Annotated in this window: 55 protein-coding genes, 1 tRNA gene and 1 riboswitch (1 of these 57 cut by a window edge); of the genes, 27 read left to right on the forward strand and 29 right to left on the reverse strand. The window is 66.0% G+C overall.

Annotation, left to right across the window (positions count from 1 at the left end):
* Positions 1–151: 151 nt before the first annotated feature.
* On the forward strand, positions 152–805 hold the full coding sequence (gene gph, locus DT603_RS02950; protein WP_162348741.1) for a phosphoglycolate phosphatase: 654 nt from the start codon (positions 152–154) through the stop codon (positions 803–805).
* A 71-nt stretch (positions 806–876) separates the two neighbouring features.
* On the opposite strand, the gene btuB is transcribed toward gph, so the two are convergent.
* From btuB to DT603_RS02965, 3 genes are all read right to left on the reverse strand, one after another.
* On the reverse strand, positions 877–2,769 hold the full coding sequence (gene btuB, locus DT603_RS02955) for a TonB-dependent vitamin B12 receptor (RefSeq protein ID WP_162348373.1): 1,893 nt from the start codon (positions 2,767–2,769) through the stop codon (positions 877–879).
* Between the two features lie 112 nt (positions 2,770–2,881).
* Positions 2,882–3,124: riboswitch (cobalamin riboswitch) on the reverse strand.
* A 217-nt stretch (positions 3,125–3,341) separates the two neighbouring features.
* Complete coding sequence (locus DT603_RS02960; RefSeq protein ID WP_343037710.1) at positions 3,342–3,725, reverse strand: TfoX/Sxy family protein; 384 nt, start codon at positions 3,723–3,725, stop codon at positions 3,342–3,344.
* On the reverse strand, positions 3,722–4,207 hold the full coding sequence (locus DT603_RS02965) for a GAF domain-containing protein (RefSeq protein ID WP_162348374.1): 486 nt from the start codon (positions 4,205–4,207) through the stop codon (positions 3,722–3,724). Before DT603_RS02965 ends, DT603_RS02960 begins: the two co-directional genes overlap by 4 nt.
* A gap of 142 nt (positions 4,208–4,349) precedes the next feature.
* Between DT603_RS02965 and bioD the strand changes: the two genes are divergently transcribed.
* On the forward strand, positions 4,350–5,045 hold the full coding sequence (gene bioD / locus DT603_RS02970) for a dethiobiotin synthase (protein WP_162348375.1): 696 nt from the start codon (positions 4,350–4,352) through the stop codon (positions 5,043–5,045).
* A gap of 170 nt (positions 5,046–5,215) precedes the next feature.
* On the opposite strand, the gene DT603_RS02975 is transcribed toward bioD, so the two are convergent.
* The 5 genes from DT603_RS02975 to DT603_RS02995 form a co-directional block, all read right to left on the reverse strand.
* The gene (locus DT603_RS02975; RefSeq protein ID WP_162348376.1) at positions 5,216–5,608 is read right to left on the reverse strand and encodes a phasin family protein; all 393 of its coding nucleotides are present in this window, start codon (positions 5,606–5,608) and stop codon (positions 5,216–5,218) included.
* A gap of 211 nt (positions 5,609–5,819) precedes the next feature.
* Positions 5,820–6,173, reverse strand: a complete 354-nt coding sequence (gene queD / locus DT603_RS02980; protein WP_162348377.1) for a 6-carboxytetrahydropterin synthase QueD — start codon at positions 6,171–6,173, stop codon at positions 5,820–5,822.
* 189 nt (positions 6,174–6,362) lie between these two features.
* Entirely contained in the window at positions 6,363–7,730 is a 1,368-nt protein-coding gene (locus DT603_RS02985) for a DEAD/DEAH box helicase (RefSeq protein ID WP_162348378.1), read from the reverse strand.
* Between the two features lie 534 nt (positions 7,731–8,264).
* Positions 8,265–9,533 (reverse strand): sensor histidine kinase, encoded by a 1,269-nt coding sequence (locus DT603_RS02990; RefSeq protein WP_162348379.1) that lies wholly within the window; start codon positions 9,531–9,533, stop codon positions 8,265–8,267.
* Entirely contained in the window at positions 9,523–10,221 is a 699-nt protein-coding gene (locus DT603_RS02995; RefSeq protein WP_162348380.1) for a response regulator transcription factor, read from the reverse strand. Before DT603_RS02995 ends, DT603_RS02990 begins: the two co-directional genes overlap by 11 nt.
* Positions 10,222–10,495: 274 nt before the next feature.
* On the opposite strand from DT603_RS02995, the gene DT603_RS03000 reads away from it, so the two are divergent.
* Complete coding sequence (locus DT603_RS03000; RefSeq protein ID WP_162348381.1) at positions 10,496–11,236, forward strand: glycosyltransferase family 2 protein; 741 nt, start codon at positions 10,496–10,498, stop codon at positions 11,234–11,236.
* Positions 11,237–11,252: 16 nt separating this feature from the next.
* The gene (locus tag DT603_RS03005; protein WP_425500925.1) at positions 11,253–11,579 is read left to right on the forward strand and encodes a lipid-A-disaccharide synthase N-terminal domain-containing protein; all 327 of its coding nucleotides are present in this window, start codon (positions 11,253–11,255) and stop codon (positions 11,577–11,579) included.
* Between the two features lie 7 nt (positions 11,580–11,586).
* Here DT603_RS03005 and DT603_RS03010 read toward each other — a convergent pair whose 3' ends face one another.
* The gene (locus tag DT603_RS03010) at positions 11,587–12,315 is read right to left on the reverse strand and encodes a response regulator (protein ID WP_162348383.1); all 729 of its coding nucleotides are present in this window, start codon (positions 12,313–12,315) and stop codon (positions 11,587–11,589) included.
* 144 nt (positions 12,316–12,459) lie between these two features.
* On the opposite strand from DT603_RS03010, the gene DT603_RS03015 reads away from it, so the two are divergent.
* The 3 genes from DT603_RS03015 (at position 12,460) to DT603_RS03025 (ending at position 16,755) form a co-directional block, all read left to right on the forward strand.
* Entirely contained in the window at positions 12,460–14,184 is a 1,725-nt protein-coding gene (locus tag DT603_RS03015; protein WP_425500926.1) for an ArnT family glycosyltransferase, read from the forward strand.
* Between the two features lie 235 nt (positions 14,185–14,419).
* A complete protein-coding gene (locus DT603_RS03020) occupies positions 14,420–15,091 on the forward strand; it encodes a phosphatase PAP2 family protein (RefSeq protein ID WP_246191550.1) in 672 nt (223 codons plus the stop codon).
* Entirely contained in the window at positions 15,088–16,755 is a 1,668-nt protein-coding gene (locus DT603_RS03025; RefSeq protein WP_162348385.1) for a phosphoethanolamine transferase, read from the forward strand. The genes DT603_RS03020 and DT603_RS03025 overlap by 4 nt, the downstream gene beginning before the upstream one ends.
* Before the next feature lie 71 nt (positions 16,756–16,826).
* Here DT603_RS03025 and DT603_RS03030 read toward each other — a convergent pair.
* Positions 16,827–16,903, reverse strand: a tRNA-Met gene (locus tag DT603_RS03030).
* Between the two features lie 119 nt (positions 16,904–17,022).
* On the opposite strand from DT603_RS03030, the gene DT603_RS03035 reads away from it, so the two are divergent.
* The 3 genes from DT603_RS03035 to bfr all read left to right on the forward strand — a co-directional run bounded on the left by DT603_RS03035 (position 17,023) and on the right by bfr (position 18,463).
* Entirely contained in the window at positions 17,023–17,610 is a 588-nt protein-coding gene (locus DT603_RS03035) for an RNA pyrophosphohydrolase (protein ID WP_162348386.1), read from the forward strand.
* A gap of 59 nt (positions 17,611–17,669) precedes the next feature.
* On the forward strand, positions 17,670–17,891 hold the full coding sequence (locus DT603_RS03040) for a (2Fe-2S)-binding protein (protein WP_162348387.1): 222 nt from the start codon (positions 17,670–17,672) through the stop codon (positions 17,889–17,891).
* Between the two features lie 101 nt (positions 17,892–17,992).
* On the forward strand, positions 17,993–18,463 hold the full coding sequence (gene bfr / locus DT603_RS03045; RefSeq protein WP_162348388.1) for a bacterioferritin: 471 nt from the start codon (positions 17,993–17,995) through the stop codon (positions 18,461–18,463).
* Here bfr and DT603_RS03050 read toward each other — a convergent pair.
* The 3 genes from DT603_RS03050 to DT603_RS03060 all read right to left on the reverse strand — a co-directional run bounded on the left by DT603_RS03050 (position 18,436) and on the right by DT603_RS03060 (position 23,411).
* Complete coding sequence (locus DT603_RS03050) at positions 18,436–20,856, reverse strand: hybrid sensor histidine kinase/response regulator (protein WP_162348389.1); 2,421 nt, start codon at positions 20,854–20,856, stop codon at positions 18,436–18,438. The genes bfr and DT603_RS03050 overlap by 28 nt on opposite strands.
* A gap of 2 nt (positions 20,857–20,858) precedes the next feature.
* On the reverse strand, positions 20,859–22,733 hold the full coding sequence (locus tag DT603_RS03055) for an EAL domain-containing protein (RefSeq protein ID WP_162348390.1): 1,875 nt from the start codon (positions 22,731–22,733) through the stop codon (positions 20,859–20,861).
* 69 nt (positions 22,734–22,802) lie between these two features.
* A complete protein-coding gene (locus DT603_RS03060; RefSeq protein ID WP_162348391.1) occupies positions 22,803–23,411 on the reverse strand; it encodes a DUF4126 domain-containing protein in 609 nt (202 codons plus the stop codon).
* A 142-nt stretch (positions 23,412–23,553) separates the two neighbouring features.
* Here DT603_RS03060 and DT603_RS03065 point away from each other — a divergent pair, with 142 nt between their 5' ends.
* The 6 genes from DT603_RS03065 (at position 23,554) to DT603_RS03090 (ending at position 27,863) form a co-directional block, all read left to right on the forward strand.
* Complete coding sequence (locus tag DT603_RS03065) at positions 23,554–24,270, forward strand: DUF6776 family protein (RefSeq protein WP_162348392.1); 717 nt, start codon at positions 23,554–23,556, stop codon at positions 24,268–24,270.
* A 44-nt stretch (positions 24,271–24,314) separates the two neighbouring features.
* Positions 24,315–24,719: a bactofilin family protein gene (locus DT603_RS03070; RefSeq protein WP_162348393.1), complete on the forward strand. Its 405-nt coding sequence runs from the start codon at positions 24,315–24,317 to the stop codon at positions 24,717–24,719.
* A gap of 59 nt (positions 24,720–24,778) precedes the next feature.
* On the forward strand, positions 24,779–25,516 hold the full coding sequence (locus DT603_RS03075; RefSeq protein ID WP_246191551.1) for a DUF6776 family protein: 738 nt from the start codon (positions 24,779–24,781) through the stop codon (positions 25,514–25,516).
* Between the two features lie 37 nt (positions 25,517–25,553).
* Positions 25,554–25,940 carry an iron-sulfur cluster insertion protein ErpA gene (gene erpA, locus DT603_RS03080; RefSeq protein WP_162348394.1) on the forward strand — a complete coding sequence of 129 codons (387 nt, stop codon included), beginning with the start codon at positions 25,554–25,556 and terminating at the stop codon, positions 25,938–25,940.
* A gap of 31 nt (positions 25,941–25,971) precedes the next feature.
* Positions 25,972–26,895, forward strand: coding sequence for an NAD(+) diphosphatase (gene nudC / locus DT603_RS03085; RefSeq protein WP_343037711.1), 924 nt, complete (start codon positions 25,972–25,974; stop codon positions 26,893–26,895).
* 74 nt (positions 26,896–26,969) lie between these two features.
* Positions 26,970–27,863: a hypothetical protein gene (locus tag DT603_RS03090; RefSeq protein ID WP_162348396.1), complete on the forward strand. Its 894-nt coding sequence runs from the start codon at positions 26,970–26,972 to the stop codon at positions 27,861–27,863.
* Between the two features lie 127 nt (positions 27,864–27,990).
* Here the strand turns inward: DT603_RS03090 and DT603_RS03095 are convergent, their stop codons facing one another.
* The 9 genes from DT603_RS03095 to prmA form a co-directional block, all read right to left on the reverse strand.
* Entirely contained in the window at positions 27,991–28,401 is a 411-nt protein-coding gene (locus tag DT603_RS03095) for a DUF2752 domain-containing protein (protein WP_425500927.1), read from the reverse strand.
* A gap of 2 nt (positions 28,402–28,403) precedes the next feature.
* Positions 28,404–28,763, reverse strand: coding sequence for a CD225/dispanin family protein (locus DT603_RS03100; protein ID WP_162348397.1), 360 nt, complete (start codon positions 28,761–28,763; stop codon positions 28,404–28,406).
* 53 nt (positions 28,764–28,816) lie between these two features.
* Positions 28,817–29,110, reverse strand: coding sequence for a CD225/dispanin family protein (locus tag DT603_RS03105; protein ID WP_162348398.1), 294 nt, complete (start codon positions 29,108–29,110; stop codon positions 28,817–28,819).
* Positions 29,111–29,217: 107 nt separating this feature from the next.
* Positions 29,218–31,122: an MFS transporter gene (locus tag DT603_RS03110; protein ID WP_162348399.1), complete on the reverse strand. Its 1,905-nt coding sequence runs from the start codon at positions 31,120–31,122 to the stop codon at positions 29,218–29,220.
* 121 nt (positions 31,123–31,243) lie between these two features.
* Positions 31,244–32,539 carry a phosphoribosylamine--glycine ligase gene (gene purD, locus DT603_RS03115; RefSeq protein WP_162348400.1) on the reverse strand — a complete coding sequence of 432 codons (1,296 nt, stop codon included), beginning with the start codon at positions 32,537–32,539 and terminating at the stop codon, positions 31,244–31,246.
* Positions 32,540–32,674: 135 nt separating this feature from the next.
* Entirely contained in the window at positions 32,675–34,273 is a 1,599-nt protein-coding gene (gene purH / locus DT603_RS03120; RefSeq protein ID WP_162348401.1) for a bifunctional phosphoribosylaminoimidazolecarboxamide formyltransferase/IMP cyclohydrolase, read from the reverse strand.
* Between the two features lie 89 nt (positions 34,274–34,362).
* Complete coding sequence (gene fis / locus DT603_RS03125; protein WP_162348402.1) at positions 34,363–34,632, reverse strand: DNA-binding transcriptional regulator Fis; 270 nt, start codon at positions 34,630–34,632, stop codon at positions 34,363–34,365.
* 129 nt (positions 34,633–34,761) lie between these two features.
* Entirely contained in the window at positions 34,762–35,685 is a 924-nt protein-coding gene (locus DT603_RS16020) for a DUF3426 domain-containing protein (RefSeq protein ID WP_246191552.1), read from the reverse strand.
* Between the two features lie 57 nt (positions 35,686–35,742).
* Positions 35,743–36,660 carry a 50S ribosomal protein L11 methyltransferase gene (gene prmA, locus DT603_RS03135; RefSeq protein WP_162348403.1) on the reverse strand — a complete coding sequence of 306 codons (918 nt, stop codon included), beginning with the start codon at positions 36,658–36,660 and terminating at the stop codon, positions 35,743–35,745.
* A 206-nt stretch (positions 36,661–36,866) separates the two neighbouring features.
* Between prmA and DT603_RS03140 the strand changes: the two genes are divergently transcribed.
* Both DT603_RS03140 and DT603_RS03145 read left to right on the forward strand, forming a co-directional pair.
* Entirely contained in the window at positions 36,867–37,787 is a 921-nt protein-coding gene (locus DT603_RS03140; protein ID WP_162348747.1) for a hypothetical protein, read from the forward strand.
* The gene (locus DT603_RS03145; protein WP_162348404.1) at positions 37,784–38,143 is read left to right on the forward strand and encodes a hypothetical protein; all 360 of its coding nucleotides are present in this window, start codon (positions 37,784–37,786) and stop codon (positions 38,141–38,143) included. Before DT603_RS03140 ends, DT603_RS03145 begins: the two co-directional genes overlap by 4 nt.
* 133 nt (positions 38,144–38,276) lie before the next feature.
* Here DT603_RS03145 and accC read toward each other — a convergent pair whose 3' ends face one another.
* From accC to DT603_RS03175, 6 genes are all read right to left on the reverse strand, one after another.
* Positions 38,277–39,644 (reverse strand): acetyl-CoA carboxylase biotin carboxylase subunit, encoded by a 1,368-nt coding sequence (accC, locus tag DT603_RS03150; RefSeq protein WP_162348405.1) that lies wholly within the window; start codon positions 39,642–39,644, stop codon positions 38,277–38,279.
* A gap of 62 nt (positions 39,645–39,706) precedes the next feature.
* Positions 39,707–40,189: an acetyl-CoA carboxylase biotin carboxyl carrier protein gene (gene accB, locus DT603_RS03155; RefSeq protein ID WP_162348406.1), complete on the reverse strand. Its 483-nt coding sequence runs from the start codon at positions 40,187–40,189 to the stop codon at positions 39,707–39,709.
* A 55-nt stretch (positions 40,190–40,244) separates the two neighbouring features.
* The gene (gene aroQ, locus DT603_RS03160) at positions 40,245–40,685 is read right to left on the reverse strand and encodes a type II 3-dehydroquinate dehydratase (RefSeq protein WP_162348407.1); all 441 of its coding nucleotides are present in this window, start codon (positions 40,683–40,685) and stop codon (positions 40,245–40,247) included.
* Positions 40,686–40,820: 135 nt separating this feature from the next.
* Positions 40,821–41,417, reverse strand: a complete 597-nt coding sequence (locus DT603_RS03165; protein WP_162348408.1) for a TlpA family protein disulfide reductase — start codon at positions 41,415–41,417, stop codon at positions 40,821–40,823.
* Positions 41,414–43,741, reverse strand: coding sequence for a protein-disulfide reductase DsbD family protein (locus tag DT603_RS03170; RefSeq protein ID WP_162348748.1), 2,328 nt, complete (start codon positions 43,739–43,741; stop codon positions 41,414–41,416). Before DT603_RS03170 ends, DT603_RS03165 begins: the two co-directional genes overlap by 4 nt.
* Before the next feature lie 99 nt (positions 43,742–43,840).
* Positions 43,841–44,269, reverse strand: a complete 429-nt coding sequence (locus DT603_RS03175) for a helix-turn-helix transcriptional regulator (protein ID WP_162348409.1) — start codon at positions 44,267–44,269, stop codon at positions 43,841–43,843.
* Positions 44,270–44,790: 521 nt separating this feature from the next.
* Between DT603_RS03175 and groES the strand changes: the two genes are divergently transcribed.
* The 9 genes from groES to DT603_RS03220 all read left to right on the forward strand — a co-directional run bounded on the left by groES (position 44,791) and on the right by DT603_RS03220 (position 55,410).
* Positions 44,791–45,081, forward strand: coding sequence for a co-chaperone GroES (gene groES, locus DT603_RS03180; protein WP_162348410.1), 291 nt, complete (start codon positions 44,791–44,793; stop codon positions 45,079–45,081).
* A 128-nt stretch (positions 45,082–45,209) separates the two neighbouring features.
* The gene (gene groL / locus DT603_RS03185) at positions 45,210–46,859 is read left to right on the forward strand and encodes a chaperonin GroEL (RefSeq protein WP_162348411.1); all 1,650 of its coding nucleotides are present in this window, start codon (positions 45,210–45,212) and stop codon (positions 46,857–46,859) included.
* Positions 46,860–47,481: 622 nt separating this feature from the next.
* Positions 47,482–48,498 (forward strand): lipoyl synthase, encoded by a 1,017-nt coding sequence (gene lipA / locus DT603_RS03190; RefSeq protein WP_162348412.1) that lies wholly within the window; start codon positions 47,482–47,484, stop codon positions 48,496–48,498.
* A 163-nt stretch (positions 48,499–48,661) separates the two neighbouring features.
* The gene (locus tag DT603_RS03195; protein ID WP_162348413.1) at positions 48,662–50,848 is read left to right on the forward strand and encodes a carboxy terminal-processing peptidase; all 2,187 of its coding nucleotides are present in this window, start codon (positions 48,662–48,664) and stop codon (positions 50,846–50,848) included.
* 91 nt (positions 50,849–50,939) lie between these two features.
* Entirely contained in the window at positions 50,940–51,773 is an 834-nt protein-coding gene (locus DT603_RS03200; protein WP_162348414.1) for a methylated-DNA--[protein]-cysteine S-methyltransferase, read from the forward strand.
* 192 nt (positions 51,774–51,965) lie between these two features.
* A complete protein-coding gene (yedA, locus tag DT603_RS03205) occupies positions 51,966–52,886 on the forward strand; it encodes a drug/metabolite exporter YedA (RefSeq protein WP_162348415.1) in 921 nt (306 codons plus the stop codon).
* Positions 52,883–53,782, forward strand: coding sequence for an EamA family transporter RarD (gene rarD, locus DT603_RS03210; RefSeq protein ID WP_343037713.1), 900 nt, complete (start codon positions 52,883–52,885; stop codon positions 53,780–53,782). The genes yedA and rarD overlap by 4 nt, the downstream gene beginning before the upstream one ends.
* A 66-nt stretch (positions 53,783–53,848) precedes the next feature.
* Positions 53,849–54,799: an XdhC family protein gene (locus tag DT603_RS03215; RefSeq protein WP_162348416.1), complete on the forward strand. Its 951-nt coding sequence runs from the start codon at positions 53,849–53,851 to the stop codon at positions 54,797–54,799.
* Entirely contained in the window at positions 54,796–55,410 is a 615-nt protein-coding gene (locus DT603_RS03220) for an NTP transferase domain-containing protein (protein WP_162348417.1), read from the forward strand. Before DT603_RS03215 ends, DT603_RS03220 begins: the two co-directional genes overlap by 4 nt.
* Positions 55,411–55,511: 101 nt before the next feature.
* Here the strand turns inward: DT603_RS03220 and DT603_RS03225 are convergent, their stop codons facing one another.
* Positions 55,512–55,927: the final stretch of an ABC transporter permease gene (locus DT603_RS03225; protein WP_162348418.1), read on the reverse strand. Its footprint extends 895 nt past the window's final position; the window shows 416 of its 1,311 coding nt (coding positions 896–1,311); its start codon lies beyond the right edge, outside the window; the stop codon is at positions 55,512–55,514.

Here is a 55,927-nt window from a genome sequence, read left to right on the forward strand (position 1 = left end):
GGCTGGGCGGGTTCCGCGAGCGCGAGGAGGCCCTATCGCAGGGCTCGCTGTTCGATGCAGTGCAAGGCGAGCCGGTGGTCGAATGATCGGGCGCGGCACTTCATTGTTCTAGACATTTACTTTTCGGAACGCATATCGGATGGAGATGAAATTGGATTTTCCCTACTCGCTGGTCGTATTCGACCTGGACGGCACCCTGGTCGACAGCGCCTCGGACATTTCCGAAGCGGTCAACCGCACGCTGGTGGACTGGTCGTTGCCACGTGTCGATGAAACCGTCATCCGCGGCTGGATCGGCGATGGAGCGCGCGCGCTGGTTGGCAGCGCGTTCGAACATGCAGGGAAAGCCATCGACCTGGACGAGGTCATGCCCGGATTCATGGTGCACTACGCCGACTGCCTGCTGCTCTATCCCAGCGTGTATCCGGGCGTAGTAGACACCCTCGAGACACTGCGCGCGCGCGGCATCGAGGTGGCGGTCTGCACGAACAAGCCCGAGCGATTCGTGCGTCCGCTGCTCGAGGCCTTGCAACTTGGCGATTACTTCGAGTGCATCGTCGGCGGCGACACCCTTGCCCAGCGCAAGCCGAGCGCGGTGCCGCTGCTGCACGTGGTGGAAAAGTTCGGCCTGCAGGTTTCGCAATGCCTGATGGTGGGCGACTCCGCCACCGACGTAGAGACAGCGGCGGCCGCCAACATGCAAATGGCGTTGGTCACCTACGGTTACCTGCGCGGCGTCGATCCGCACGCCGTGGCCGGCGTGCGCGTCATCGATGACCTGCGCGAGCTGCTGCTTGCCGCGTGAGCTGATGCTGGCTGCAGCAACCCCGATCTACGTGTAGAGCCGAGCAAGCTCGGCTCCACGACCGACTTCGCTCAGGGCCCCGGCTGGTAACGCAGGCTCAGGCCGTACTCGCGGCCGGGCTGGTTGTACCAGGCAATGGTTTCGTACTGGCGGTCGAACACGTTGGTCGCGCGTGCCTGCAGGGTCCAGTCGGGATGGAAGGCATATTCCAGTCGCAGGTCGAGCGTGCCGTAGCCGGCAAGGCGGGTCATGTTGGCCAGGTCGTCGTAGCGATGGCTGGCGCCATTGCCGGTCAGGCCCACGCGGAAATCGCCGAAGCTGCGATCCAGGTCGATGCGTGCCGTGTTGCGGGCGCGGCGTGCCAGCAGCTTGTCGTCGTAACCGGCCGAATGGTTGCGCGGATCGATGTGGCTCAACTGGGTGGCAACGTCGAATCCAGCCAGCTTGAATCCAACAGTGAACTCGGCGCCGCGGATGCGGGCCTCGTCCAGGTTGGTGCCGATGCCCAGGTAATCCGGCGGCGGGTAGACGAACACGATCAGGTCGTCGATGCGGGTCTCGAACACATTGAAGGTCCAGTTCCAGTCGTCCACATACTGGGTGATGCCCAGGTTGAAACTTCTCGACTGCTCGGGCTGCAAGCCGGGACTTTCCGAACCCGGGTAATACAGGTCGTTGAAGCTGGGCGCCTTGAAGCCGGTGCCGTACGAAGCGTTGAGACGGAAGCCCTTGCCGAAGGACATGCCCCAGCCGGCGCCGTAGGTGGCATGGCCGCCGAACTGCTCGTTGTCATCGTGGCGCACACTGGCCTGCAGCTGGTGCACGCCGAAGCGGCCCTGGTATTCGAGGTACGCAGCGTTGTTGGAGCGCTCTGTGACCATGAAGCCGGTGCTGCTGGTGATCTGGTCCTGCTGCCAGTCGGCGCCCGCAGTCAGCACCTGCGCATCGGTCAGCGTGAAGTCGCCTTGCAACGCGGCCGTATCGCGCCGGGTTTCAAACGTGTTGACGAAGCTGCGCGTGGCGCCGGTGCGGTAGTACGCATCGGACTGGTCGTCGGCGCGGCCGGCCTGCAGAGCCAGCTTGACCCGCTCGCTGGCCGTCCAGGTCAGTTTCCCGCCCGCCACGCGCTGCAGGTTCTCCGCTTCGTTGCCGCCGAAGCTGCTGCTGTCGTATTCGTTGTCGGCCTCGGCATTGAGGAAGTGGCCTTCGACCGTCAGTGCGTCGGTGAGGTCCATGCCCGCACGCAGCGACACCGACACGTTGCGGTAGCCATCCAGGTCGGGTTCGTCGGTGTAGCAGCCCTGGAACAGGGTGCCGGAACCGCGGCATGCGTTGATGCCGTCGGTCCGGTTATAGGCGCCCTCGGCGCTTATCCAGCCACGCTCGCCGCGGTTGCTGAAACCGGCACTGGCCTCACGCAGGTTGTGGCTGCCGGCGCCGATGCGGAAATGCGGAGCGAAGCCGATGCCGCCCTTGCGGGTGAAGATCTGGATGACGCCGCCGATCGCCTCGGATCCATACAGGCTGGAGCGCGGCCCGCGGATGATCTCGATGCGCTCGATCTGGTCGACCGGCAGGTCCTGGAACGAGGCCAGGCCGGCGGTCGCCGAACCGATGCGCACGCCATCCACCAGCACCAGCACGTGTTCGGAATCGGCGCCGCGCATGAATACGGAGGTGAGCTTGCCCGGACCGCCCTGGTTGCTCAGGTTGATGCCCGCGCGCCCACGCAACAGCTCCGGCAGCGAGCGCGCCTGGGTGCGTTCGATCTCTTCGCGGTCGATGACCTGTGCAGGCACCAGGCTGTCTTCGATGGCCACTTCGGTGCGGGTGCCGGTGACGACGACCTTGTCCAGGTCGGTGGCATCGGCGGCAATTTCCGCCTGCGCCATCGAAGGAAGGCCCAGCGCAATGGCCAGGGCAAGCAGGTGGGAAGAGGGGGCAACGGAACTGCGGTGCTGCATGGCGAGGTTCTCCAGCGCGCACGACCCGTACGCGGAAGTTGGAAGGGGTCGCAAGCAGGGGCAGACGCGCGAGGATCCACGACGGATCGCCGCCGCAATGCCCGCCGCATCGCAACCAGTAAGCTCCAGGGCCGGTCTCCGGGCTTGCGAGTTGAGGCGGCACTCGTTGGAGTGCGACATCGGCCGCGGCGCCTTCCCGCACCTGAGTGCAGTGGCTGTTGCTCTGGCTGGCTCGCTTACCGTTGCGGGGGCAGCGCCGGACTCGTCTTTCGCGACCTGGGTCGGAGGACTCACCGGCTTCCCGTTTCAACCCTTTGGCGCATGCCGCCGGGTCACCTTGAAGCGGGCGCAGTGTACATGATGGGCAAGCCCAGGAACTGGTGGGACAGGGCCCGTCATGCGCCAGTGTCGAGCCGGATGATTACCCTGGCGATGGGCATGTAGGAGCGAGGCGAGTCGCGAAGCAAGCATTGCCTGATTGCGAGCATGGTCCGGGACCAGGATTTCCTGGCTTCGCGACTTGCGTCGCTCCTACAACGGCAAGCCCGCGCATTCGCTCGGATAGCGGCGGCTCAGTCGTCGCTTTCGTCGCCGGTCGGATCATCCAGGAACCCGAAAACGGGCGTTTCCTCTTCGCTCATCTGGGTGGTGGTCACCGGTCCGGCGGCCGGGCGTCCACGTGGTGCGGGCAGCAGGGCGGTGGCCGCCTCGTATTGGGCTACCAGTACATGCCGGCGTGCCTCGGGTACTTCCTGCCAGTGGCAATCGGCGAGCGCGCCTTCAAGCGCATACAGCAGGTTGAGGCTGGGGCGGAACCCCGCGCGCTTGACCCGCATGAACGCGTCCACCGCGCCGGCAGTCGCGATTTCCTCCTGCGTGCGCAGGCCCACCTGGCGCAGCCACGCGGCGGACTTGGGCCCGATATTGCGCATCTTGATCGGCGGGGCAGCGCTCATTGCAGTGACTCCCGGAAAGCATCGACGATGGCTTCCAGCCCGTGCTGGTCTTCCTCATCGAAGCGATTGACCAGCGGACTGTCCAGGTCGAACACGCCGACCAGCGCGCCGGCGTGCACCACGGGCACGACCAGCTCCGAACGCGAGGCCGCATCGCAGGCGATATGGCCCGGGAACGCATCCACGTCGGCGACGCGCTGGGTCTGGCGGGTGCGGGCCGCGGCGCCGCAGACGCCCTTGTCCAGGGCAATGCGCACGCAGGCAGGCAAACCCTGGAACGGGCCGACCACCAGTTCCTTGCCGTCGTAGAAATAGAAGCCGACCCAGTTGAGGTCGGGCAGGGCGTGGTAGACCAGCGCGGCCAGGTTGGCGGCGTTGGCCACGCGATCGGGTTCGCCATGCATCAGGGCGCGTGCTTGCGCGACGAGCTGCGCATACTGCTCCGGCTTGCCGCCGGACAGGGTCTGGGTAGCGAATGACATGGGTCGATTCTATCCAATGGCCGTGATGGGGAGGGTCGGACCCTATCATTGGGGCCAATAACCAAAGAGAACGACGAACGGCGCACAAACCGGTAAGTCGTTGCACCGGAGCGGGTATGGACGCATTCGCAGGGACTGATTGATGGACGGTTTCTTCATTACCGGTACCGACACAGGCATCGGCAAGACCGTGGCCTCGACCGCGTTGCTGCACGCGTTGCGCGCGCGTGGATTGCATGCGGTGGGAATGAAGCCGGTGGCCAGCGGCTGCACGCGCAGTGGCGATGCCTGGCGCAACGACGATGCGCTGGCCCTGCTGGCCGCCAGCGATCCGCGCCCGGCTTATGCCGACCTCAATCCTTATGCATTGCAGGCCCCGCTGGCCCCGGAACTGGCCGCACGGGAAGCTGGCATCGAGATCGAGCTCGAAGTGATGGTGGCGGCGCACCAGCGCCTGCAGGCAACCGCGGACCTAGTGGTCGTGGAAGGCGTGGGCGGCTGGGCCGCGCCCTTGTCCGCCAGCCTGGACCAGGCCGACCTGGTCCGCAGCCTCGGCTTGCCGGTGGTGCTGGTGGTCGGCATGCGCCTGGGCTGCATCAACCATGCGCGCCTGACCACGCGCGCCATCGTCGACGACGGCTTCGCGCTGGTGGGCTGGATCGCCAACCACGTGGATCCGCAGATGGAGCGGCAGGATGAGAACTTCGACATCCTGACCATGAGGATGCAGGCGCCGTGCTGGGGCAGGCTGCCGTTTCAGCCCTGCGCCGACGCCAGCCTGCTGGCGCGCTCGCTTGATCTTCGACAAGCGGGCTTCAACGAATCCCGCAACGCTTAGAGCGAGAACCACCCGCGCGGTGGCCTCACCGCAAAACGATCACAACGGCGTTGCTGCGTAGCCGGAACTATCCGCGGGCAATAAAAAACCCGGCAGCGTGGGGGCTGCCGGGTCGGTTGCGCGGAGGGAGGGGAGCCGCGCAATAAAACGAACTACAAACTGTGTGTTGCTTACTTGCCCTTGGCGGCCTTGGTCGCCTTGGCCACGGTCGCCTGCGCGGTTTCGCTGGCGGCTTCGAACTGGCTCTTGGCCAGCTGGCCCAGCGCTTCGTTGGTCTTCAGGGTCAGGCCGATGACTTCCTGGCCGGCCGCGGCAACGCGCTCGGCATTGTCCTTGGCGATCTGCAGGCCCTTCGGCCACACGGTCTTGTAGGCTTCGACGTCGCGGATTTCGGACAGCTCGCCGAAGAACGCGGTGGTGGCTTCGATGTTCTTCTCGAAGGTCTTCAGCTGCACGCCGAAGATGGTCTCGGCATTCTCGAGGGCCAGACGGTTGGCGCGCGAAGCGGCGGCCGCGAACTGGTGGGTGAAGGTGGTGAACTGCTCGTTGATCTGTGCGGACATGGGATGTCTCCTGGAAAGGGTATTACCGACTTGGTGCGGCGCAGCATACAGCCGTAATTGTTGCATCGCAACAAGACCCGTATGGAATCCGACGAACGGTCAGTAACCGTTTAAAATCAAACGCTTGTATGAAGGCATCAGTGCTGGGGCTTGCCCAGGCTGTCCGACGGTGAGTCGCCGGAGTACGAAATCATGGCGGAACGACGCGCTTCTACCCGCGATAGCGGCAGCCGGAGGTGCAGGTCTCGTGGATAACGATCTCGCTCAGCGCCGGCAGCACCGGCTTCAGGCGTTCCCATACCCAGATCGCCAGCCGTTCGCTGGTCGGGTTCTCCAGGCCAGCGATGTCGTTGAGGTAGTGATGGTCCAACTGGTCGTAGATCGGCTGGAAGGCGGCCTTGATGTCGCCGAAATCCATCACCCAGCCGGTGTCGGCGCCAGGCTCCCCACCCACGCGTACCTCGATGCGGAACGAATGCCCGTGCAGGCGCGCGCACTTGTGCCCTGGCGGCACGTTCGGCAGCCGGTGCGCGGCTTCCAGGGTAAAGATCTTGAAGATGTCCATGGGCGGCATTGTAGGGGAGTGGATGGGATGGGCTGACGGCGGGGATTGCCGTGCATTGCCGCTGGAGAGCAGTTGTGGGAGGGGCTTCAGCCCCGACGCCTTACGCCAGGAGCGTCGGGGCTGAAGCCCCTCCCACAAAGGCAAAAGGCCGGCCCGAGGGCCGGCCTTTCATTGCTCGCTTGGCAACGCTCAGCGCGCCGGACGTGCGCCCTGGCGGTACGGGTTGGGACTGCGGGCGCCATCGCGCTGCTGTCCCGGGCCGCCGGGGTTGCCGGCGCCGGTGCGCTGCTTCGGACCGGCATGCGCATGACGCGGCGCATCGGCATGCGGGCGACGCGCGGTGCTGGCACGGCGCGGGGCATTGTTGCCGCCCGGACGCTCGTTGGGCGGGTTGTCGTTGCCCCAGCGGATCGGCCGCATCGGCTCGAAGCCGGGCACATCGCGGATTTCCACGTCGCGCTTCAGCATGCGGGTGATCGCACGCAGCAGCTTGGCCTCGTCCTGGGCGACCAGCGAGATCGCCTCGCCCTGCGAACCGTTGCGGCCGGTGCGGCCGATGCGGTGCACGTAATCCTCGGCGACCATCGGCAGGTCGAAGTTGATGACGGTCGGCAGCTGGTCGATGTCGATGCCGCGCGCGGCGATGTCGGTGGCGACCAGTACGTTGATGCGGCCTGCCTTGAAGTCCTTCAGCGCACGCAAACGTGCACCCTGGCTCTTGTTGCCGTGGATGGCGGCGACCTTGATCCCGGACTGCTCCAGGAACTTGGCCAGCTTGTCGCAGCCGTGCTTGGTGCGGCCGAAGACGAGCGCCTGCTTGCGCGAATCAACCGCCAGCAGGTGCAGCAGCAGGTCGCGCTTGCGCGGGCCATCCACCGGATGCACGCGGTGGCTGATGGTGTCGGCCACGGTGTTGCTGGGAGTGACCTGGATCTGCTTGGGATCAACCATGAAGTCCAGCGCCAGCTTCTTGATGCTGTCGACGAAGGTCGCCGAGAACAGCAGGGTCTGCCGGTTCTGCTTGGGCAGCTTGGCCAGGATGCGCTGGATCGCAGGCAGGAAGCCCATGTCCAGCATGCGGTCGGCTTCGTCCAGCACCAGGATCTCGATGCCCGACAGGTCCACGTTGCGGCGGTCCATGTGGTCGATCAGACGACCCGGGGTGGCCACGATCAGGTCCACGCCACGACGCAGCGCGTCCTGCTGCGGGCCCATGCCGGCGCCGCCGTAGATGGTGGTGCTGGGGATGCGCAGGTACTTGCTGTAGTCACGCAGGCTGTCATGCACCTGCACGGCCAGCTCGCGGGTCGGGGCCAGGATCAGCGCACGCGGCTTGCGGATGCCATTCACCGCCTGCGGCGAGGTGCCCAGGTGCTGCAGCAGCGGCAGGCCGAACGCGGCGGTCTTGCCGGTGCCGGTCTGCGCGCCGGCCATCAGGTCGTGGCCGGCCAGGGCCAGCGGAATGGCCTGGGTCTGGATGGGGGTGGGGGTGTCGTAACCCTGTTCTTTCAGGGCACGCAGCAGGAAGGGCGAAAGCCCGAGGTTTTCAAAAGACATTCGATGAAGCTCCAGTATTTCGATCAAGGCAGCCCAGGCGGCCACGCAAGGCGCGGACGAGGGAGGACCAGCAGTGGATCGAGGTATTACCCGAAGCGTTCCCGATGAACCGCGCTGCGAGGAATGAATGCGGCCGGCGCCAAAGCGGCGTGGCCGTATCTGCAAGGCGAATGGCGTCGGAGTGGGGGCGGGCGCATCGGTCCGATTGAGGGGACCTGAGGCGCCGGCGATCCCGAAGGGAAACGGACGGCCGCTTGCAAACGGGGCGTACTGTAACCCATCGAAGGCTGAATAGGGGCCTGGCGGCATGGAAAACATCGGCCCTGCCCGTTCAGCAATGGAGCGGGAGCCCGGAAAGCCGGGAACGGAACCACCACTCCTGCTGAAAACACCATGTGGATCCCGCTACCCGAGACTCGGCTACCGCCTCGCCGCGGGCTTCGTGATCTCTGGGGGCAGGTGTTACGGAGTAAGCGGGAACGGCCTCGGCGCATGCGCGGCCAAAAGCAGGCCTGGCGGCGGGCCGCAGGAAATCTACTGCGATGGAAGGTGCAGGGTGGTGCGCGTGCCGCGGCCATCCACCGAGGAAAACCGCAGCTGCCAGCCCAGGTGTTCGCACAGGCGCGAGATCAGGTCCAGGCCGATGCCGCCGCCATCGCGACCGCCTCGCGCGACCTTGGCGTAGATCCGGCTGATGTCCTCCGGCGACATGCCGTGGCCGGGATCGTCGATCACCACGGTGGCATCCTCGCGCAGGCCGATGCGGATTTCGCCGCTGTCGCTGTTCTCGATGGCGTTGCGCAACAGGTTGCCGATGGCGGCCTGCACGATGGCCACCGGCGCGACGATTTCGCAGGCCGGCATGCTGCCCAGCACCAGCACCAGGTCCTTGTCGCGGGTCAGGTGGCGATGGTCCTCGATGATGTCGGGCAGCAACTGCCCCAGTTCCACGCGGTCGCTGGACTCGGCCAGCCGCGACGGATCCTTGGCCAGAGTCAGCAACAGTGAAATCAGCTGCTCGACCTTGCGCGCGGTGCGGTGGATGCGCGCCACCTGGTTGCGCGCCGGGGCCGGCACGTCGGCCTGTTCCAGCACCAGCTCGGCCGCGCCCGCGATCACCGCGATCGGCGTGCGCAGCTCGTGGCTGGAGCTGGCGATGAAGGCCTGCTCGCGCGCCACGAAACTCTGGTTGCGTTGCAGGTAATCGTTGAAGGCCTCGGCGATCACCACCATCTCGGCGCTGGCGGCGGGCCCCACCGTGACCTGCTGGTCGGGGGTTTCCGGCTTCAACTGTTCCACTTGCGCGGCCAGCGTGGCCAGCGGCTGGATGCTCAGGCCCAGCCGCCACATGACCACCAGGCCCAGGATCAGGATCACGATCACGGTGCTGGCCGCCACCGCCAGGCTGATGGTGCCTTCGACGCCTTCGAACTGGGTCAGGTCCAGGGCCATGGCCACCGGCTTGCCGTCGATCTGTTCAATCAGCACCACGCTGTTGACGCCGTCCAGGGACATGTCGTCGTGCAGGCCGGGTTCCAGCGAGGCAAGCTGTGGAGGCAAAACGGGCGAACCGGCGATTCCGTACATGCGCAAGGTGTCGGTGTCGTGCCAGCGATAGGCGGGATTGGCCTGGGTGCGCTGGCCGTAATAGTCCAGCTCCGAACGCAGCAGCGACTCCCACGCCAAGTGCTCGACCCGCTCGTGGATGATGTAGCCGCCAACCAGGACGGCGGTGGACAGCAGCACGGCGTAGATCACCAGCCATTGCAGGATGCGGTATTTCAGTTGCGGCCTATGGGCCATCGGGTGCTTCCTTGGCAATGGCGGCCAGCCGGTAGCCGACCCGGGGCAGGGTGTGGATGAGTTTCTCGGCAAACGGGCCGTCCACGCTGCGCCGCAATTCGTAGATGTGGGAACGCAGCATGTCCCCATCGGGCGGCTCATCACCCCACAGCGCGTGTTCGAGGCGTTCCCGGCTCACGGCCGCGGGGCTGGCCAGCATCAGGGTTTCCAGCAGCTTGCGGCAGGCCGGGTACAGGTGCAGCGAGCGGCCCGCGCGGCTCACTTCCAGGGTGGTGGGGTCCAGGCGCAGGTCGGCCACTTCCAGCAGGCGGCTGCGACCACGGCCTGCGGCACGCGCCAGCAATGCCTCGATGCGGACTTCCAGCTCGGGCAGTGCGAATGGCTTGGTCAGGTAGTCGTCGGCGCCGGCCCGGAAGCCTGCGATCTTGTCGGGCAGTTCGTCACGGGCGGTCAGCATGATCACCGGAACCCCGCAATTGTGCTCGGCGCGCAGCCGGCTCAGCACTTCGCGTCCATCCATGCGCGGCAGCATCCAGTCCAGGATGACCACGTCATAGCTTCCATGGGTCGCCAGATGCAGGCCGGTGACGCCATCGGGGGCGGCGTCGAGCGTATGCCCGCGGGCTTCGAAATACTCGAACAGATTGGCGACCAGGCTGCGGTTGTCTTCGATCACCAGCAGTCGCATCAAGGGTATCCGGTGAGCCGGGCCGGGAGCCGGCATCGCCCTTGATGCTCCCAGCATCGGGGGCTGGCTGTCAAAGAACAACGCCAGCCGCTGGCGGGTTCTGGCGCGTGATCTTTCACGCCAAAGTAACGAATCTACGACAACCTTCAGACATTCCGCTTCCCAAGCTTGCACGCTTCATATGAGTCCGGGACACATCCGCTAACGTTCCGGACCGGCTTTGGTGCAGGATTCACCCGCACCAGACTCCTCCCTGCCGGCGCTGCCAACTTCCATGATCGAAACCCCTTCCTCCGCGCCTGCGGAACTGTCCGTGGTGGTGCCCGTGTTCAACGAACGGGACAACGTGGCCCCGCTGATCCACGAAATCGTGGCCGCGCTGCGCCCGCTGCTGCCGTTCGAGATCGTCTACGTGGACGACCATTCAACCGACGACACCATTGCCCGGCTGCTGGCGCTGAAGCAGGAGGTTCCCGAGCTTCGCGTGCTGGGGCACGGCGTGCAGAGCGGCCAGAGCACCGCCATCCGCACCGGCGTCAACGCCGCCCGGGCCAGCTGGATCGCGACCCTGGATGGCGATGGCCAGAACGACCCGGCCGACATTCCCAAGCTGCTGCAGGCCCGCGCCAAGGCGGACGGCCAGGTGAAACTGTTCGCGGGCTGGCGGGTCAACCGCCAGGACACCGCCAGCAAGCGCTGGGCTTCGCGCTGGGCCAATGCGATCCGTTCGCGGATGTTGCGCGACGACACGCCCGACACCGGCTGCGGCATCAAGCTGTTCGAGCGCGGCGCGTTCCTGGACCTGCCCTATTTCGACCACATGCACCGCTACCTGCCGGCCCTGATGCAGCGGGCCGGCTGGCGCACGCTCAGCATCCCGGTCAACCATCGCAACCGTTCTTCCGGGGTGTCCAAGTACAACAACCTCAACCGCGCCTGGGTGGGCATCAGCGACCTGCGCGGCGTAGCGTGGCTGATCCGGCGCAGCCGGATCCCGCGCGCCCGGGAACTGTGAGCCGCACATGCATCCGATGAACCAGGAAATACTGTGGCTGGGCTGGACCGGCCTGCACATGACGCCGTGGAAGGTGATCGGCATGATTGGCGCGCTGATGTTCGGGGCGCGCTGGCTGGTCCAGTTCGTGGCTTCGCGGCGGGCCCGCAAGCCGGTGATTCCGCGCCTGTTCTGGTACATGAGCATCGTCGGCAGCCTGATGACGCTGAGCTATTTCCTGTTCTCCGCCAAGCAGGATGCCGTCGGCGTGATCCAGAACCTGTTCCCGGCGTTCACTGCCCTCTACAGCCTGCGCCTGGATATCCGCCATCGCGGCTGGAAGCGCGACCGCGCCGGCCACTGAGCCGCGTCTAGCCCGCCAGCTGGCCAGGATCGACCGCCTCTTCGGCGCGCGCCGGGTCGGGCGGGGCGTAGATCCCCAGCCGATAGCCCATGCGCGGCAGGGTGTGCAGGAGCTTGACCGCGAACGGGCCGTCGATGCTGCGGCGCAGTTCGTAGATGTGCGAGCGCAGAAGGTTGCCGTCCGGCGGTTCTTCGCCCCACAGCGCCACTTCAAGGCGCTCGCGGGAGACAGCCGCCGGACTGGCCTGCATCAGGATTTCCAGCAATTTGCGGCAGGCCGGGTAAAGATGCAGGACGCGCCCTTCGCGATAGGCTTCCAGGGTGCGCAGGTCCAGGCGCAGGCCATGGATTTCCAGCACGCGGCTGCGCCCACGTTCACCGCTGCGGGCCAGCAGGGCCTCCAGGCGGACTTCAAGTTCGGGCAGGGCGAAGGGTTTGGTCAGGTAGTCGTCCGCCCCGGCGCGGAAGCCGGCGATCTTGTCGGGCAGTTCATCGCGTGCGCTGAGGATGATCACCGGCTGGGTGGGATGGTGCAGGCGCAGGCGCCGCAGCACTTCGCGTCCGTCCATGCGCGGCAGCATCCAGTCCAGCAGCACGATGTCGTAGGCATGATGGGTGGCCAGGTGCAATCCGGTTATGCCATCGGGCGCGGCATCCAGCGTGTGGCCCCTGGCCTCGAAATAATCGAAGAGGTTGGCCACCAGGCTTGCGTTGTCTTCCACCACAAGCAATCGCACAATCCGGACTCCAGTGGACAGGGATGAAGCGCAGCGCATGTTTCCATCGGGGCGGTCGGAAAAACGTCAGAGCTGCCGGTTCTCACAGAATTCCTACGCTGCCATCGCCACCATTCCTGCACGAATTCCCGGGGTAGCCCTGTCTTGACGTCCAGTCCCCACCGCTTGCGCCTGCCCCCGGCCGGCTTCGTTTTCCTGGTCGTACTCGCCATGCTCAGCCTGTTGGCCGGGCTGGGACTGCGCGAACCTTCGCCGCCGGATGAGCCGCGCTTCGTGCTGGCGGCCCGCGACATGGTCGAATCCGGGCAGTGGCTGTTCCCGCATCGCGGCATCCAGTTCTATGCTGAAAAGCCGCCGGTCTTCATGTGGATGCAGGCTGCCGCGTACGAGGTGATCGGCCAGTGGCGAATCGCCTTCCTGCTGCCGTCGCTGCTGGCGGCGCTGCTGACGCTATGGCTGACCTACGACCTGACCGCCCGGTTGTGGAGCCGGAAGGCCGGCCGTTACGCCGCCCTGGCCCTGTTCGTCTGCCTGCAGTTCGGCCTGCAGGCCAAGCGCGGGCAGATCGACATGGTGCTGGTGGCCATGACCACGTTCTCGCTGTACGGACTGGCGCGTCATCTGCTGCGCGGGCCCGACTGGCGCTGGGCATGGCTGGGATTCTTTGCCGCGGGGCTTGGCACGGTAACCAAGGGCGTCGGCTTCCTGCCACTGCTGGTGCTGCTGCCGTGGGCGGCGCTGTGGTGGCGCAATCGCCAGCAACCCCGGGTGGAGCGGCCTTCCGGCAATGCCTGGCGGTGGGGCGTGGCGGTGCTGTGCTTCATCGCCGGCGCCGGCGTATGGGTGTTTCCGATGCTGCTGGCGGTGTTCAACAGCCATGACCCGGCGTTCCAGGCCTATGCCAGCGAGATCCTGTTCAAGCAGACCGGCAAGCGCTATGCCGGCGCATGGCACCACGTGCAGCCGTTCTGGTATTTCGCCCAGGTGATCGTGACCCTGTGGCTGCCCGGCGCCCTGCTGCTGCCCTGGCTGGCGCCCGCGTGGTGGCGCCGCCTGCGTCGCGGCGATCCGCGCTTGTGGCTGCTGCTGGGCTGGAGCGCGCTGGTGCTGCTGTTCTTCAGCGCCAGTCCCGGCAAGCGCGAGGTCTACATCTTTCCCATGCTTCCCGCCTTGTGCGTGGCGGCGGGCGTGCTGTTGCCAGGCCTGATGAAACGCGTCGGCGTGCAGCGCACGTTGCTTGCCTACCTGCTGGCGCTGTCGCTGGGAATGGGAGCGATGGCGCTGTCCGGGCTGCTGGGTGCAAGCGAGTGGGCGCATCGCCTTGCTGCACAGCGCGACATCGACGAAGCCACGTTGCGGACATTCCTGCAGTGGATGCTGGCCTTCGGCGCATGTTCGCTTGCGGTGGTCCTGTGGGCCCGCACGCGGCGGCTGGGGGCGGCCATGGTGGTGGTGACGGCCTTGCTGTGGGCGACCTATGGCCTGGGCCTGGCGCCCACCCTGGATGCAGACAGCTCGGCGCGCAAGCTGATGCAGCGGGTCGGCGCGCATATCGGGCCGCAGGCGCAACTGGGCATGGTGGCCTGGCGCGAACAGAACCTGCTGCAGAGCGATCGTCCCACCACGGACTTCGGTTTCAAGAAGTCATGGGAGGAACAATGGGCCGCCGCCGGCCCCTGGTTGCTGGCGGACCCGTCGCATCGCTGGATCTTCGTACTCGACAAGGCGTTGACGCCCTGCGCCGACCGGTCCCTGGTGGTCGAGATCGGCCAGTCGAACCGCAACCACTGGCTGCTGGTGCCGGGCACGGCATGGAAGCCCGGCTGCACCACGCCGGCTTTCCCAGGCGAAGAGGGCCAGGTCCCTTGAATCAGGGCTGAGCTGCCGTTCACGGATTAACCCCCAGCGAACATCGCTCCGACCTCGCTCCGACAGTGGCACCGCAATCATCTGCCGCATCCGGTCACCGTGCGCGCGAATGCAATTGCCACCTTTTGTCCTGCTTCCCCAGCCGTCGTCCGCGATTGGCCCAGTCCCGTCCGGCGTCCGCTATCGGGATGGACTGCGGCGGCTTGCATCGTCCTATTACATCCGGCATCTGTGGATGCCGGTAGCCGCCTGGGTGGCCTTGACCGCGGTGCTGATGGGGCTGCATTGGGATTTCTGGCTGGCCGATCGCGTGTATGCGATGGAGGGCCATGCCTGGACGCTGCAATCGGGTTACCTGACCCAGGATCTGATCCACGCCGCGGGCCGCCAGGCCAGCAAGGATGCCTGGTTCGTCCTGCTGCTGATAGCAATCGGGTCGGCGCTGGTGCCCGCTGGCCGTCAGTGGTTCAGGCCGTTGACGTACCTGCTGGTGGCGACGCTGCTGTCCACTGCCGTTGTGGGAGCGCTGAAACGTTGGACCAACATGGATTGCCCATGGGACCTGCTGCGTTACGGTGGCCATCACCTGTATTACGGACTGTTCACCGCCCGGCCGGCCGCGCTCGGGCACGGCCAGTGCTTTCCGGCCGGCCATGCCGGCGCCGGTTATGCATGGATCGCGCTGTATTTCTTCTTTGCCGCCACGCGCCCGCGCTGGCGAGGGTGGGGGCTCGGGCTGGGGCTGGCGGTGGGCCTGGTCTTCGGGATTGCCCAACAGCTGCGCGGCGCGCATTTCCTTTCCCATGACCTGTGGTCACTGATGACCTGCTGGCTGGTGGCATTGGCGCTGTACCGGCTGATGCTGTGGAACCGCCCGGCACCTGCAATCCTTAGGTCCAGGCCATGAGTGCGACCCTGCTCTCACGCGCGCTGGGCAAACGGGCGGTGGGTTCGGCGGCCTGGTGGAAGACGACGCCGACACTTGCTTCGGAAAGCCTGATCCTGCTGGCCAGCCTGCTGTTCACCCTGTTCAGCAATGGCGCGTTCTGGCATGCCGCACTCTCCAGTCCCTTGCAGCAATGGCGGCTTGGGCTTTCGCTGTTCCTGGTGGTGACTGCGCTGCATGCATTCCTGCTGGGCCTGGTCGTCAATCGCTGGACCGCCAAGCCCTTGCTGACGGTGCTGCTGCTGGTGACGGCGGCCGCGGCCCATTACATGAACGTGTTTGGCGTCTACCTGGACGTCGACATGTTGCGCAACGTGCTGCATACCGACAGCAAGGAATCGAGCGAGTTGCTGACCTGGGGCCTGCTGCTGCCCCTGCTGGTTACCCTGGTACCGGTGGCGTTGCTATGGCGCACGCGGCTGTCCAGGCGCAGCTGGCCTCGCGCGCTGCTGATACGCGTCGCATTCCTGGCAGGCATGGTGCTGGTGGGCGGCGCAGGCGTGCTGATGTCATCGCAGGGGATCTCCTCGCTGGTGCGCATGCATCGTGAAGTGCGCCATCTGGTGACGCCGGCCAACTACCTGGTGTCCCTGGTGAAAGTGCTGCGTGCCTCGCCGCCCGGCCCCAAGCGCGCGCTGCTTCCGGTGGGAATGGATGCCAAACAAACCCCCAGGGCGCCCGGCGGCAAGCCCCGCCTGCTGGTGCTGGTGGTGGGCGAAACGGCGCGCGCGCAGAACTGGGGCCTGAACGGCTATGCGCGCCAGACCACCCCGGAACTTTCCCAGATCGATGGACTGCTCAACTTCGGCGACGTGACGGCCTGCGGCACCAGCACCGAAGTCTCGTTGCCATGCATGTTTTCACCCTATGGGCGCCGCAACTACGACGAGGGCAACATCCGCAGCCACCAGTCACTGCTGCACGTGCTGGACCACGCGGGCATTTCCGTTCTGTGGCGCGACAACCAGTCCGGCTGCAAGGGCGTGTGCGACGGCCTGCCGACCGAGCGTCTGGCCGACGCAAATGATCCCGAACTCTGCAACGGCAAGCGCTGCCTGGATGGAATCCTGCTGGCCGGCCTGGCTGCGCAGCTGCCGGCGCGGCCAGGGGACCGGGTGGTGGTCCTGCATCAGTTGGGCAACCATGGGCCGAGCTACTTCGAGCGCTATCCCCCGCAGTTCAAGCGCTTCACCCCCACCTGCGACTCTGCCGAGCTCGACCTGTGCAAGCGCGAGGAGATCGTCAACGCGTATGACAATGCGATTTCCTACACCGACCATTTCCTGGCCCAGGCGATCGGCGTGCTGAAGTCGCAGCCCGACTACGACAGCGCCATGATCTATGTGTCCGACCATGGCGAATCGCTGGGCGAAAAAGGGCTGTTCCTGCACGGCGTCCCGTATGCCATTGCTCCGAAGGAGCAAACGCACGTGCCGATGGTGATGTGGTTCTCGCCTGGTTTCCAGGCCAACGCGTCGCTGGACATGGCTTGCCTGCAGCGCGAGGCGACCCAGCCTGCAAGCCACGACAATCTGTTCGCATCGGTGCTGGGCCTGTTGCAGGTCAGCACCGGAGAATACCGTCGATCGGAGGACCTGTTCGCCAACTGCCGCAAGCCCGGCTAGCCCCGAGGCGCCCGGGCCAATAAAAACCCCGCAATTGCGGGGTTTTTGTTTTATCAATCAACAAGATGCGTTGGTGGCTATGGGTGGACTCGAACCACCGACCCCGTCATTATGAGTGACGTGCTCTAACCGGCTGAGCTACATAGCCGTCGATTGAACCGCGCATTTTTCCCGCCCTGCCGTCGCATGTCAATGAAAACCGCATTGCTTGAGACATCGGCGTGCGCGTGGCACAGTCGGAGCCAGTAGATTTCAGGAGTCCGCATCGTGATCGATCCGGACGGCTACCGACCCAATGTCGGCATAGTGTTGATGGGCCCGGATGGGCGGGTGTTCTGGGCGCGTCGGGTGCGCCGGGATGGCTGGCAGTTCCCGCAGGGCGGCATGAACACCGATGAGACCCCGGTCGAGGCCATGTACCGCGAATTGCGCGAGGAAACCGGCTTGCTCCCTGAGCACGTCGAGGTCCTGGGCGCCACCCCCGGCTGGCTGCGATACCGCTTGCCGCATCGCGCTGTGCGTCATAACGAGCGCCACGTCTGCATTGGCCAGAAGCAGGTCTGGTTCCTGCTGCGACTGGTTGGCGATGAATCCCACGTGCGCCTGGATTTGACTGAAACCCCCGAGTTCGACCATTGGCGCTGGGTGGACTTCTGGTACCCCATGGAACATGTGGTGATCTTCAAGCGTGGCGTCTACGCCCGCGCACTGGGGCATCTGGCGCCATTCGCCCGCGTGGCGGCGGGCGCCCAGGCGATACCGCAGATGCTGCTGGACGCGTGGCTGCCGGAGCTGGGCCTGGGTCGCTCGGTTCCGGGACGGCGTCCGCCCGCCCGCCGTGACGACAGGAATTGACAATCATTCTCATTCGGGATGAAATAGGCACAGCCTGACCGGCTGCCAGGAGTCCCCCCGTGTACGTATGCATCTGCAACGGAGTCACCGACCACCAGATCCGCGATGCCGCGGCCAATGGTGTTCGCAGCGTAGCCGAGCTGACCATGCGCACGGGTTGTGGCGCCACGTGCGGGACGTGCCTGGACACGGCCGCCGCGATCCTCGAGGCACATGCACCGGCGCCGCGCACTGCGTTTTCGGTGCCCATGCTGGGCGCTGCCATTTCCCAGGCGGCTTGACCCCGGTGCCCACCCGGGGCGCGATGAACACGATTCGCGTTCCGCCATGCGGGTGCTCCAGCCGCTAACCTTCGCGCCTTCCCCAAAGCCGGAGCAGTGCCATGAAGGGCGACCCCAAGGTCATCGAATTCCTCAACAAGGCGCTGTACAACGAGCTCACCGCGATCAACCAGTATTTCCTGCACGCCAAGATGCTGAAGAACTGGGGTCTCAAGGAGCTGGCGCAACACGAGTACGAGGAATCAATCGACGAGATGAAGCATGCGGACAAACTGTCCGAGCGCATCCTGTTCCTCGACGGACTGCCCAATTTCCAGATCCTGGGCAAGCTCCGCATCGGCGAGAACCCGCGGGAACTGCTGCAGTGCGACCTGGCCCTGGAATACGAGGCCTTGCCACTGCTGCGCGAAGCCATCGCCCACTGTGAGAGCGTCGGCGACTATGTCAGCCGCCAGCTGCTGGCCGACATCCTGGATTCGGAGGAAGAGCATATCGACTGGATCGAAACCCAGCTGTCGCTCATCGACCGCATCGGCGAGCCGAATTACCTGCTGACCAAGCTCGAAGACTGAGTGGCCGGGCCAGCGTCGCGATTGAGCTGCGCAACGTAACCCTGCAGCGCCATGCGCGCGCGCGCGTATTCGGCGATGACCAGCGCCACGGCCACGGCCGGGCGATCCAGCTTCATCGCGCGCGCGCCCAGCTCCACGCGCTTGGCCGCGGTCGAAAGCGCCATCGCGCCCACGTTCGCGCTCGACGACTTGAGCGTGTGGGCCGCATCGCGCATCGCCTCCAGGTCGGGAACGGTCGATGCGGTCTCAAGCCGGCCGATCAGGCGCGGCGCGTCTTCCAGGAACAGGCCGATGATGCGCACGGTTTCCTCCCCGGCGATTTCCTGCAGCTCGTCCAGCATGCTGTGATCGAGCACGGGGAAAATGGCAGGGTTGACCGGAGCGCCAGGCCTGGCCGGCGGGGCCGCCGTGACCACCGCCAGCTCGGGCCCTTTGCCGAGTAACGGGGTAACCACGCGCTCGGCGAAGCTGGCCCGGCCGGGCAGCCAGCGTTGCAGGCAGTTTTCCAGTTGCTCCCGGGATACCGGCTTGGAGAGGTAATCATCCATGCCGGCGTCCAGGCAGCGCTGGCGGTCGCCGGCCATGGCATTGGCGGTCATCGCCACGATCGGCAGGCGGTTCGGCGACTGCAGCAAGGTCTCGCGGTCGCGCCACTCACGGGTGGCGGTGTAGCCGTCCAGCACTGGCATCTGGCAATCCATCAGTACCAGGCTGTAAAGGCCGGACGCCATCTTGTCGAGGGCGATCTGGCCGTTGACGGCGATGTCACAGGTGTAGCCGAGGACCGACAGCAGTTTTTCGCCCACCGCCAGGTTCACCGGGTTGTCTTCGACCAGCAGCAAGCGGGTATCGGCGGCGAGCGCACTGCTGACACTGGCATCGGCGATGCCGATGGGCGCCGCGGTGATGGGCTCTGGAGCCGGCAGGGCTGCTTCCACTGGTGTCGGCGCATCGAACACCACGTCCGTCGGCGGGTCCGGTGACGGCGCGAACGAAAGCGCAGCATGCAGGTCGGCCCCGTGCGACTGTCGCGGCAACAACGTACTGCCTTCGCGCAACTCGTCCAGGATTTCCTCGTCGCCGTACAGCCAGACCATGCGCACGCTGTCTGCCACCATGTTGCGGGTGACGCCACGATGCAGGGCGCGGGCGCTGGCGCGCAGCCCGGACAGGTCGCCGATCACGATACGGAACGGTGAGCCCCCGGGTGCCAGGCCGCCGCGCAATTTCTCCAGTGCTTCCTGGGTGGTGTCCACCGGCGTGAGCTGGATGCCCCAGCTGGGCAGCAGCAGCGCCAGGCGCTGGCGCATGCGCACGTCGGGCGTCACCAGCAGGGCGCGCATCTGTTCCAGCCTGGGGTCCTGACTGCGCAGGTCGCCGACCACCTTGAGCAGCGGCGCCTCGAACCAGAACACCGAACCGCGTCCGGGTTCCGAATCGACCCCGATGCGTCCTCCCATCAGGTCGATGATGCGCTTGCAGATCGCCAGGCCCAGCCCGGTGCCGCCATACAGCCGCGTGGTGGAGGCGTCGGCCTGGCTGAAGGAATTGAACAGGCGGGTCTGCGCCTCGGCGTCGATGCCGATGCCGGTGTCGCGGACCTCGAAGCGCAGCAGGTGTTGCGCGGCTGTTTCCCCCAGCCTGCGCACGTTGACGGTGATCGCGCCGCGTTCGGTGAACTTGACCGCGTTGCCGATCAGGTTGCTCAGCACCTGGCGCATGCGGATCGGGTCGCCGCGCACAGGCAGGCGAACCGCAGGGTCCAGTTGCAGGTTCAGGCGCAGGCCCTTGTTCTCGGCCGGGCGCTGCATCAGCTGCATGACGCCATCCAGCACTTCGCGCAGGTTGAAGCCGGTGACTTCCAGCTCAAGCTTGTTGGCCTCGAGCTTGGAGTAATCGAGGATGTCGTCGACGATGCGCAGCAGTTGCTGTGAGGACGCGCTCGCCGTGTTCAACATGTCGCGCTGGTCCGGTGGCAAGGCGGCGCGCGAAAGCAGGTCCAGCATCGGCACGATGCCATTGAGCGGAGTGCGGATTTCGTGGCTCATGGTCGCCAGGAACTCGCCCTTGGCCAGCACCGCCGATTCTGCCGCCTGCTTGGCCAGCAGCAGTTGCTGCTCCAGCCGGTCGTGGCGTTGCAGGTCGCGCTGCAGGCTGTCGCGCTCGGATTCGGCCATGGCCGCGCGTGCCTCGGTGCCTTCGTGGCGGGCGGCCAGCGCGCGCCAGCCCAGCAACGCAAAGATGCACGCCAGCGCCGCCAACCCTGCCGAGGCAAGTGCCACCCAGTGCCAGGGCCCGGCAATGCCGAACTGCGGCAACAGCATCGCCGCCACGGCCGACAGGATTGCAACCAGCGCCAGCCAGGGCGCCCACGGCAGCCGCCCCGGAGTCATCGTTACAGCACCGCGTTCTTGAAATCGAAGTCCAGGTCGCTGCCGACGCTCTGGACCAGGTTGCCCTGGATGAAGTCCACCCCGCCCATCCACATCGCGGCCGCTGCCTGCGGGTCCTCGATCTGCTGCCCGATCACCTGCAAGCCGACGCGGTGCGCCATGTCGATCATGCCGCGCAACTGGTCGCGCAGGGCCACGTCCTTGTGCGCGGCCGCATAACGCGCGGCCACGCGCAGGTAGCCCAGCGGCATCTGCGAAAGCAGGGCTTCGGCCTCGCGCCCGGGCTCGAACTGGCTGAGGCAGAACTGCACGCCCGCCTGCATCATGCGGTTGCAGAACTGGCGCAGCGTCACCGAATGGATCAAGGCATCGTCCAGCCGCAGGTCGATGATCAGCGAGGTTCCTTCGATGCCGCGATCTACCAGCGCCTGCAGCAGCCAGTCGGCGAACGCCTCACGCGCCAGTGAGCGCGGCGATTGCGATACGAACAGGCGCAGGGCCCGGCCTTCCATCTGGTATCGGGACAGCAGGTCCAGCACGCGCTCCATCACCTGCCGATCCAGGTCGACGATGCGGCCCGCCAGCTCGGCCGCGGGCACCGCCTGGGCGGCTGAAACCAGGCTGCCGTCGGGCTGGCGCATGCGCAGCAGTACCTGGTACTGGGCCTGCTCGCTGCCGGCCACCGACACGATGGGCTGGTAGGCCAGCTCCAGGTTGTCGCCGGAAAGCGACAGGCGTGCTTCGTCTTCGCTTGCCGGCGTCGGTGGCACATAGGCCGCCACGCCCTCGCGTTGCGAGCGCGCTTCCAGCGCGGCGCGCTCGGTGGCTTCCAGCGCGCTGCCGCTGTCGGAGAACGTGTGCGGCAAGGCGGCGTATCCGATCGCGGCAGACAGCCGCAGGGTTTCGTCGCTGCGAATGGTGAATTCGTGCAGTCCCAGCTGCTCGCGCAGTTTCTGCGCGAAGGCTGCCATGCCCGCTTCGTCCAGGCCCTGGGCCAGGGCCAGAAAGCTGTTGTCGTTGAGGCGCGCCAGCGGGTGCGGAGCTGCCGACAGGGCCAGCTCCCGCCCGGCTTCGGTCATCAGGTGCTCGAAGTTGGCATAGCCATAACGTTCACGCAGGCCCAGGGTGCCGCCGATCTCGATGAAGAACAGGCAGGCAGGAATGCTTTCCTCCAGGATCGCCCCCAACTGCTGCATCAGGGAGGCGCGCGTGGGCAGGCCGGTATCCGGATTCAGGGCCTGGCTGACCGGGATGGCGGGGGCACGCTGGCGGGCGCGCTGGATGCGGTTGGAAACCGCGGCAATCAGGTGGCGCGGGCGGATGGGCTTGGTCAGGAAATCGTCGGCGCCGCTTTCCAGTACTTCGAACTGGCGCTCCGGATCCGGATCACCGGTCAGGAACACGATCGGCAGGTGCAGGAATTCGGGTCGCTGGCGGATCTGCAGGGTCAGGCTCATGCCGTCGCGTCCGGGCATGTGCAGGTCCATCAGCACCAGGTCGGGCTTGAAACGTTCGATGGCCGGGATGACGCCATCGGGTTCCATCTCCACCTCGGCCTGCATGCCGGCGCCGTGCAGCACGCTTTGTGCGAACAGCGCCTGTCCGCGATCGTCCTCGACGATGAGGACCCGGAACGGCACTGGACCGCCGCCCTGCCTGTGGCTGTTTTCCGGCCCCGTATCCGCGCCAGGCGCGGTGGACTTGATGCTGGCTGGCTGCGCCGGGACTTCGTCAGACGACATCGCGGCGACTGGTTCTGCTTCAACCGGGGCGTCACCGGTCCAGCGCCGCCAGTAGCGGGCAGGCGGTGTTTCGGCGCGCAGGCGTGCGCGCGCGGGCTCGTCCTGCGGACGAGAAGTCGGTTCAATGGCGGACATCAGGCTTCCCCAAGCATGTCGCCATTATGCGATGAAGTTCACAGGCTTGTGGCGATGGTGCGGCACGGGTCATTCCAGCGCACCCGGCGACGAGGGCGGAGGCTGCAGCAGGCTGCGCACTCCGCGGGCCAGCTTCCGCCACACCCACCACACCAGCAGTGCCAGTCCCACGCTGATGCCGACCACGCCGGTCAGGGCCAGCCAGGGATGGGCGAAGGCAAGCGACAGCCCTCCGACCACCACCACGTCTTCGGTGACCGACGCGGCGAGGTTGCTGACTGGCTCGGGCGAGGTATTCATCAGTGCGCGCGATCCGGATTTAAGCAGGTGGCTGGTCAAGGCCACCCCTGCGCCGGCGGCCAATGCGCCGCCGCCCAGCTGGCCATCAGGCGACAAGGTCGCCGCGGCCAGGAAGGCGCCGGCCGGCACCCGTGCCAGGGTCTGCAGCAGATCCCAGCCCGAATCGACCCCGGGGATCTTGTCGGCAAAGAACTCGGTCAGCGCCAAGGCGCCCGAGGCACCCAGCACCCACCACGACTGGGTGACCTGCAGCGCCTGCGGCAACTCCAGCCACCCCAGCGCGCCGGCCAGGCCCAGGCCGAATACGGTCAGGTACACGCGAATCCCGGCCATCCATGCCAACAGGATCCCAATTACGAAAAGATGCGCTTCGGACATGGTGGGAATTCCCCTTAGACTGGAGGCAATGCCGGACGGTTTCAGGGGGCCGTCCACCCATGCCGAGTATAGGCCCGTTGCCAGGCTGCCATCTGGCCGCCGCGTGCCGTGCCTGTGCCCGCAGAGAGCTACGGATCCCCCCATGTCCCACGTACCGTCCCGTTACCAGATCGTGCAGCGCCGGCCATCACGCCTGTGGCAGGTGGTGCTGGCGGTAGGATCGCTGTGGCTGCTTTCGCTGGCCCTGGCCTGGCAGTGGGCGCAAGCACGCGCGGCGCCTACCCTGGCCCGGACCACCCTCCGCATGCATGGCGCCGAGCAGCAGCTGCAGGCGCATGAGTTCCGCCTGCGCCAGCTCAGCCAGCGCCAGACCACGCTGAGCCGTTCCGACCAGATCAGCCGCGACGCCAACGGTGACCTGCAGGAAACGCTGGCCGAGCGTGACGAGGAAATCGCCACTCTGCGCGGTGACGTCGCCTTCTACGAGCGCCTGGTGGGTCCTACCCAGCAGCGCAAGGGGCTGAACGTGTTTTCTTCCGAGTTCGTGCCGGGCGCAGGCTCGGCCTGGAACTACCAGATCATCCTGACCCAGAACCTCAACCGTGGCGCCATCAGCCAGGGCCACATGCGCTTCGTGGTCGAAGGCGTCCGCGCCGGCAAGCTGGCAACGGTGGACTGGAGCCAGTTGAACCAGCGCCCGGCGATGCCGGGGCAGAGTTACTCCTTCCGCTATTTCCAGACCATGGAAGGCCAGGTGATGCTGCCACGCGACTTCACCCCGCAGCGCGTCCGCGTCCTGCTGGACGGCGAGGACGTGGCCGTGGAGCAGGCGTTCGACTGGAAGACCGGCAACACCTGACCGGCAGGCCCTTCAGCACCCTCCCCCTTCAGTACGGAGTCCACATGTTCAAGAACAAACAATATGACGGCCAGGCCATCGACACCCTGGTCGGTCCGCAGGTCACGCTGCATGGCGACCTTGTCTTCAGCGGCGGTCTCTACGTGGAGGGCCGCATCTACGGCAGGGTCATCGCCGAGGACGGCAAGCCCGCCGTGCTGACGCTGGCCGAGCAGGGCCGCATCGAAGGCGAGGTGCAGGTGCCGGTGGTGGTCCTCAACGGCGAACTGCAGGGCGACGTATACGCCTCCGACCGGGTCGAGCTGGCCGCCAAGGCGCGCGTGTTGGGCAACGTGCATTACAAAGTGGTGGAGATGCGCGCGGGAGCCACCCTCACCGGCCGCCTGATCCATGTCGACGCCGAGGCCGGCGTGCAGGCCGGTCCCACCCTGGTGGCCGCCAACGGCTAGGCCGAGGTCTGCCGCTCGTATTCAGAGCAACCTGGGCTGCAGGCGCTATCCTTTGCGCCATGCCCGACCGCCCTCATGACCACCTGCCCCATCTGCCTCCGTTGACGCCGCTGGCGCGCAGGAGCCTGTATGCCGGCGTGGCCCTGGTGTTGCTGGCCCTGGTTTTCGGTGCCTGGGGGGTGTGGAAGGTGGTGGCGGGCGGCGAAGGCAACCGGCCCACGGCGGCGCAACTGCAGGCCCAGCAGAAGAAGATCGACCAACTGGAACAGCGCTCCGCGACCCTGGCGCGTTCGGACCAGATCAGCCGCAATGCCAATGGCGACCTGCAAGGCACGCTGGCGGAACGCGACGAGGAAATCGCCGGCTTGCGCGCGGACGTGGCGTTCTACGAACGATTCGTCGGCGCCACCGCGCAGCGTCGCGGGCTGGCGGTGCACGAGCTGCAGCTGCAACCACAAAGCGACCTGGGCTGGCACTTCATCGCCACCCTGACCCAGAACCTGAACCGTGGCGCGGTCAACGCCGGCCAGCTGCAGGTGGCGGTGGAAGGAACCCACGCCGGCAAACTGCAGAAACTGGCCTGGACCGACCTGCGCCAGCAGCCCAATGCGCCTGGCGTGCCGTACTCGTTCAAATATTTCGAACAGGTGGAAGGTGACTTCGTGCTGCCGGCCGGGTTCAAGCCGTTGCGGGTCTCGGTGCGACTGGCTCCGCAGGGCGGCGCCACGCTGGAGCAGTCGTTCTCGTGGGCCGAATCCCTGCCGGTGGCGGCCGCCGCGCCATCCACGGCGCCTTGAGCTTGAACCAGGCGCCCTGCGGCCCCATCCTGAAGCCATGAGTACGCTCGTCTCCCTGCCTGGCATGGCCGCCACTCCCGACTACCAGTCGCTGGACCGGCCCTTGAACTTCACCGGCGCCGCGGCGGCCAAGGTGCGCGAACTGATCCGTGAGGAAGGCAACGAATCACTGGCCCTGCGCGTCTACATCCAGGGCGGCGGCTGTTCGGGCTTCCAGTACGGCTTCGAGTTCGACGAGAACCGCGCCGAGGACGATGTCGCCGTGCGCACCGATGAGGTCACCCTGCTGGTGGATCCGTTGAGCCTGCAGTACCTGATGGGCTCGGAAGTGGATTACACCGAGAGCCTGCAGGGCGCGCAGTTTGTGATCCGCAATCCCAATGCCAAGACCACCTGCGGATGCGGCAGCAGCTTCAGCATGTAAGCCGGCACTCGCCGCGTATCATCCGGTCCCAGTGACCGACCTTCTTCCCCGATATCCCGCCGAACTGTCCGGCTTCGCCTTTGGCGATGCGCCGATCAACCGTTCCGATGCGTTGCGCGACGATCCCGATGCGCTGGCGCAGCTGTGGGCGCGGGGACGGGTGATCGTGCTGGATGCCGACGGCAGCGCGTTCGCCGACGAGGCGGGAAAGTTGCTGGTGACGCGTGGTGACGCACTCGGCGCCGGGCCCGGCACCGCCGTGTTCCTCGGCCGCCATGGCGACGAGGCCTGGTTTTCAGTCGAGGCCGACGTACTGGCCCTGCAGGCGCCGCAACGCGTCGACCTGCGCCGCGCGGCTGCCGCCTGGTCGGCCGCCGATGCCAGCGCGTTCGCGTTCGCGCGCGCCATGCAGCACTGGCGCTCGCGTTCGCGCCATTGCGGCATCTGCGGCGGGGTCGTCGAATTCCGCCGGGCCGGCTATGTCGCCCATTGCACGCAATGCGGTGCAGACCATTACCCGCGCGTGGATCCCGCGGTCATCGTGGCGGTGAGCGACGGTGAGCGCCTGCTGCTGGGCCGCCAGGCCAGCTGGCCTGCGCAGCGCTATTCGGTCGTCGCCGGGTTCGTGGAGCCGGGTGAATCACTGGAACAGACCGTGGTGCGCGAAGTATTCGAGGAAACCCGCGTGCGCGTCCGCAGCTGCCGCTACCTGGGCGCGCAACCGTGGCCGTTCCCGGGCGCGCTCATGCTGGGCTTCGTTGCCGACGCCGAACCCGACGTGCCGCAAGTCGATGGCGAACTGGAGGACGCGCGCTGGTTCACGGTGGAAGAAATCGCCGCCGCGCGCCTGCGCAAGGGCGACGATGCATCGGGAATCCTGCTGTCGCCGCGGATATCCATCGCCCGTTCGCTGATCGAACACTGGTATGCGACGGTCACCGCGGGCGATCGCTGAACCAGCGCTCCTGCCGGCTGGCAGGAACGCCGTCCGTGGCAAGGCAAGCTAGAATCGGCCACGGAGGAACACCCATGTCGATTACCTTGCTTGCCGTTGTCATTGCCCTGGTGCTGGGACACATCGCGCCGGCGCTGGTGACTTCGGCGCGACGCTACGCCTGGTTCGGGCAGTGGCTGCAATGGCTGGGCGCGAATGCAGGCGCGGGGGGGTTCTGGCGCGGTCCCTATGGCATCGCCCTGGCGCTGTTGCCGCCCTTGCTGCTGGTCGCGCTGCTGCAATGGATGCTGCACGCACCGCTGCTGGGGTTGCCGGGCCTTCTGTTCGGTATCGCGGCGCTGGTCTATGCCTGGGGACCACGTGACCTGGACGTGGACGTGGAATCGATTATCGATGCGCCTGATTCGTCAACGCGACGCGAGGCCATCGCCCGGCTGTGGCCCGAGGGCGAGATGGCGGCGGCCGACGGCCCCGCGCTGGTCGAAGCGGTGTTTCGCAACGCCCTTCATCGCTGGTTTGGCGTGCTGTTCTGGTTCCTGCTGCTGGGTCCGTTCGGCGCGCTGCTGTACCGGCTGGCTGCATTTTCGGCTGCCGGTGCTTACGCGCAACTGTTGCCTGCACGCACGCTGGCTGGCGGGCGCACCCTGTATGCGGCGCTGGACTGGCCGGTCGCGCAGTTGATGACCCTGTCGATGGCGCTGGTGGGCAATTTCGATGCGGTATTCACTGCCTGGCGCCAGGCCCATGGCAACCGCTGGCAACTCGACAACGCCTTCCTGGGCGCGGCCGCGCGCGCCAGCGTGCGCAGCGAACTTGCCGAAGAGGCCGAGGAATACGCCGAGGAAGGCATGGTCCAGGCCATGCGCGAACTTCCGGAACTGCGCGATGCGATGAGCCTGGTCTGGCGCATCCTGCTGCTGTGGCTGGCGGTGCTGGCGTTGTTCGTGATTGCAGGCTGGGTCAGCTGAGGCAGCCGCTTCCCTAGAGCCGAGCTTGCCCGGCTGCCTTTGAACTGCCGCCTTGATCTGTGGAACAAGTTGCCTGGGGTCTTGCCCAAGCGCAGCTGAGCAAGCTCGGCGCTATAACTGCCGCTGGCTAGGGGGCCAGCAGGGTGAAGGGAAACCAGGGCAGGTTCCGGGCGACCCAATACACCGGCAGCAGCACCAGCCAGAATCTCGGCTCCGACACCACCGCGATCAACGGCCGCATCCACCTCGGTTGCCAACCCATCTGCCAGCCGGCCAGCAAGGGCGCGATGGCCAGCATCGACATGGCCAGCGGATTCATGGAAAACGCCCGCGCCACATCGCCGTGGACCAGCGCGTGCAGGGCGCGGGTCACGCCGCAGCCGATGCAATACCAGCCGGTGAAGGCATGGAACATGCAGCCCGGGAAAGGACTGCCGGCTGCGTTCGGGTCGAAGGTGCGCAACAGCCAGACGCCGACAACGGCGGCGAAGGCCGTCGTTGTCGCCGCCAGGATCGGCAAGGGCCGCAACAGGCTCACACTCAGCGCGCTTGCTTGGCCTGCTTCATGGCTTCTTCAAACTGGGCCTGGAAGCCATCGACGCCAACTGTCATCAATGAGTAGCAGAAGTAGACGAAGGCCAGCGCCACCAGCGCGGTGGTTATCCAGCACAGGATCTTGGTGGTGTTGGAGGCACGCGCAGCTCCGTCCAGGTCGCCGGCATTGAGCTTCTTGTTGACCTGCATCGAATAGATGATGGCGGCAATGCCGGTGCCGATTCCTGGAATCGAAATGCAGGTGCAGCACAGGAAGGTGGCAAAAACCGTGGAAATGATCGACCAGGCCAGATAGTTCGGCACGGGGCGGGACGTGCCTGCAGCAGGCGGCGGTACGTAGCTCATCTGGGTTCTCCGTCAGGGTGGTGGCGTAGCGTGGTGGGTGTCAGGTCGGGTCGCTACTGGACGCCGCTCAGTGAGCCCAGTACCGCCAGGCCTCCGAACAGGACGAACCACAGGATCAGCAGCACGGGCAAGGATACCGCCGACCAGATAGCCCAGCTGCCCGCTTTGCGAGAGGCTTCCCGTGCTCCATGGATATCTCCCGCTGCACGTTTTCCGTCAACCTGCGAGGCATAGACAATCGATACGATGCCGAGCGGCAGGCAGCAAAAAAGCGTGCTGAGGATGGCCCACACCAGATGGTTGGGCACGAATTCCTGGCCGGTTGAAGCTGGCGGTTGGTAGCTCATCAAAACTCCGTTGACACGTGAACGGTTGCCGCTCGAATCGCCGGCTCCGTTGGTGAAGCATGTTTCCCCGTCGCCAGCGTACCCGAGCCGAAACTCAAGGTATAGCCTCAGGCATCATCGCCGCGCAGCGCACGCACCTTCGCTTCCAGTTGTTCGGCGGTCACGCCGCGGTCATCGATCGGCTCGCCCGCCATCACTTCCACGTGCGCGCGAAAACGCCGCGGGACGCGCATGCGGTGCATGCGTCCGTCGCGATGGCTCCACATGCTGGTCCACATGCCCTTCAGCGCCATCGGCACCACCGGCACCGGGCGCCCGTTTTCGTTGGCGCGCGCCAACACCCGCTCGACCCCGGACTTGAACGGCGCGATCTGTCCGTCCCGGGTCAAGGCACCTTCGGGAAAGATGCCGACCAGCTGCCCGTCGGCCAGGGCCGCATCGATCTCGTCGAAGGCCTGCTGCATCAGCACGGGATCCTCGCGCGCGCCGGCGATCGGAATGACCTTGGCGGTGCGGAAGATCCAGCTCATCACCGGGGTGTTGAAGATCTTGTAATACATGACGAAACGCACCGGCCGCGGCACGCTGGCCGACAGGATCAACGCATCCAGGTAGCTGACGTGGTTGCACACCAGCAGCGCGGCGCCTTCGTCCGGCACGTTCTTCTCGATGCCATGCAGGCGCAGCCGGTACAGCGTGCGCACCAGCACCCAGCTGAGGAAGCGCATCAGGAACTCGGGCACGATGGTGAAGATGTAGATCGCCACCACCGCGTTGGCGATCGCCAGGGCCAGGAACAGTTGCGGGATGGTCCAGCCCAGGAAGCGCTGCAGCACGATGCACACCACCGCCGCCAGCACGATGAAGGCCGCGTTCTGGATGTTCATGCCGGCGATCACCCGCGACAGCTCCTCGCGCGGCGTGCGGCTCTGGATCAGCGCGAACAACGGCACCACGAAGAAGCCGGTGAACAGGCCGATGCCGACCAGGTCCACGATGATCCGCCAGCTGCCGGCCGCGCCCACGAAGGCAGGCAGGGTCAAGCCGGTGGCCACGGGCGCCCCGCTGCGCGCGAAATACAGGTCCAGCAGGAACGCGCTGATGCCGAATGCGCCCAGCGGCACCAGGCCGATCTCCACGGTGCGTGCAGAGAGCTTCTCGCACAGCAGCGAACCCACGCCGGTGCCTATGGAGAACAGCGCCAGGGCGAAGATGTAGAGGGTTTCCGAGCCGCCCAGGTTGACCTCGGCGTAGGTCGGCAGCTGCGAGGTCAGCACGGTGCCGACGAACCAGAACCAGGACACGCCCAGGATCGAATTGCGCACCGCCACCTGTTTACGGGCCAAGCGCAGCACCGCCAATGATTCGGGAATCGGGTTCCAGTTGATCTTGAGGTCGGGCGCGCCGGGTTCGACCCGCGGAATGGCGCGGCTGACCAGGTTGCCGCACACCGCCAGCACGATGATCGCCGTGGCGGCGACCACCGGGCCCTGGTCCCCGGCAAGCTTGAAGATCAGGCCGCCGGAAATCATGCCGATCAGGATCGAGATCGAGGTGCCCATTTCCACCAGGCCGTTGCCGCCGGTCAACTCCTCGGGCTTGAGCACAGAAGGCAGGATCGAATATTTCACCGGGCCGAACAGCGTCGACTGCAGGCCGGTGCAGAACAGCGCCACCAGCAACACGACCATGTTCTGGGTCATGAAGCCGATCGCGGCCAGCGACATGATCCCGATTTCCATCATGGTGGTGATGCGGATCAGCCTGGATTTCTCGAGCTTTTCGGCGATCTGGCCGGCCGTGGCGGAAAACAGGAAATAGGGCAGGATGAAAAGTGCCGGCGCCAGGTTGGTGTAAAGCGTGCGTTCGTCGGCGCTGATGCCCAGATAGAACAGCAGGCCGATGATGGCCTGCCGGTAGACGTTGTCGTTGAAGGCGCCGAAGGCCTGGGTGGCAAAGAACGGCAGGAAGCGCCGTTGCTTCAATAGTGCGAACTGGCTGTGGCTCGACATGCGCGCTCCTTGGATGCGGGCGAGCCTAGCAGAACATTTGTGTCCCGTAGGGGCGTTGTCGGGGGGCGATGCCCTGTGGCGGTCGCGCTACAGCATCCCGGGCAAGTCCCATCCTGCGCGATCAAGAGCGGGCAATGGCACGCCAGCCGATGTCGTGGCGATGGAATTCGCCGGTCCAGGAAATGCCGGAGACTTCCGCATAGGCCTTGCGCTGCGCATCGGCCACGGTGTCGCCGAGCGCGCACACGCACAGCACGCGACCGCCGGAGGTCACTACGTGGTCGCCTTCCAGCCGGGTGCCCGCATGGAAGACCTTGGTGTCCTCGATGTCCGGTACGTCCCAGCTGTTGATGATGTCGCCCAGGCGCGGCGTGTCGGGATAGTTGCCGGCGGCCATCACCACGCCCAGCGCCGGGCGCGGGTCCCACTGGATCTCGGTTTCGTGCAGGCGCTGGTCGAAGGCCGCTTCCAGCAGGCCGAGCAGCTCCGACTGCAGGCGCATCATCACCGGCTGCGTTTCCGGGTCGCCGAAGCGTACGTTGAACTCGATCACCTTAGGGGCGCCCTGCGCATCGATCATCAGACCTGCATACAGGAAGCCGGTGAAGGGGATGCCGTCGGCCAACATGCCCTGCACGGTGGGATTGACCACCTCGCGCATCACCCGTGCATGCACTTCGGCCGTGACCACCGGTGCGGGCGAGTAGGCGCCCATGCCACCGGTATTGGGGCCGGTGTCGCCGTCGCCCACGCGCTTGTGGTCCTGCGACGTAGCCATCGGCAGCGCGGTCACGCCGTCGACCACGCTGATGAAGCTGGCTTCCTCGCCGTCCAGGAATTCCTCGACTACCACGCGCGCGCCCGCATCGCCGAAGGCATTGCCCGACAGCATGTCGGTCACCGCCTGCTCTGCTTCCTGCAGGGTCATCGCCACGATCACGCCCTTGCCCGCGGCCAGGCCATCGGCCTTGACCACGATCGGCGCGCCCCCGCTTTTTTCTGATTGCTCGCGCACGTAGGCAAGCGCGGGCTCGACTTCGGTGAAGACCGAATAGAACGCGGTAGGAATGCCATGCCGGGCCAGGAAATCCTTGGCGTAGGCCTTGCTGCCTTCCAGCTGCGCGGCGGCCGCCGTCGGCCCGAATATGCGCAGGCCTGCTTCCCGGAAGCGGTCCACCACGCCGGCCACCAGAGGAATCTCTGGGCCGACCACGGTCAGGGCAACCTTCGCGTTTCGCGCCAGCGCCACCAGGCCCTCGATGTTGTTCACCGCCACGTTGGCGTTGCGGCATTTTTCCTCGGTCGCCGTACCCGCGTTGCCGGGGGCGACAATGACTTCGGTGACCCGGTCCGATTGCGCGAGCTTCCAGGCCAGCGCGTGCTCGCGGCCGCCTGAACCAATGACAAGTACTTTCATGCACGCATCTCCCGAAGTCGTCATCCCGGCGAACGCCGGGATCCAGGTTCATCTTGCTTCGTGTGTTCCATTTGACGCGTACAAACGCAGCCCGCAGTCCAATGCGTCCAGCTTACGCCGGGACGGCGCCGGCGATCAGTGCCTGAAATGGCGCACGCCGGTAAACACCATCGCCAGCCCGTGTTCGTCGGCGGCCGCGATCACTTCATTGTCGCGCATCGAGCCGCCGGGCTGGATCACCGCCCTGATGCCGGCCTCGGCGGCGGCATCGATGCCATCGCGGAAGGGGAAGAAGGCATCGGAAGCCATCACCGAACCCGGCACCACCAGGTGCGCGTCGGCGGCCTTGATGCCGGCGATGCGCGCCGAGTACACGCGGCTCATCTGGCCTGCGCCCACGCCGATGGTGCGGTTGTCCCGGGCATAGACGATGGCGTTGGACTTCACGTACTTGGCCACGCGCCAGGCGAACAGCAGGTCACGCAACTCGGCTTCGGTCGGCGCGCGCCGGGTCACCACTTTCAACTCGTCCGCGCTCATGCCGCGATTGTCCGAGGACTGCAACAGCAGGCCCGAGCCGATGCGCTTGCTGTCGTAGTTGTTGAGGCCGGCGCCGTGCGGAATCTTGAGCACGCGCACGTTGGCTTTCTTGGTCGCGTAGTCCAGCGCGCCCTGCTCGTAGTCCGGTGCGATCAGCACTTCGACGAACTGGCGGTCGAGGATAGCCCTGGCAGTGGCCGCATCCAGGGTGCGGTTGAAGGCGATGATGCCGCCGAACGCGCTGGTGGGGTCGGTGGCGTAGGCCAGTTCATAGGCGTCGCCGCAGGCCACGCCGACGGCCACGCCGCAGGGATTGGCATGCTTGACGATCACGCAGGCCGGCGCCTCGAACTGGCGCACGCATTCCCACGCTGCATCGGCATCGCCCAGGTTGTTGAAGCTCAGTTCCTTGCCCTGCAACTGCTGGAAGGTGGCGAGCGTGCCGGGCACCGGGCCCAGGTCGCGATAGAAGGCGCCGGCCTGGTGCGGATTCTCTCCATAGCGCAGGTCCATGACCTTGACGAAGGTGGAATTCATCTGCGCCGGGAACTCGTCGCGCACCGGGATGGGCGTGGCCGGGTCGCGCACGGCGGAAAGGTAGTTGCTGATCGCCGCATCGTATTGGGCGACCCGATTGAAGGCAGCCACCGACAGCTGGAAACGCGTGTGTGCCGACAGCGCGCCATCGCTTTCGTCAAGCTCGCGCACGATGGCGTGGTACTGCGACGGATCGGTGGCCACCGCCACGCGCGCAAAATTCTTGGCCGCCGAGCGCAGCATCGCCGGGCCGCCGATGTCGATGTTCTCCACCGCTGCATCCAGCGTGCACGCCGGGTCGGCAGTGACCTGTTCGAAGGGATAGAGGTTCAGCACCAGCAGGTCGATCGCGACGATGCCGTGTTCGGCCATCACCGCGTCGTCGGTGCCGCTGCGTCCCAGCAGGCCGCCATGGATCATGGGGTGCAGGGTCTTGACCCGGCCATCCATCATTTCGGGGAAGCCGGTCAACTCGGAGACGTCGCGCACCTGCAGTCCGGCGTCACGCAATGTCCTGGCAGTGCCGCCGGTGGACAAAAGTTCGACCTGGCGCGCGGCCAATGCGGTAGCCAGCTCGACCAGGCCGGTCTTGTCGGAAACGGACAGCAGGGCCCGCCGGATATTCACGGGGTGGACGGGATGCGAGTCGGAAGTCATCGAAAAACCACGCGCGGGAAAGGTGGCGCGAATTATAACTTCCGCGATGCAGCACCATCGCGCGCAGGCAGCGTGCCGGCGAGATGGACTCAGACCAGCCCGTAGTCCTTGAGCTTCTTGCGCAGGGTGGCGCGATGGATGCCCAGCAGTGCCGCGGCGCGGCTCTGGTTGCCTTCGCAGTGGTTCAACACTTCGACGAACAGGGGGATTTCCATTTCGCGCAGCACGATTTCATACACGTCGTCCGCATCGCTGCCGTCCAGGTCGCGCAGGTAGCGTCGCACCGATTGGGCCACGTGGTCGCGCAACGGCGGTCTGGGTGTGCCACGGCTGGCGTCATGGCGTGCGGCGGCATTCACTAAGGAAGATCCCCGGGGCTAAACGATGGGTGTATGGCCCATCGCACTCTCAGGTGGTTTTCGACGGGGTGGGGAGTCTAGCGCGTGATCTGCGCCCGTGCATCCCTTTGTTTCCGATTCTGCTTTGGACTAGCGGAAGTCGAACGAGAACGCCACCACATCGGGATTGGGCTCGCGTAATTGCAGTGCGATACGCGCGCTCTGCCCCGGCGCCAGCGCGGTCTGCGTTGCCTCGGCACCCAGGTATTCGCCAGGCAGGAAGGCGCGCGAACCCAGCACCCGCCCGTCGGCATCGGACAAGGACAGCAACAGCACGGGCCAGGGTTGCGGCCAGCGTGCATCGTTGCGGAACGTGGCACGCACGTTGAGTCCACCGGCGCTGCCTGCGATTGGACTCACGTCACGACTGAGCATGGAGATTGCACCGGGTTGGTGCCAATCGGGTACCGAGCAACCGAGCACATTGCACAGGGTCAGGACCAACGGCCGCCAGCCCGCATCGGCCGCCAGGCGGGCGCGATCGGCCACCAGCACCTGGGTCATCAGCATGACGGCGAGCGCGAACACCGCGACCCATTGCCACTTCGCCGTGCGTGGCACGGCGGCCCGGGAAGACGACCGCATGAAGCTGGGAGCAGGTTCGCGCGACAGTTCTGCTGCTGGCGGCTGAGGCATGGCCATGGCTGCCACCGGTGAGGCCGCCTCGGCCTGCATGACCGGCGCGGCCTCGATCGCGTCCGAAGCATCGCTGCTTTCTTTTTCGCCAGGCAACACGACGGTGCCTTGTGCCGGGGCGGGCGCTTCGCCCAGCTCTTCTTGCACGGGGTCTGCCGGAGGCACTGCGCCGGATGCGCGGGCAGCGGAAGTGGCCATATCCCCGCCGCGCAGGAAACTGGCGAAGCTCGGTGCGCCGCCGACGGTCGATACCGCTGCGTCGTCCTCGTTTTTCTGTTCCTGCATCGCTCCGCCGCAACGCGGGCACAGCTCAGGCGGTTGGCGGGTTTCGCGATCGGTGGCGACCAGCTCGCGGCAATGGGGGCAGGAAAAGAACATGCCGCTATTCAATCACGAGGCAATCCATCACGGTAGGCGCTGGCCGGCACGCAGCCATCAACGACGCTTGCCGACGATGCGCATCCAGTCGCCATCGCGGGTCGCGGCCAGGTCATCGAACCATTGCCCGTAGCGGGCCAGCAGTTCGTCCTCCTGTCCGTGCAGGATGCCCGACAGGGCGATGCAACCGCCGGGCGCGACGCGCGCGGCCAGGGTGTCGGCCAGTACATCAAGCGCGGACGCCAGGATATTGGCCACCACCACCGGGTAGGTGGCAAGGGGCTCGTCCTGCGGCAGGTAAACCGACAGCTGCGCACCGACGGCATTGCGCTCGGCGTTGTCGAAGGTGGAAATGAGGGCCTGCGGATCATTGTCCACGCCCACGGCGCGGGCCGCGCCCAGCTTCAGCGCGGCCAAGGCCAGGATGCCCGAGCCGCAGCCGAAATCCAGCACGGTGGCACCGTGCAGTTTTTCCTCGCCTGCCAGGCCGTCCAGCCAGCGCAGGCACAGCGCGGTGGTCGGATGGGTGCCTGAGCCGAATGCCAGCCCGGGATCGAGCCGCACCACGGCGGCTTCGGCATTGTCGGCCTCCTCGGGCAGGTCATGGTTCCAGGGCACGATGAAAGTGCGCGCGCCGAAACGCAGCGGCACGTACTGGTCCATCCACGCGCGTTCCCAGTCCTGGTCATCAACGCTACGGAATGCGGTGGTGGACCAGTCGAGGCCGGGGTCGGACGATTCCAGCGCCGCCAGCAAGGCCAGCGCGTCGGCCTCGGCCGGGAACAGCGCGGTCAACACCAGCGCATGCCACAACGGCGTCTGGCCGACGCCAGGCTCCAGGATTGCCTGCTCGTTGCTGGTGTCGGCGTCGGCGTCCAGCAAGGTCACGGCAAGCGCGCCGACGTCTTCCAGCGCATTTTCATAGCGCGGCTGTTCGGATTCACTGCAGCGCAGGGAGAGTTCTAGGTAGGGCATGGTGCCGCTCGGTGGTTAAAGGGCTGGAAAACGAACGGCGCCGGCATGGCGGGATGCGTTTGCGCGCGGGGACTGGATTAAACTGGACACAGCGCCGGTTTTCCGCAGCGCCTCCCGGGGATGATAGCGGAATGACGTATTTCCGCCGACGTCCTGCCGCACCGCTCCTTGCCAAGGATCCGCAAGCAGGTCTTTCTGCCCGTCCCATGCACCTTCCCAGGATCACATCGACGTTGCTTCTGCTCGCGGCCCTTGGCTTGCTGGCGTTGGCAGGCTGGAATCGTGGCGTTGCCGACCCCGTGGAAGCAGTCCCGTACGCGGCGACGGACCTGCGCGGCCAGGTGGTCTCCGCCGCGCCCATGCCTGGGCGGTCCGGCGAGCGGATGCAGGAACGCCGCGACGTGCGCATGGATTTTGAAGGCGCCACTGATCTGTACGCCTATCTGCAGGGTCTTCGGGCCCTGGAAGCCGCCGGCGATCCACGCGCTTTGTGGAATGCCAGTCGCGTGCTGGACTACTGCGCAACCTATGCCTCCGATCCTGCCGGATATGCGCACGACAGCCGTGCGATCCATGCGCTGAAGGGAGCCGCCACCGCGGCCATGGCCGCCACCCGGGATCGGATCAGCCAACGTTGCCGGCGATTCGTTCCGGCTGACGGGTTGTCGATGGATACCCTGCGGGCCAAGCGCCTTGCCGCGGCGCGCGCCGGCAGCCTGGCGGCCGAGGCGGCGCTGTTGTCCATGGGCGAGCCTTTGTCGGCCAGCAACGAATATGCGCAGGATCTGGTCGGGCGCGTACTGCATTCCGCCGAGCCGGAGGCCTATCTGGCCCTTTCCCCGGCCATGGGCATAGCGGCCAGCGGAAGAGAGGCCTATTTCGGCGTGGTGTCGGGCTCCCAGTATTCAGAGCTGGCGTGGCAGCTGGCCGCGTGCCGCCTGGGCGCCGACTGCAGTGCCGGTGGCGTGCTGATGACGTCGTATTGCGCCAACGGCGGCATCTGTTCGCGCAATGCCTCCCAGGATTTTTACACGTTCGTGCTGGATGCCGCGGTCCCGCGGCAGGGTGCGGACACCTTGGACGAAATGGTGGATAGCCTGTTGGCTGATATTGGAGTACCGAAATGAACCACAAGCGATTCGTGCAGAAGGCCAGGAACTGGTTCTGGTTGCTTCTGTTCGTGGCCTATGTCGCTTTCGCGGCAGGCGTCGTCATCGAGACCGTCAGTCCGAAATATCGCGGATTGACCCAGATATCCGTCGTGTCCGCACGGGCACCGCAGGAGATCAGGATGCAGGGTGCCAGCCAGGCGGCCGCGGTCTATCGCGCCACGAGTGGCGCGCCGTTCTCGTCGTTGCCGTCCGGCACGACCTTCAGGATCGTGTGGCCGGACGGGTCGTCGGAAGACATCGTGGTCGGCAGCCCGGCTTCGAGCATCGGAGCGCGCCCGGCGAGTGGCAGGCCAGATCCGGCGCTGAAGTAGGCGCCGTAGTCCTGCCGGCCGCTTGCTTGAGTTGCAGTGTGGCGCCAGCGCGCCGCGCAATCAGGGGATACGCGCGCCGCCACGCGTGATGCCTCTTCAATGAAAGTTGGAGGTTGCCTGGTTGCGATGCGGCTTAGACCAGCGCGATGCTCTTGTTCTTGCGCTCGGCCAGGCGTTTTTCCAGGTAGTGGATGTTCTGCCCGCCGGCCTGGAAGCCGGTGTCGCGCATGATGGTCTGCTGCAGCGGGATGTTGGTCTTGATGCCGTCGACCACCATCTCGCTCAGGGCCACGCGCATGCGGGCGATGGCGGTCTCGCGGTCCGGCCCGTGCACGATCAGCTTGCCGATCATCGAATCGTAGTTCGGCGGCACCCGGTAGCCGGTGTAGATGTGGGTGTCCACGCGCACGCCGGGACCGCCGGGCGGATAGAAGCCGGTGATCAGGCCCGGACTGGGCGCGAACGTGTCCGGGTCCTCGGCGTTGATGCGGCATTCGATGGCATGGCCGCGCATGACGATGTCGGACTGTTTGATCGACAGCTTCTCGCCGCCGGCGATGCGCAGTTGCTCACAGACCAGGTCGATGCCGGTGATGCGTTCGGTGACCGGATGTTCGACCTGGATGCGGGTGTTCATTTCGATGAAGTAGAAATGGCCGTTCTCGTACAGGAATTCGAAGGTGCCCGCGCCGCGATAGCCGATGCGCAGGCACGCATCCACGCAGACCTTGCCGATCTGGTTGCGTTGTTCCTCGCTGATGCCGGGCGCGGGCGCTTCCTCGACCACCTTCTGGTGGCGGCGCTGCATCGAACAGTCGCGCTCGCCCAGGTGGATGGCGCCGCCCTGGCCGTCGGCCAGCACCTGGATTTCCACGTGGCGCGGGTTCTCCAGGAATTTCTCCATGTACACCTGGTCGTTGCTGAAAGCCGCCTTGGCCTCGGCCTTGGTGGTGGCGATGGCGCTGTTGAGCGCGCCCTCGGCATGGACCACGCGCATGCCGCGGCCGCCGCCGCCGCCGGCGGCCTTGATGATCACCGGGTAGCCGATCTCGCGCGCGATCTTGGTGTTGGTGACGATATCGTCGTCCAGCGGCCCTCCCGAGCCGGGCACGCAGGGCACGCCGGCGGCCTTCATGGCACGGATCGCCTCGACCTTGTCGCCCATCAGGCGGATGGTGTCGGCCTTGGGGCCGATGAAGATGAAGCCGGACTGTTCCACGCGTTCGGCGAAGTCGGCGTTCTCGCTGAGGAACCCGTAGCCGGGATGGATGGCCTGCGCGTCGGTCACCTCGGCCGCGGCGATGATCGCCGGCACGTTGAGGTAGCTGTCGCTGGAAGGCGCCGGCCCGATGCAAACCGATTCGTCGGCCATGGCCACGTGCTTGAGGTTGCGGTCGACGGTGGAATGCACGGCCACGGTGCGGATGCCCAGCGTGTGGCAGGCGCGCAGGATGCGCAGCGCAATCTCGCCACGGTTGGCTATTACTACTTTATCGAGCATGGTTCATGTCCTTGGAAGGTGTTCTGGTCGCAGGCTGGCGGCGGGCCGCCCTGGCTTCCCGCTTACCCGATCACGAACAACGGCTGGTCGAACTCGACCGGCGAACCGCTTTCGGTCAGTACTGCCAGCAAAGTCCCGGAGACGTCGGCCTCGATCGGGTTGAACATCTTCATCGCCTCGATGATGGCCAGGGTCTCGCCGGCCTTGACCGCCTGGCCGATGCTGACGAAGGCCGGCTTGTCCGGCGAAGGCGAGGTGTAGAAGGTGCCGACCATGGGCGCGCGCATCACGTGGCCTTCGGGCTGGTCGTTGCCGGCCGGCTTGGCGGAGCCACCGGTCGCCGCTTCGCTGGGCGAGGCCATCGGCATCGGCGCCGGGCTGCGCTGCTCGAACTGCGGTGCGGCGTACATCTGCGGCTGTGGCGAGTAGTTGCCCTTGGGCACTCGCGCCAGGCGCACGGATTCCTCGCCCTCCTTGATCTCTATTTCGGCGAGATTGGATTCTTCCAGCAGGTCGATGAGCTTCTTGATCTTGCGCAGGTCCATGGTGGCCTCTGTGGTGGATGACCGCGCCGTTGCCGGCGCCGGTCGGGATTGGGATTCAGGCGGGAAGACGCTTGAGCGCGGCTTCCAGTGCATAGCGGTAGCTGTCGGCACCGAAGCCACAGACCACGCCCACGGCCAGGTCGCTGAAGTAGCTGTGGTGGCGGAAGGGTTCGCGGGTGTGCGGGTTGGACAGGTGGATCTCGATGAACGGGATCGCCACTGCCGCCAGCGCATCGCGCAGGGCGACCGAGGTATGGGTGAAGGCAGCGGGGTTGACCAGCACGAAGGCGGTGCCGTCGCTGCGGGCGGCCTGAACGCGGTCGACCAGGACGTGCTCGGCGTTGGACTGCAGGCTTTCCAGCGCGTGGCCCGCCGACGCAGCCTGTGCGGTCAGGGTGGCGTCGATCTCGGCCAGGGTGGTCTTGCCATAGACTTCAGGCTCGCGGTTGCCCAGCAGGTTGAGATTGGGGCCGTGCAGGACCAGCAGCTTCGCCATCGGGGTCTCCAGCAGAAGCGCCGCAGTCTGCGTGAAGCGACCAATGCTGTCCAGTTAGCAGAAGTTACCCGCGATTTAAGCGTTCATTTGAATTATTGGCGCGCTCGCCTGCCGGTGGGGCGGATCTGCGGGTGTTCAGGGCCTGGACCAGGCCTCGATTTCACCTGCAGTGAAGGGGCCCACTTTCTGTTTCACCACTCTCCCCTCGGCGCTGACCAGGACCGAATAGGGCAGCACGCCCTTGCGGTTGCCAAGCCAGACGCTGGCATCGGCCGGACCCGGTGTGTCGACCAGGATCGGATAGCTCACCGGAACCTGGCCCAGGAATTGGCGGATGTTGGCGGGCGTATCCAGCGCCAGCCCGATGACCTGGGTGCCGTTCTTTCCCTGCGCACGGGCGTAGCGCTCAAGTTCCGGCATTTCCTCGATGCATGGCCCGCACCAGCTGGCCCATACATTGATCAGCAGGGGTCGACCGGCATACGGACCGGGCAGGGCCTGTGGTTTTCCGTCCAGGTCGGGAAGGTTGATGGCCGGCATCGCGTCGCCGGGTCCGGCGGGAATCACGCCTGCGGGAGGCGGGGGCGCGCTGGCGTCCATCGCGGCCTGCATGGCGCGCTGTCCGGTCTCGCTCCGCAGCAGCGGGTTTGCTTCCCACCAGAGGCTGGCGACGGCGCCGAGCACACCCGCTGCCAGGGCAGCGGCGAGTACGTGGGTCGTGGTGAGCTTCATCGCTTTGCCCGGGCCAGGGCCTTGGACACCAGGTCCTGGGTCAGTACGGTCGGCAGCACTTCGCCTTCGCCGCCATCGCCTGGGAAGACCACGTACAGCGGCACGCCCACGGCCTGGTGTGCTTCCAGGAAGGCGGTGATGGCGGGATCCACGTTGGTCCAGTCACCCTGCATCAGCACCGCATCGGCCTGCCGCATCGAGGCGCGGAATTCATCTCGATCCAGCACGGCCTTCTCGTTCGCCTTGCAGGTAACGCACCAGTCGGCGGTCATGTCGACGAACACCACCCGACCTTGCGCGCGCAGGGCGGCAAGCGTCGCCGCCGAATAGGGCACCACGTCGGCACGGGTCGAGCGGCTGGCGGTCTCGCGCGGCAGGGCGTGCACCCAGGCCAGCGGGACCAGCGAACCCACCAGCAGCAATACAGCCAGGCCGCGCCGCGCTGGCGCCACCTGCAAGCGCAGGCGCTGGTACCACCACAATCCGAGCGCCAGCAGCACCAGGCCGACCAGCGCCAGGCCGATCGCATCCACGCCGCGCTGCTTGCCCAGTACCCACAGCAGCCACACCGCTGTCATGTACATGGGAAATGCGAGGAAGTGCTTGAGCGTTTCCATCCACGCGCCCGGTCTGGGCAGGCGCTGGGCCAGCCCGGGCACGAAGCCGATCAGCAGGAACGGCAGCGCCAGTCCCAGGCCCAGGAAAGCAAATACCAGCAGCGCCACCGCCGTTGAAGCGGTGAAGGCAAAGGCCAGCGCCGCACCCATGAACGGCGCCGTGCACGGGCTGGCAATCACCACCGCCAGCACGCCGGTGAAGAAGTCGCCGAGCGGGCCGCTGCGCCCGGTCAGTTCATGCCCGGCGCCGGCAAAACGATGGCCCAGCGCGAACACGCCCGACAGGCTCAGGCCGACCGCGAACATCAGGTAGACCAGGGCCCCGATCACCAGCGGTTGCTGCAGCTGGAAGCCCCAGCCCAGCGCCTGCCCGGCCGCGCGCAGTGCAATGGCGATGGCGCCCAGGGCGATGAAGCTGGACAGCACGCCAGCGGTGTACCAGAGCGCACTGGCGCGTGCGTGGCCACCACCGCGACCGCTGTCGGCCAGCGACAGGGCCTTCAGTGACAGCACCGGCAATACGCACGGCATCAGGTTGAGCACCAGGCCGCCCAGCAGTGCCAGCAACAGGGCAATCCCGACGCTGATTCGACCCGTCTCCTTCTTGCGGAGTACCTCTGCCGGCGGCGTGGTGCGGGGCACCTGGGAGGGGAGCAGGGAAGGAGCTTGTGTTTCCCCGCCCGCGGACAGGGCCACCGGATCGGCATTCGGGCTTGCGCCGGGCAGCGCTGCGATGAGTGCCGGCTGGACTGCCGCGCCACCGGTGGCGACCGGCGCGGTGATCTTGCCTTTGGGTATGGCCAGTTTTACCGAACGGGTCATGGGCGGATAACAGATGCCGTCTTTCTGGCAGCCCTGGAACGTCACCTTGAGCATGCCGCTGGCCGCATCGGCGTGGCTGCGCATGAGTGGCACCGGGACTTCGACCTGGTCGAAATAAACGATCACCGCGCCGAAGTGCTCGTCGCGGTGCGAGGCACCCCTGGGCCAGCGCGGCTGCCCAAGGCCAATGCCAGCCGCCCCTTCGAGCTGCATGCGGGTGCGGTCGCGGTACAGGTAGTAGCCAGGCGCTGGGGTGATCCGGAGCAGCAATTCATTGCCATCAAAGGCGATGGCTTCGAACGCGAACGCCTGCTCCTGCGGCAAAGGCAGCGCCTCGACTGCTCCGCCCGTTGCCGGAGCCTGGGCGCCAAACAGCGGCAGGCCGCCGGGATTGCCGGGCCTGTTGGCCAGCCCCGGAAGCCCGCCCGCGCCATTGCCGGCGGGAAGCTTGACCAGCAAGGTACGCGTCTGCGGCGGATAGCAGATGCCGGCGTCGGCGCATCCCTGGTACTTCACCTTCAGGCGGACGCTCTCGGTGGCCTCTGCGGGCTTGCCGGCAAGCACTCCGGTCAGGTCCTCGTGGTAGGTCTCCACGTCGCCGAAGAATTCGTCCCGGTGGGCCTTGCCCTTGGGTAGCTGCAGCTTGCTTGCCTGGAAGCCGGGGTCGTCGGTTTCGACGGAGATGCGGTGGCGATAGAGGTAATAGCCCTCGGCGACCTTCCATCGGACTTCGATGCGATCCCGGCCCGGCGCGCTTGCTGTCAGCGCAAAGGCCTGGTCCACGGGAAGGAGGTCGCTTTCGCTCACGGCGTTTGCCGGCAGCGGCAAGGTGGTCAGTGCCAGCGCGATCAATGCCGCGGCCGGCAGGTCTTTCAACAAAATCATCGGGTCGGTCGTCCTGGGGTCCAGGCCGCGATCCTGCTGGCTCGGCCAGGCGAAGCGCGGCTTCGGCCCGGCCGTCATGATCGGCGGCGGACCACAAGATTAACCGGTGGCCAGGTCCCCGGGCTTGATCATGCCGTTCCGGCGGCCATTGCCGCGGCCCAGGCGCTGGTTCGCCAGCTCTTCCATGACCTCAAGCAGTGACAGCCGCGAGCGCAAGGGTGCGGCGCGGAAGGCCGCGACCAGGCGGAATTCCACCGGGTCTTCCACCAGCAGGGCATCGGCCGTGGCAATGGAATCCAGCTGCACGTCCTTGGAAAGCGGCATTTCCCCTCGTCCCGTTGCCAGCCATTCGAACTGGATGCCGGTGACCAGGGCGATCTCCCGCATGTGGGAGACGCTGGGATTCTTGCCCAGGGGCGCTTCCCAGTGGCTGACCGCGCTGCGCTGCACGCCGACCGCCTTCGCCAATTGGGTCTGGGACAGGCCCAGGGCGCGTCGCGCCAGTCGAATCCGTTCCTGCTGGGTCATCGCCTCTCCTAGGCTTTTGTATTGCGCCATGCACATTACCTCACGCCAGGGACCCGACACCCGCCAAATGCTACTATAAGTAACTAGGTGAACAACAATAGGCGCCGCCTGCCTACCATTGGTAACAGGCAAGTTTAAAAAACTATATATATCAATGTGTTTGTTGTTCTATAGATACCAGAAGTAGCTAAAAAATCAGCTGTATTGCCTCGCCATGTCAATGCGGTAGTGGTATCTCTTGCCCCACTGGCCGGATGCCGGTTTCGACAGGATGTCGGCGGGGGGAGAGGCCCGGGTTGAAATTACGCCTAGGAAGGACACGCCACCATCTCCATAAGAGCGCACATGCCCCTGTCATGTGCGCTCTTTTTTTGTGCCCTTGAATAGCCCGGCCACGCGCCCCATCTGTTGTGCATCCCGGCATTGCCGGGTTTTGCTGCCTGCGTTGCTGGCACTCACCTTGTGCGAGTGCTAATATCGCCGCCCTTTCCCTGTGCAATCAATCACTTAAAAGGATTGAAATGAGCAATATCAAGCCCCTGTACGACCGTGTAGTCATCAAGCGCGTGGAAGAAGAGAAATTGTCCGCCGGCGGCATCGTCATCCCCGACTCCGCCACCGAGAAGCCGATCAAGGGCACCGTTGTCGCCGTCGGCGATGGCAAGGCCCTGGACAACGGCAGCATCCGCGCTCCCAAGGTCAAAGTTGGCGACCAGGTCCTGTTCGGCAAGTACAGCGGCACGGAAGTGAAGCTGGACGGCACCGACTACCTGGTGGTGAAGGAAGACGACATCTTCGCGATCCTCGGCTGAGAGCCGTTGAAAGCGGAAAGGGTGAATGGTTAATGGTGAAGAGTCACAGCCACCAGCACCTTATCCATCCGCGATCGCATTGATCTTCCTCTTCACTCTTTTCCATTTTCCATTTCCGGAGTTACAACATGTCCGCCAAAGAAATCCGTTTCGGTGAAGACGCACGCGCCCGCATGGTGCGCGGCGTCAACATTCTCGCCAATGCCGTCAAGGCAACCCTCGGTCCCAAGGGCCGCAATGTCGTACTCGAGAAGAGCTACGGCGCCCCGACCATCACCAAGGACGGCGTGTCCGTTGCCAAGGAAATCGAACTGGCTGACAAGTTCGAGAACATGGGCGCGCAGATGGTCAAGGAAGTCGCTTCCAAGACCTCCGACAACGCCGGCGACGGCACCACCACCGCCACCGTGCTGGCCCAGGCGCTGATCCGCGAAGGTTCCAAGGCGGTTGCCGCCGGCATGAACCCGATGGACCTCAAGCGCGGCATCGACAAGGCCGTCATCGCCGCCGTGGCCGAGCTGAAGAAGATCAGCAAGCCCACCGCCGACGACAAGGCCATTGCCCAGGTCGGCACCATTTCGGCCAACAGCGACGAGTCGATCGGCAACATCATTGCCGACGCGATGAAGAAGGTCGGCAAGGAAGGCGTGATCACCGTTGAAGAAGGCTCGGGCCTGGACAACGAGCTGGACGTCGTCGAAGGCATGCAGTTCGACCGCGGCTATCTGTCCCCGTACTTCGTCAACAACCAGCAGTCGATGGCGGCCGACCTGGAAGACCCGTTCATCCTGCTGTACGACAAGAAGATCTCCAACGTGCGCGACCTGCTGCCCGTGCTGGAAGGCGTGGCCAAGTCCGGCAAGCCGCTGCTGATCGTGGCCGAGGAAGTGGAAGGCGAAGCGCTGGCCACCCTGGTGGTCAACACCATCCGCGGCATCGTCAAGGTCTGCGCCGTCAAGGCGCCAGGCTTCGGCGACCGTCGCAAGGCGATGCTGGAAGACATGGCGACCCTGACCGGCGGCGTGGTGATTTCCGAGGAAGTCGGCCTGTCGCTCGAGAAGGCAACCCTGAAGGACCTGGGTCGCGCCAAGAAGATCCAGGTCACCAAGGAAAACACCACCATCATCGACGGCGCCGGCGAGACCAGCGGCATCGAAGCCCGCATCAAGCAGATCAAGGCGCAGATCGAAGACACCTCTTCGGACTACGACCGCGAGAAGCTGCAGGAACGCGTGGCCAAGCTGGCCGGCGGCGTGGCGGTGATCAAGGTCGGCGCATCGACCGAGATCGAGATGAAGGAAAAGAAGGCTCGCGTTGAAGACGCCCTGCACGCCACGCGCGCTGCGGTGGAAGAAGGCGTGGTCCCGGGCGGCGGCGTTGCACTGATCCGTGCGCTGCAGGCCATTGGTGACCTGAAGGGCATCAACGAAGACCAGAACCACGGCATCAACATCGCCAAGCGCGCGATGGAAGCGCCGCTGCGCGAGATCGTGACCAACTGCGGCGAAGAGCCTTCGGTGGTGTTGAACAACGTGGTCGCCGGCACCGGCAACTACGGCTACAACGCCGCAACCGGCGAGTACGGCGACATGATCGCGTTCGGCATCCTGGATCCGACCAAGGTCACCCGTTCGGCCCTGCAGAATGCGGCTTCCATTGCCGGCCTGATGATCACCACCGAAGCGATGGTGGCTGAAGCGCCGAAGAAGGATGAGCCGGCTGGCGGCGGCGGTGGCATGGGTGGCGGCATGGGTGGCATGGGCGGCATGGACTTCTGATCCAGCCGGCCAGCCTTTGCTGGTTCGTAAATAAAAAAGCCCCGCAGCGATGCGGGGCTTTTTTTTGGTGCCGGGCTGCCGGGCGCAATGATCCAAGGGGATGGGTACGGGCAGCCATGCGCAGGCTTGATAACCGGGCGCCGTGTTCTACCGGGCCGGTGGAAGATTTGCATGCCTCGGCCATCGCGATTGCGCGAACTGACTGAAGGTCTCCCTGTTCAGTTTGTAACCAGGCCAGGTTCAAGCACGTTCTTCGGGACTCGGCGGCGGATGCCCATGGCAGGCAATCTCCAAGGCTCCCAAGGCCTTGGCCGAGCGGTCCGGACGAGGGTGTAGTGGCCTCTACTGAACCAACTGGTTCTGTTTTGCAGTGCAGCGTGCAAGACCGGCGGAGCGTCCTTCACGATGCGCCCGCGTCCCGACGTGGGGGAGGGAGCAAGCCCGCTACTGGCCTGGCCAGTGCGGGCTTTTTTTTGCTCTGCGTCCGCGATCCGGCGTCGCTTTTGCTGGCCACGGTGGCTACGTATCCAAGGTGATGTGTGCCCAAGGCCGGATCGATGTTTCCCGTCCCTGTGCCGCCGTCGCCGCTGCTCCAGCCGGTCATAGGGGCTAGAATCGCGGCATGAACAATGACGCCGGCGCCCGCCTGATTCCCCTACAGATCGTCCCTGCAACCGCATCGGCGGCGCCCTCGCTGGAAACCGGCGTCAAGCAGATGGGGGGCGACAAGATCGGTCGTTCCCCCGTGCAGTTCCTGGATGCGCCGGTGCTGCGCAAGCCCTCCTGGATCCGGGTGCGCATTCCCAGCGACGGCTCGGTGGCCCGGCTCAAGGCCAAGCTCCGGGAAAACCGCCTGGTCACCGTCTGCGAAGAGGCCAGCTGCCCCAACATCCACGAGTGCTTCAGCCACGGCACCGCTACCTTCATGATCCTCGGCGAGGTCTGCACGCGCCGCTGCTCGTTCTGCGACGTGGCCCACGGCCGGCCCAAGCCGCCTGATGCCAGTGAGCCGCTCAGCCTGGCCACCACGGTGGCCGACATGGGCCTGAAGTACGTGGTGGTGACTTCGGTCGACCGCGACGACCTGCGCGACGGCGGCGCCCAGCACTTCGTCGACTGCATCGCGGCCATCCGCGAACATTCGCCAGGCACCCGCATCGAGATCCTGACCCCTGATTTCCGGGGCAAGGGCCGCATGGACCGCGCGCTGGAGATCCTGGCAGCCAGCCCACCGGACGTCTTCAACCACAACATCGAAACGGTGCCGGACCTCTACACCAACGTCCGCCCGGGTGCGGACTACCAGTGGTCGCTGAGCCTGCTGCAGAAGTTCAAGCAGCAGCATCCGCAGCTGCCGACCAAGTCCGGGATCATGCTCGGCCTGGGCGAGACCATGGAGCAGGTGCAGGCCACCCTTCGCGACCTGCGCGCCCATGAGGTGGACATGGTCACCATCGGCCAGTACCTGCAGCCGACGGCGCACCATCATCCGGTGCTGCGTTACTGGACGCCGGAAGAGTTCGCCCAACTGGAGCAGTACGGCAAGGCGCTGGGCTTCAGCCACGTCGCGTCCGGGCCGCTGGTGCGCTCCTCCTACCATGCCGACCTGCAGGCCAAACAGGCCGGCGTCGCCGGCTGAACCGCCGCCCCGCCGTGGCGCGGACGGGAACGAAGCATTCACATTTTGGCGGCTGTGCACCGGTAGGCTGAAAGCAGATGACAAGGCGGGCAACTTTCGTCACTGTCGTCAGGTCCTGTTGTTTGCGGCATTCCCAACGGCCATTGCGCCAACGAGTACCCGAATGAAATTGAAGACCCCCGCCGTAGCCCTGCTGTCCCTGGCACTGGTAGTTCCGCTGGCCCTGCTGGCGCGCGCCGATGGCGACGCCCTGCCGGGTACCGCCGCGCCCACCGCCGACCAGGCCACCACTTCCAAGCTCGTCTACGGCCTGTTGTCCGACAGCCGCTATGCCTACCGGCCGCGTGCGCTGGATGACGCGCTGTCGCAGGACATCTTCAAGCGCTACCTCGAGGCGCTGGACGGCGGCAAGCAGTATTTCACCGTGGCCGACATCGACAAGTTCGGGCCCTACAAGACCCAGATGGACGATGCAATCCGCAGCGGCGAGCTCACCCCCGCCTATGACATCTTCGCCGTCTACAAGCAGCGGGTGGGCGAGCGCATCGCGCACGCGCGGGCACTGCTGAAGCAGGACTTCGATTTCAGCGGCAGCGAGCGCTGGGAATACGACCGCGAGAAGGCGCCGTGGGCGGCCGACACGCAGGAGCTGGATGGGGTGTGGAAGAAGTCGGTGATGAATGACTGGCTGCGCCTGAAGCTGGCCGGCAAGCAGCCCGACGAAATCCGCAAGACCCTGGACAAGCGCTATGCGACCTACCAGCGCACGGTGAACGAGCTCAAGAGCGAGGACGTGTTCCAGACCTTCCTCAACGGCTATTCCAGCGCCATCGATCCGCACACCGACTACTTCACCCCCAAGACGGCCGAGAACTTCAACCAGGCCATGTCGCTGTCGCTGGAAGGCATCGGCGCGCAGCTGCAACGCCAGGACGACCTGGTGGTGATCCGAGAGATCATTCCGGGCGGGCCAGCCGACATGAACGGCAAGCTCAAGGCCGGCGACCGCATCGTCGCGGTCGGGCAGGGCAAATCCGGGCCGATGACCGACGTGATCGGCTGGCGCATCGATGACGTGGTCACCCAGATCCGCGGCAAGAAGGACACCCAGGTACGGCTGGAATACATCCCGGCCGAAAGCGGCGTGGACGGCAAGCATGCACAGGTCACCATTACCCGCCAGAAAGTGAAGCTGGAAGAGCAGGCGGCCAAGGCCGAGACCATCACCCTGCCGGCAGTCGACGGGCAGCCGGAGCGTCGCATCGGCGTGGTCAAGCTGCCTGCGTTCTACCAGGATTTCGAAGGCCGTCGCCGCAACCCCAACGACTACACCTCGGCCACCCGCGACATCGGCAAGCTGCTGGCCCAGTTCAAGGCCGACGGGATTTCCGGCGTGGTCATGGACCTGCGCAACAACGGCGGCGGTTCGCTGGACGAGGCGGTCGAACTGACCGGTCTGTTCATCGACAAGGGGCCGGTGGTGCAGGTACGCGAATCCGGGGGCCGGGTCACGGTCAATGCCGATACCAAGCCTGGCGTGGCATGGGACGGGCCGCTGGCGGTGCTCACCAACCGTGGCTCGGCTTCGGCCTCGGAAATCTTCGCCGGCGCCATCCAGGACTACGGTCGTGGCCTGGTGATTGGCGAAACCACCTTCGGCAAGGGCACCGTGCAGAACATGGTCGACCTGGATCGCTGGCCGGCCAACGAGGCCCCGCGCTTCGGCCAGGTCAAGCTGACCATCGCCCAGTTCTTCCGTGTTGCCGGTGGCAGCACCCAGCACAAGGGCGTGGTGCCCGACATCGCCTTCCCGGTCAGCGTGGATGCCACCGAGTACGGTGAGAGCACCTACGACAACGCCTTGCCGTGGACCAAGATCGCCGCGGTCCCGCACACCCAGTACGGCAACTTCGCCCCGTTGTTGCCGCGCCTGGAAGCACTGCACGCCGCGCGCGTGGCCACCGACAAGGAATTCGAGTGGTGGTCCAAGGACGTGAGCGATTTCCGCATCGAAGCCGCCAAGAAATACGTGTCGCTCAACGAAGCCGAGCGTCGCGCCGAGCGTGACAAGCAGGAGACCCAGCGCAAGCAGCGCCAGGCCGAGCGCAAGACCCTTGGACTGGCGCTGGATCCGCTGGCTGACGACGCGGCCGATGATGGCCTGGGCGCCAACGAACGCGACATCGTCAAGGATGCCGCGCGCGAAAAGCTCGCCGACAAGCGTCCCGATCCCTTGCTGCGCGAATCGGCGGCCATCCTGGCCGATGCGATCGATGTGCTGGGACACGACCGCACGCTGTCGGCGCAGGTGCTGCCGGAATCGACCATGCCGGGTAGCTGGTCGGACTGATGACGGACGGTTCCTTCTCCCGCCTGGGCGAAGGAAGGACACGGCAAGAATCGGATAGCGGGCGCCTGGTGCGCCCCTTACCCTTTGGACCATGCTGAAACACGACGAAAAACTCGAACGCGCCCGGGCCCTGCTCGATGACGGCGAACCCACCCTCGATGCACTGGCGGCCGCTACCGGCCTGAGTGCCTCGCACCTGCAACGCCGCTTCCAGTCGCGCTATGGCCTCAGCCCCGCCCAATACCTGGCGCAGAAGAAACTGGGTTCATTGAAGTCCGGCCTGCGCGCCGGCAGCGATGTCAGCGCGGCGCTCTACGAGGCAGGCTATGGTTCGCCCTCGCGGGTGTATGAGCAGGGCGCGGCCAAGCTGGGCATGACGCCGGCCGTTTATCGTGCCGGTGGCGCCGGCATGCAGATCCGCTGGTCGCTGGTGGACACGGTGCTGGGCACTGCACTGGTGGCGGTGACCGAACGTGGCATCTGCGCCATAGAGCTGGGCGAAGATGCCGCGGTGCTGGAGCACAAGCTGCGCAATGAATTCCCGAATGCCGCGATCCAGCGCGTGGAAGCGGGCAGCGACGAGTTCCTGGCGCCCAGGTTGCGCGCCGTGGCCGAGCGCATTGCCGGGCGTGGCGAAGACGTGGCCCTGGACCTGGTGGGCACTGCGTTCCAGAAGCGCGTGTGGGATGCGCTGATGAAGATTCCGCCTGGCCAGACACGAAGCTATGCGCAATTGGCCGAGGCACTGGGCACGCCGAAGGGCGCGCGCGCGGTCGCCGGGGCCTGTGCTTCCAACCGCGTCGCGGTCGTGGTGCCTTGCCACCGCGTCATTCGTGGTGATGGGTCGTTGGGCGGCTATCGCTGGGGTTTGCCGGTGAAGCAGGGGCTGCTGCAACGCGAGCGTGCCGCGTCGGCAGACCTGTAGGAGAGCGACGCGAGTCGCGAGATGTTGAACTGCCGGGGGTCCACTGCTTCGCGACTTGCGTCGCTCCTACAGAGGTCCGGGGTTTCGCCTTGAGGCCTGTGCAACCTGGCGTTCCATTTATTTCAACCCGTCCGGCAGGGGTGCCCTACGGGCCCCGGTTTACAATGGCACATCGACTGTCGGGTTACCCCCATGACCTCCCCCGTTTCCCCCGCGGCTCCGGCCCGTGGCCTGTCCGTGGTTTTCGCGTTGGCTGCGGTCTACCTGATCTGGGGTTCGACCTACCTGGGCATCCGCTTCGCGCTGGAAGGCGGTTATCCGCCGCTGCTGATGGCGGGTGGCCGCTTCCTGCTGGCCGGCGGCATGATGTTCGCCGTCCTGCGCCTGCGTGGAGAGCACGCGCCGACCCGCGCACAGTGGCGGAACCTGGCGCTGATGGGGCTGTTGATGATGGGCATCGGCAACGGCATGGTCAGCATCGCCGAGCAATGGGTGTCGTCGGGCCTGGCCGCGGTCGCCATCGCTTCGACACCGCTGTGGATGGGGCTGTTCTCGCTGCTGCGCGGCCAGCGTCCCAGCACGCTGGAATGGGTGGGCATCGGCATCGGTTTCATCGGCGTGCTCTGGCTCAATGCCGGCAGCACGCTGTCGGCCACGCCCTGGGGCCTGGTGGCCTTGCTGATCGCGCCCATCGCGTGGGCGTTCGGTTCGATCTGGAGCAAGGGCCGCGACCTGCCTTCGCCGTTCATGTCGGCGGCCGGGCAGATGATCAGCGGCGGCGCGATGATGTTGATCGCCGGATTCATCACCGGCGAAAGCTTCCACGCCATGCCTACTATGAAGGGCACGCTGTCGGTGCTGTACCTGATGACCTTCGGCTCGATCATCGGCTTCACCGCCTACGTGTGGCTGCTGCACCACGTGCGCCCGACCCTGGCCGGAAGCTATGCCTACATCAACCCGGTGATCGCGGTGATGCTGGGGGCGTGGCTGGCCAACGAGCAGTTCACCCCCCATGACCTGGGCGCCATGCTCGTGATCCTGTTCGGCGTGGTCGCCATCACCCTGGGCAAGGCGCGCGTGCCGAAGCCTGCAGCGGCGACCGCCGAGTGACGGCGGCCACGCTCGACCGCCGCGGCCTGTGGGCGGCGGCGGGTTCCTTCGTCATCTGGGGCCTGATGCCGCTGTACTGGCACCTGCTCAAGACGGTGCCGTCGATGCAGATCGTCATGCACCGCATCGTCTGGAGCACGCTGCTGGTGGTCGCCGGCCTGTGCCTGACCCAGGGCCTGGCCTGGCTGCGCATCGCCATGGCGCGGCCGAAGGTGGCCTGGATGCTGGCCTTGAGCGGCGTGCTGATCGCCTTCAACTGGGGCCTGTACATCTGGGCGGTCAATGCCGGGCACGTGGTGGAAACCAGCCTTGGGTATTTCATCAATCCGCTGCTCAACGTGGTGCTGGGCGTGTTGCTGCTGCGCGAGCGCCTGTCGATTGCGCAGTGGGTCTCGGTGGTGGTGGCCGCCGGCGGGGTGTTGTGGCTCACTTTCAACTACGGCAGTTTTCCGTGGATTGCGCTGTCGCTGGCGGCTTCGTTCGGCTTTTACGGCTTCATCCGCAAGCTGGCGGTGGTGGATTCGATCCCCGGCCTGGCGATCGAAAGCCTCTACCTCTTCCTGCCGGCGGTGGCGGCGCTGCTGTGGCTGGAAAGCCAGGGCGCCGGTGGCTTCGGCAGCCAGTGGAGCTGGCAGATCGATGCCCTGCTGGTATTCGGTGGCGTGCTCACCGCAGTGCCGCTGATCGGCTTCTCCTATGCGGTCAGGCGCGTGCCGTACAGCGTGGTCGGCTTCATGCAATACCTCGCCCCGACCCTGCAGCTGCTGATCGGCGTGCTGGTGTTCGGCGAAGTGTTCGACCGCGACCGCGCGATCGGCTTCACCTTCATCTGGATTGGCTTGCTGATCTTCGCCGTCGATGGCGTGGTGCGCGCGCGCAGAGCTGCGCCGCTGTAGCAAGCCCGGTTCAACATCAGCGCTGTTCGGCTTGCCATGCGCGCCGGCCTTGGTCATCGTCTGCCCATGAGCAGCCCCCGCCAGGTCCTGGAAGCTTCCGCCGCCGCGCACCAGCGTGGGGATAACGCCGCACTCGCCGTGGTCGTGGACAGCGAAGGCTCGACCTATGTGCGCGCCGGCGCGATGGCCCTGTTCGGCGCGCGCGACGGCCAGGTCGGCTGGCTCAGCGGCGGCTGCCTGGAGCCGGAAATCGAGGCGCGTGCGCAACTTGCAGCAACGCATGCACGCATCGAATGGATGGACATCGACACGCGCGACGACGAGGACCTGATGGGTGGCTCGGCGCTGGGCTGCCGCGGGCGCCTGCACCTTGCGTTGTTGCCGGTGGCCAGCCTGGTGGAATGGCCCGCGCTGGTGCGTGCCTGGCGCAACGGCGAGGGCGCATTGGGGTTGTCGATCGCAGGCACCGGCACGGTCATCGCGTCGGTGGGGGCGAAGCGACACGAAGCCCGCATCGACACTGCGTCGTCCTCCAACCACAGCTGGCAAGTGCAACTGCCGCCGCCGCGTCGCATCCTGGTGTTCGGCGGCGGGCCGGAAACGCCGACGCTGTTGCCGCTGCTGCAAACCCTGGGCTGGATGAGCACCCTGGTCGAGCGGCGGCCGCGCTGGTTGCCCGAAGCGCGGCACGCCGATGCGCTGATGGAACTTGCGCCGGAGAGTGCGTTGTCCGCGTGTTCGCGTGAGGCATTCCACGCGGCCCTGGTGATGAACCACAATTTTGAAATGGATCGCGAAGCGCTGCATGCGCTGGCGGCCACCACCATCCCCTTCATCGGCCTGCTGGGCCCGGGGCGCCGGCGCGAGGATCTGTTCCGGGTGCTGCCCGCTTCGATGCACGAGGCGTTGCTGCCACGCCTGCATTCGCCGGTGGGATTGAAGCTGGGCGGACAGGGGCCTGAAGCCATTGCGCTGAGCATTGCCGCCCAGCTGCAGGCATTGCGGTTGCCGCAGTGAAGGAATCCCTGGCGCCGCATGTCGTCGTCGTGCTCGCCGCGGGAGGCAGCCGCAGGCTGGGGCGCGCGAAGCAGTTGCTTCAGCGCGACGGTGAAGCGCTGGTGCATCGCACGCTGCGCATCGCATTGGAAACCCGGCCGTTGCGCACGCTGCTGGTCATCGGCGGCCATGGCGACGCGGTCGCCGACGCAGTGCAGGACCTCGACGTCGAGATCGTGTCCAACCCCGCATGGCAGGAAGGGCTCGCCAGCAGCCTGCGGGCCGCCGCGCTGGCGCTGGAAGGCAACGCGGCTGCGTGCCTGGTCCTCGGCTGCGACCAGCCTGCCTTGCAGCCGGGGCACATGCAGAAACTACTGGAGGGCGCAGCGGCCTCGGCGTCCGGTTGCGCGGCAACCGCCCATGGCCCGACGCCCGGCATTCCGGTGGTGGTCAGCGCCGCGATGCTTGCGGAAGAAGCGCGCCGGTTATCGGGTGACCGGGGCCTGCGTACGGCGCTGCAACGCCTGCCGCACGGTTCGGTCCATCTGTTGCACGCCCCGGAACTGCAGTTCGACCTGGATACACCGGCCGATGTGCAACACGCCATCGCGGCGGGCTGGGTAGACGGGTAGGCGATTGGCGCGCCGTATCTGCAGGCCTGAACTTGCCCGCATGTTCCTGATCGGCGCCGTTGCAGGTCCGGGCAAGCTCGGACCTGCAAGGCCAGGACAGCTCAGCTCGCGCGCAGCGCTGCCGTTACCGGCAACTGCGCCGCACGCAACGCCGGGAACAGGCCGCCGACCAGGCCGATGCCCAACGCCCACTTCAGTCCGCTCCACAACAGCTCCGGCGAGACCTTGAACTGGAACACCACCTGGCTGAAGTTGGCGCCCAGGGTCGCCACGCTGTAGCCATTGAAGATGGACCAGGCCAGCAGCCCACCCAGCAGGCCGCCCAGCAGCGCCAGCAGCATGGTTTCCAGCATCACCGCCATCACCACCGGGGTGCCACGGAAACCGATCGCGCGCATGGTCGCGATCTCGCGCGCGCGCCCGGCTACCGCCGCGTACATGGTGTTGAGCGCGCCGAACACCGCGCCGATGGCCATGATCGCGCCGATCACCGTGCCCAGCACCTTGATGATGGTGG

Source organism: Pseudoxanthomonas gei, from assembly GCF_010119615.1.
GTDB classification, from domain to species: domain Bacteria; phylum Pseudomonadota; class Gammaproteobacteria; order Xanthomonadales; family Xanthomonadaceae; genus Pseudoxanthomonas_A; species Pseudoxanthomonas_A gei.

Excerpts from the sequence above, each read along its gene's own strand:
- lipA (WP_162348412.1), top strand. The coding sequence starts at position 47,482 with ATGAACAATGACGCCGGCGCCCGCCTGATTCCCCTACAGATCGTCCCT.
- DT603_RS03000 (WP_162348381.1), top strand. The coding sequence starts at position 10,496 with ATGATCGAAACCCCTTCCTCCGCGCCTGCGGAACTGTCCGTGGTGGTG.
- DT603_RS02960 (WP_343037710.1), bottom strand. The coding sequence starts at position 3,725 with ATGAGCGCTGCCCCGCCGATCAAGATGCGCAATATCGGGCCCAAGTCC.
- DT603_RS03020 (WP_246191550.1), top strand. The coding sequence starts at position 14,420 with ATGCCGGTAGCCGCCTGGGTGGCCTTGACCGCGGTGCTGATGGGGCTG.
- DT603_RS02965 (WP_162348374.1), bottom strand. The coding sequence starts at position 4,207 with ATGTCATTCGCTACCCAGACCCTGTCCGGCGGCAAGCCGGAGCAGTAT.
- DT603_RS03025 (WP_162348385.1), top strand. The coding sequence starts at position 15,088 with ATGAGTGCGACCCTGCTCTCACGCGCGCTGGGCAAACGGGCGGTGGGT.
- DT603_RS03065 (WP_162348392.1), top strand. The coding sequence starts at position 23,554 with ATGTCCCACGTACCGTCCCGTTACCAGATCGTGCAGCGCCGGCCATCA.
- yedA (WP_162348415.1), top strand. The coding sequence starts at position 51,966 with ATGACCTCCCCCGTTTCCCCCGCGGCTCCGGCCCGTGGCCTGTCCGTG.
- DT603_RS03105 (WP_162348398.1), bottom strand. The coding sequence starts at position 29,110 with ATGAGCTACCAACCGCCAGCTTCAACCGGCCAGGAATTCGTGCCCAAC.
- DT603_RS03215 (WP_162348416.1), top strand. The coding sequence starts at position 53,849 with ATGAGCAGCCCCCGCCAGGTCCTGGAAGCTTCCGCCGCCGCGCACCAG.
- purD (WP_162348400.1), bottom strand. The coding sequence starts at position 32,539 with ATGAAAGTACTTGTCATTGGTTCAGGCGGCCGCGAGCACGCGCTGGCC.
- DT603_RS02985 (WP_162348378.1), bottom strand. The coding sequence starts at position 7,730 with ATGTCTTTTGAAAACCTCGGGCTTTCGCCCTTCCTGCTGCGTGCCCTG.
- purH (WP_162348401.1), bottom strand. The coding sequence starts at position 34,273 with ATGACTTCCGACTCGCATCCCGTCCACCCCGTGAATATCCGGCGGGCC.
- DT603_RS03060 (WP_162348391.1), bottom strand. The coding sequence starts at position 23,411 with ATGTCCGAAGCGCATCTTTTCGTAATTGGGATCCTGTTGGCATGGATG.
- prmA (WP_162348403.1), bottom strand. The coding sequence starts at position 36,660 with ATGCCCTACCTAGAACTCTCCCTGCGCTGCAGTGAATCCGAACAGCCG.
- DT603_RS02975 (WP_162348376.1), bottom strand. The coding sequence starts at position 5,608 with ATGTCCGCACAGATCAACGAGCAGTTCACCACCTTCACCCACCAGTTC.
- bioD (WP_162348375.1), top strand. The coding sequence starts at position 4,350 with ATGGACGGTTTCTTCATTACCGGTACCGACACAGGCATCGGCAAGACC.
- DT603_RS03075 (WP_246191551.1), top strand. The coding sequence starts at position 24,779 with ATGCCCGACCGCCCTCATGACCACCTGCCCCATCTGCCTCCGTTGACG.
- DT603_RS03175 (WP_162348409.1), bottom strand. The coding sequence starts at position 44,269 with ATGACCCAGCAGGAACGGATTCGACTGGCGCGACGCGCCCTGGGCCTG.
- DT603_RS03140 (WP_162348747.1), top strand. The coding sequence starts at position 36,867 with ATGCACCTTCCCAGGATCACATCGACGTTGCTTCTGCTCGCGGCCCTT.
- accC (WP_162348405.1), bottom strand. The coding sequence starts at position 39,644 with ATGCTCGATAAAGTAGTAATAGCCAACCGTGGCGAGATTGCGCTGCGC.
- bfr (WP_162348388.1), top strand. The coding sequence starts at position 17,993 with ATGAAGGGCGACCCCAAGGTCATCGAATTCCTCAACAAGGCGCTGTAC.
- DT603_RS03170 (WP_162348748.1), bottom strand. The coding sequence starts at position 43,741 with ATGATTTTGTTGAAAGACCTGCCGGCCGCGGCATTGATCGCGCTGGCA.
- aroQ (WP_162348407.1), bottom strand. The coding sequence starts at position 40,685 with ATGGCGAAGCTGCTGGTCCTGCACGGCCCCAATCTCAACCTGCTGGGC.
- DT603_RS02990 (WP_162348379.1), bottom strand. The coding sequence starts at position 9,533 with ATGGCCCATAGGCCGCAACTGAAATACCGCATCCTGCAATGGCTGGTG.
- DT603_RS03055 (WP_162348390.1), bottom strand. The coding sequence starts at position 22,733 with ATGTCCGCCATTGAACCGACTTCTCGTCCGCAGGACGAGCCCGCGCGC.
- DT603_RS03200 (WP_162348414.1), top strand. The coding sequence starts at position 50,940 with ATGCTGAAACACGACGAAAAACTCGAACGCGCCCGGGCCCTGCTCGAT.
- DT603_RS03005 (WP_425500925.1), top strand. The coding sequence starts at position 11,253 with ATGAACCAGGAAATACTGTGGCTGGGCTGGACCGGCCTGCACATGACG.
- DT603_RS02995 (WP_162348380.1), bottom strand. The coding sequence starts at position 10,221 with ATGCGACTGCTGGTGATCGAAGACAACCGCAGCCTGGTCGCCAATCTG.
- DT603_RS03090 (WP_162348396.1), top strand. The coding sequence starts at position 26,970 with ATGTCGATTACCTTGCTTGCCGTTGTCATTGCCCTGGTGCTGGGACAC.
- DT603_RS03100 (WP_162348397.1), bottom strand. The coding sequence starts at position 28,763 with ATGAGCTACGTACCGCCGCCTGCTGCAGGCACGTCCCGCCCCGTGCCG.
- erpA (WP_162348394.1), top strand. The coding sequence starts at position 25,554 with ATGAGTACGCTCGTCTCCCTGCCTGGCATGGCCGCCACTCCCGACTAC.
- accB (WP_162348406.1), bottom strand. The coding sequence starts at position 40,189 with ATGGACCTGCGCAAGATCAAGAAGCTCATCGACCTGCTGGAAGAATCC.
- queD (WP_162348377.1), bottom strand. The coding sequence starts at position 6,173 with ATGGACATCTTCAAGATCTTTACCCTGGAAGCCGCGCACCGGCTGCCG.
- DT603_RS03050 (WP_162348389.1), bottom strand. The coding sequence starts at position 20,856 with ATGACTCCGGGGCGGCTGCCGTGGGCGCCCTGGCTGGCGCTGGTTGCA.
- DT603_RS03195 (WP_162348413.1), top strand. The coding sequence starts at position 48,662 with ATGAAATTGAAGACCCCCGCCGTAGCCCTGCTGTCCCTGGCACTGGTA.
- DT603_RS03070 (WP_162348393.1), top strand. The coding sequence starts at position 24,315 with ATGTTCAAGAACAAACAATATGACGGCCAGGCCATCGACACCCTGGTC.
- btuB (WP_162348373.1), bottom strand. The coding sequence starts at position 2,769 with ATGCAGCACCGCAGTTCCGTTGCCCCCTCTTCCCACCTGCTTGCCCTG.
- groL (WP_162348411.1), top strand. The coding sequence starts at position 45,210 with ATGTCCGCCAAAGAAATCCGTTTCGGTGAAGACGCACGCGCCCGCATG.
- groES (WP_162348410.1), top strand. The coding sequence starts at position 44,791 with ATGAGCAATATCAAGCCCCTGTACGACCGTGTAGTCATCAAGCGCGTG.
- DT603_RS03145 (WP_162348404.1), top strand. The coding sequence starts at position 37,784 with ATGAACCACAAGCGATTCGTGCAGAAGGCCAGGAACTGGTTCTGGTTG.
- DT603_RS03165 (WP_162348408.1), bottom strand. The coding sequence starts at position 41,417 with ATGAAGCTCACCACGACCCACGTACTCGCCGCTGCCCTGGCAGCGGGT.
- DT603_RS03110 (WP_162348399.1), bottom strand. The coding sequence starts at position 31,122 with ATGTCGAGCCACAGCCAGTTCGCACTATTGAAGCAACGGCGCTTCCTG.
- DT603_RS16020 (WP_246191552.1), bottom strand. The coding sequence starts at position 35,685 with ATGTTCTTTTCCTGCCCCCATTGCCGCGAGCTGGTCGCCACCGATCGC.